Annotated in this window: 64 protein-coding genes and 5 tRNA genes (1 of these 69 only partly in view); 62 read left to right on the top strand and 7 right to left on the bottom strand. The window is 58.5% G+C overall.

The annotated features are described in order from the left end of the window. Positions 1-243 (bottom strand): RRXRR domain-containing protein (locus CKO36_RS20245; RefSeq protein WP_338053425.1); only part of this gene is annotated, 243 nt, incomplete at its 3' end. A 455-nt stretch (positions 244-698) separates the two neighbouring features. Here CKO36_RS20245 and CKO36_RS05515 point away from each other — a divergent pair. Beyond that, a complete protein-coding gene (locus CKO36_RS05515) occupies positions 699-1,133 on the top strand; it encodes a 3D domain-containing protein (protein ID WP_200281652.1) in 435 nt (144 codons plus the stop codon). Between the two features lie 48 nt (positions 1,134-1,181). Further along, the gene (locus CKO36_RS05520; protein ID WP_200281653.1) at positions 1,182-1,817 is read left to right on the top strand and encodes an arylesterase; all 636 of its coding nucleotides are present in this window, start codon (positions 1,182-1,184) and stop codon (positions 1,815-1,817) included. 18 nt (positions 1,818-1,835) lie between these two features. Here the strand turns inward: CKO36_RS05520 and CKO36_RS05525 are convergent, their stop codons facing one another. The 4 genes from CKO36_RS05525 to hemA are packed head-to-tail and all read right to left on the bottom strand — an operon-like array spanning position 1,836 to position 5,526. Beyond that, positions 1,836-2,144, bottom strand: a complete 309-nt coding sequence (locus CKO36_RS05525; protein WP_200281654.1) for a hypothetical protein — start codon at positions 2,142-2,144, stop codon at positions 1,836-1,838. A gap of 47 nt (positions 2,145-2,191) precedes the next feature. Next, positions 2,192-3,088: a peptide chain release factor N(5)-glutamine methyltransferase gene (gene prmC, locus CKO36_RS05530; RefSeq protein ID WP_200281655.1), complete on the bottom strand. Its 897-nt coding sequence runs from the start codon at positions 3,086-3,088 to the stop codon at positions 2,192-2,194. Then, the gene (gene prfA / locus CKO36_RS05535) at positions 3,081-4,160 is read right to left on the bottom strand and encodes a peptide chain release factor 1 (RefSeq protein ID WP_200281656.1); all 1,080 of its coding nucleotides are present in this window, start codon (positions 4,158-4,160) and stop codon (positions 3,081-3,083) included. The genes prmC and prfA overlap by 8 nt, the downstream gene beginning before the upstream one ends. A gap of 31 nt (positions 4,161-4,191) precedes the next feature. Further along, a complete protein-coding gene (gene hemA, locus CKO36_RS05540; protein WP_242469411.1) occupies positions 4,192-5,526 on the bottom strand; it encodes a glutamyl-tRNA reductase in 1,335 nt (444 codons plus the stop codon). Between the two features lie 354 nt (positions 5,527-5,880). Here hemA and CKO36_RS05545 point away from each other — a divergent pair, with 354 nt between their 5' ends. The 6 genes from CKO36_RS05545 to pth all read left to right on the top strand — a co-directional run bounded on the left by CKO36_RS05545 (position 5,881) and on the right by pth (position 11,212). Next, complete coding sequence (locus CKO36_RS05545) at positions 5,881-7,818, top strand: tetratricopeptide repeat protein (protein WP_200281657.1); 1,938 nt, start codon at positions 5,881-5,883, stop codon at positions 7,816-7,818. Next, the gene (gene ispE / locus CKO36_RS05550) at positions 7,815-8,675 is read left to right on the top strand and encodes a 4-(cytidine 5'-diphospho)-2-C-methyl-D-erythritol kinase (protein ID WP_200281658.1); all 861 of its coding nucleotides are present in this window, start codon (positions 7,815-7,817) and stop codon (positions 8,673-8,675) included. The genes CKO36_RS05545 and ispE overlap by 4 nt, the downstream gene beginning before the upstream one ends. Positions 8,676-8,684: 9 nt before the next feature. Next, positions 8,685-8,759 (top strand) — tRNA-Gln (locus CKO36_RS05555). A 99-nt stretch (positions 8,760-8,858) separates the two neighbouring features. Then, on the top strand, positions 8,859-9,812 hold the full coding sequence (locus CKO36_RS05560; protein ID WP_338053428.1) for a ribose-phosphate diphosphokinase: 954 nt from the start codon (positions 8,859-8,861) through the stop codon (positions 9,810-9,812). Positions 9,813-9,971: 159 nt separating this feature from the next. Further along, the gene (locus CKO36_RS05565; RefSeq protein ID WP_200281659.1) at positions 9,972-10,592 is read left to right on the top strand and encodes a 50S ribosomal protein L25/general stress protein Ctc; all 621 of its coding nucleotides are present in this window, start codon (positions 9,972-9,974) and stop codon (positions 10,590-10,592) included. Positions 10,593-10,621: 29 nt separating this feature from the next. Then, a complete protein-coding gene (pth, locus tag CKO36_RS05570; RefSeq protein ID WP_200281661.1) occupies positions 10,622-11,212 on the top strand; it encodes an aminoacyl-tRNA hydrolase in 591 nt (196 codons plus the stop codon). Here the strand turns inward: pth and CKO36_RS05575 are convergent. Then, complete coding sequence (locus tag CKO36_RS05575; RefSeq protein ID WP_200281663.1) at positions 11,178-12,536, bottom strand: UDP-glucose dehydrogenase family protein; 1,359 nt, start codon at positions 12,534-12,536, stop codon at positions 11,178-11,180. The genes pth and CKO36_RS05575 overlap by 35 nt on opposite strands. Positions 12,537-12,733: 197 nt before the next feature. Here CKO36_RS05575 and CKO36_RS19580 point away from each other — a divergent pair, with 197 nt between their 5' ends. The 7 genes from CKO36_RS19580 to CKO36_RS05605 all read left to right on the top strand — a co-directional run bounded on the left by CKO36_RS19580 (position 12,734) and on the right by CKO36_RS05605 (position 19,817). After that, complete coding sequence (locus CKO36_RS19580; protein WP_242469412.1) at positions 12,734-13,096, top strand: response regulator; 363 nt, start codon at positions 12,734-12,736, stop codon at positions 13,094-13,096. Continuing rightward, entirely contained in the window at positions 13,041-13,523 is a 483-nt protein-coding gene (locus CKO36_RS19585; RefSeq protein WP_242469413.1) for an HD-GYP domain-containing protein, read from the top strand. Before CKO36_RS19580 ends, CKO36_RS19585 begins: the two co-directional genes overlap by 56 nt. After that, on the top strand, positions 13,520-13,660 hold the full coding sequence (locus CKO36_RS05585; protein WP_200281666.1) for an ATP-binding protein: 141 nt from the start codon (positions 13,520-13,522) through the stop codon (positions 13,658-13,660). Before CKO36_RS19585 ends, CKO36_RS05585 begins: the two co-directional genes overlap by 4 nt. A gap of 251 nt (positions 13,661-13,911) precedes the next feature. Beyond that, complete coding sequence (gene iscB, locus CKO36_RS05590; protein ID WP_200281669.1) at positions 13,912-15,204, top strand: RNA-guided endonuclease IscB; 1,293 nt, start codon at positions 13,912-13,914, stop codon at positions 15,202-15,204. Continuing rightward, positions 15,204-15,716 carry an Hpt domain-containing protein gene (locus CKO36_RS05595; protein ID WP_242469415.1) on the top strand — a complete coding sequence of 171 codons (513 nt, stop codon included), beginning with the start codon at positions 15,204-15,206 and terminating at the stop codon, positions 15,714-15,716. Before iscB ends, CKO36_RS05595 begins: the two co-directional genes overlap by 1 nt. A gap of 960 nt (positions 15,717-16,676) precedes the next feature. Beyond that, positions 16,677-17,588, top strand: coding sequence for a hypothetical protein (locus tag CKO36_RS05600; protein WP_200281675.1), 912 nt, complete (start codon positions 16,677-16,679; stop codon positions 17,586-17,588). A 636-nt stretch (positions 17,589-18,224) separates the two neighbouring features. After that, on the top strand, positions 18,225-19,817 hold the full coding sequence (locus CKO36_RS05605; protein WP_242469414.1) for a methyl-accepting chemotaxis protein: 1,593 nt from the start codon (positions 18,225-18,227) through the stop codon (positions 19,815-19,817). Here the strand turns inward: CKO36_RS05605 and CKO36_RS05610 are convergent, their stop codons facing one another. Beyond that, positions 19,818-20,144 carry a DMT family transporter gene (locus CKO36_RS05610; protein ID WP_200281678.1) on the bottom strand — a complete coding sequence of 109 codons (327 nt, stop codon included), beginning with the start codon at positions 20,142-20,144 and terminating at the stop codon, positions 19,818-19,820. A 181-nt stretch (positions 20,145-20,325) separates the two neighbouring features. On the opposite strand from CKO36_RS05610, the gene CKO36_RS05615 reads away from it, so the two are divergent. The 47 genes from CKO36_RS05615 to icd all read left to right on the top strand — a co-directional run. Further along, positions 20,326-20,410: transfer RNA gene (locus CKO36_RS05615), tRNA-Tyr, on the top strand. A gap of 45 nt (positions 20,411-20,455) precedes the next feature. Next, a tRNA-Gly gene (locus CKO36_RS05620) sits at positions 20,456-20,530 on the top strand. A gap of 53 nt (positions 20,531-20,583) precedes the next feature. Then, positions 20,584-20,659 (top strand) — tRNA-Thr (locus CKO36_RS05625). A gap of 86 nt (positions 20,660-20,745) precedes the next feature. Further along, entirely contained in the window at positions 20,746-21,936 is a 1,191-nt protein-coding gene (gene tuf, locus CKO36_RS05630) for an elongation factor Tu (protein ID WP_200281681.1), read from the top strand. Positions 21,937-21,955: 19 nt separating this feature from the next. After that, positions 21,956-22,031, top strand: a tRNA-Trp gene (locus tag CKO36_RS05635). 31 nt (positions 22,032-22,062) lie between these two features. Next, a complete protein-coding gene (secE, locus tag CKO36_RS05640; protein WP_200281684.1) occupies positions 22,063-22,440 on the top strand; it encodes a preprotein translocase subunit SecE in 378 nt (125 codons plus the stop codon). Positions 22,441-22,444: 4 nt separating this feature from the next. After that, the gene (nusG, locus tag CKO36_RS05645) at positions 22,445-22,978 is read left to right on the top strand and encodes a transcription termination/antitermination protein NusG (RefSeq protein WP_200281687.1); all 534 of its coding nucleotides are present in this window, start codon (positions 22,445-22,447) and stop codon (positions 22,976-22,978) included. Between the two features lie 212 nt (positions 22,979-23,190). Continuing rightward, the gene (gene rplK, locus CKO36_RS05650; protein ID WP_200281690.1) at positions 23,191-23,625 is read left to right on the top strand and encodes a 50S ribosomal protein L11; all 435 of its coding nucleotides are present in this window, start codon (positions 23,191-23,193) and stop codon (positions 23,623-23,625) included. After that, positions 23,625-24,320 (top strand): 50S ribosomal protein L1, encoded by a 696-nt coding sequence (gene rplA / locus CKO36_RS05655; protein ID WP_200281692.1) that lies wholly within the window; start codon positions 23,625-23,627, stop codon positions 24,318-24,320. Before rplK ends, rplA begins: the two co-directional genes overlap by 1 nt. A gap of 244 nt (positions 24,321-24,564) precedes the next feature. Then, on the top strand, positions 24,565-25,092 hold the full coding sequence (gene rplJ, locus CKO36_RS05660) for a 50S ribosomal protein L10 (protein WP_200281695.1): 528 nt from the start codon (positions 24,565-24,567) through the stop codon (positions 25,090-25,092). A 75-nt stretch (positions 25,093-25,167) separates the two neighbouring features. Beyond that, a complete protein-coding gene (gene rplL, locus CKO36_RS05665; RefSeq protein ID WP_200281698.1) occupies positions 25,168-25,548 on the top strand; it encodes a 50S ribosomal protein L7/L12 in 381 nt (126 codons plus the stop codon). Positions 25,549-25,688: 140 nt separating this feature from the next. Continuing rightward, positions 25,689-29,840 carry a DNA-directed RNA polymerase subunit beta gene (rpoB, locus tag CKO36_RS05670; protein WP_200281701.1) on the top strand — a complete coding sequence of 1,384 codons (4,152 nt, stop codon included), beginning with the start codon at positions 25,689-25,691 and terminating at the stop codon, positions 29,838-29,840. Between the two features lie 108 nt (positions 29,841-29,948). Further along, entirely contained in the window at positions 29,949-34,160 is a 4,212-nt protein-coding gene (gene rpoC, locus CKO36_RS05675) for a DNA-directed RNA polymerase subunit beta' (RefSeq protein ID WP_200281704.1), read from the top strand. Between the two features lie 442 nt (positions 34,161-34,602). Continuing rightward, positions 34,603-34,977 (top strand): 30S ribosomal protein S12, encoded by a 375-nt coding sequence (gene rpsL, locus CKO36_RS05680; protein ID WP_200281707.1) that lies wholly within the window; start codon positions 34,603-34,605, stop codon positions 34,975-34,977. A 56-nt stretch (positions 34,978-35,033) separates the two neighbouring features. Beyond that, a complete protein-coding gene (gene rpsG / locus CKO36_RS05685) occupies positions 35,034-35,504 on the top strand; it encodes a 30S ribosomal protein S7 (protein WP_200281718.1) in 471 nt (156 codons plus the stop codon). A gap of 76 nt (positions 35,505-35,580) precedes the next feature. Beyond that, complete coding sequence (fusA, locus tag CKO36_RS05690; RefSeq protein ID WP_200281720.1) at positions 35,581-37,671, top strand: elongation factor G; 2,091 nt, start codon at positions 35,581-35,583, stop codon at positions 37,669-37,671. Between the two features lie 62 nt (positions 37,672-37,733). Further along, positions 37,734-38,924 carry an elongation factor Tu gene (gene tuf, locus CKO36_RS05695; RefSeq protein ID WP_200281681.1) on the top strand — a complete coding sequence of 397 codons (1,191 nt, stop codon included), beginning with the start codon at positions 37,734-37,736 and terminating at the stop codon, positions 38,922-38,924. Between the two features lie 7 nt (positions 38,925-38,931). After that, positions 38,932-39,243, top strand: coding sequence for a 30S ribosomal protein S10 (gene rpsJ / locus CKO36_RS05700; RefSeq protein WP_200281722.1), 312 nt, complete (start codon positions 38,932-38,934; stop codon positions 39,241-39,243). Between the two features lie 32 nt (positions 39,244-39,275). Further along, positions 39,276-39,926, top strand: coding sequence for a 50S ribosomal protein L3 (gene rplC, locus CKO36_RS05705; protein ID WP_200281724.1), 651 nt, complete (start codon positions 39,276-39,278; stop codon positions 39,924-39,926). Positions 39,927-39,932: 6 nt separating this feature from the next. After that, the gene (gene rplD, locus CKO36_RS05710) at positions 39,933-40,547 is read left to right on the top strand and encodes a 50S ribosomal protein L4 (RefSeq protein WP_200281727.1); all 615 of its coding nucleotides are present in this window, start codon (positions 39,933-39,935) and stop codon (positions 40,545-40,547) included. Then, complete coding sequence (gene rplW, locus CKO36_RS05715; RefSeq protein WP_200281730.1) at positions 40,544-40,840, top strand: 50S ribosomal protein L23; 297 nt, start codon at positions 40,544-40,546, stop codon at positions 40,838-40,840. Before rplD ends, rplW begins: the two co-directional genes overlap by 4 nt. Positions 40,841-40,883: 43 nt before the next feature. Continuing rightward, a complete protein-coding gene (rplB, locus tag CKO36_RS05720) occupies positions 40,884-41,711 on the top strand; it encodes a 50S ribosomal protein L2 (RefSeq protein ID WP_200281732.1) in 828 nt (275 codons plus the stop codon). 26 nt (positions 41,712-41,737) lie between these two features. After that, complete coding sequence (gene rpsS / locus CKO36_RS19590) at positions 41,738-42,016, top strand: 30S ribosomal protein S19 (RefSeq protein WP_009148316.1); 279 nt, start codon at positions 41,738-41,740, stop codon at positions 42,014-42,016. A 59-nt stretch (positions 42,017-42,075) separates the two neighbouring features. Beyond that, positions 42,076-42,414 carry a 50S ribosomal protein L22 gene (rplV, locus tag CKO36_RS05730; protein ID WP_200281742.1) on the top strand — a complete coding sequence of 113 codons (339 nt, stop codon included), beginning with the start codon at positions 42,076-42,078 and terminating at the stop codon, positions 42,412-42,414. A gap of 66 nt (positions 42,415-42,480) precedes the next feature. After that, positions 42,481-43,161, top strand: a complete 681-nt coding sequence (gene rpsC / locus CKO36_RS05735) for a 30S ribosomal protein S3 (protein WP_200281744.1) — start codon at positions 42,481-42,483, stop codon at positions 43,159-43,161. A 3-nt stretch (positions 43,162-43,164) separates the two neighbouring features. Next, the gene (rplP, locus tag CKO36_RS05740; protein WP_200281747.1) at positions 43,165-43,578 is read left to right on the top strand and encodes a 50S ribosomal protein L16; all 414 of its coding nucleotides are present in this window, start codon (positions 43,165-43,167) and stop codon (positions 43,576-43,578) included. Positions 43,579-43,580: 2 nt separating this feature from the next. Beyond that, positions 43,581-43,814, top strand: a complete 234-nt coding sequence (rpmC, locus tag CKO36_RS05745; RefSeq protein WP_200281750.1) for a 50S ribosomal protein L29 — start codon at positions 43,581-43,583, stop codon at positions 43,812-43,814. After that, the gene (gene rpsQ / locus CKO36_RS05750) at positions 43,811-44,095 is read left to right on the top strand and encodes a 30S ribosomal protein S17 (protein ID WP_200281752.1); all 285 of its coding nucleotides are present in this window, start codon (positions 43,811-43,813) and stop codon (positions 44,093-44,095) included. Before rpmC ends, rpsQ begins: the two co-directional genes overlap by 4 nt. Positions 44,096-44,175: 80 nt before the next feature. Then, the gene (gene rplN / locus CKO36_RS05755) at positions 44,176-44,544 is read left to right on the top strand and encodes a 50S ribosomal protein L14 (protein WP_200281754.1); all 369 of its coding nucleotides are present in this window, start codon (positions 44,176-44,178) and stop codon (positions 44,542-44,544) included. An 80-nt stretch (positions 44,545-44,624) separates the two neighbouring features. Beyond that, positions 44,625-44,942 carry a 50S ribosomal protein L24 gene (gene rplX, locus CKO36_RS05760; protein WP_200281756.1) on the top strand — a complete coding sequence of 106 codons (318 nt, stop codon included), beginning with the start codon at positions 44,625-44,627 and terminating at the stop codon, positions 44,940-44,942. 26 nt (positions 44,943-44,968) lie between these two features. Next, positions 44,969-45,508, top strand: a complete 540-nt coding sequence (rplE, locus tag CKO36_RS05765) for a 50S ribosomal protein L5 (RefSeq protein ID WP_200281758.1) — start codon at positions 44,969-44,971, stop codon at positions 45,506-45,508. Between the two features lie 9 nt (positions 45,509-45,517). Beyond that, complete coding sequence (gene rpsN, locus CKO36_RS05770) at positions 45,518-45,823, top strand: 30S ribosomal protein S14 (RefSeq protein ID WP_200281766.1); 306 nt, start codon at positions 45,518-45,520, stop codon at positions 45,821-45,823. A gap of 93 nt (positions 45,824-45,916) precedes the next feature. Next, positions 45,917-46,312: a 30S ribosomal protein S8 gene (rpsH, locus tag CKO36_RS05775; protein WP_200281768.1), complete on the top strand. Its 396-nt coding sequence runs from the start codon at positions 45,917-45,919 to the stop codon at positions 46,310-46,312. A 45-nt stretch (positions 46,313-46,357) separates the two neighbouring features. Continuing rightward, complete coding sequence (gene rplF, locus CKO36_RS05780) at positions 46,358-46,891, top strand: 50S ribosomal protein L6 (protein WP_200281770.1); 534 nt, start codon at positions 46,358-46,360, stop codon at positions 46,889-46,891. Positions 46,892-46,903: 12 nt separating this feature from the next. Beyond that, a complete protein-coding gene (gene rplR / locus CKO36_RS05785; RefSeq protein ID WP_200281772.1) occupies positions 46,904-47,260 on the top strand; it encodes a 50S ribosomal protein L18 in 357 nt (118 codons plus the stop codon). A gap of 39 nt (positions 47,261-47,299) precedes the next feature. Further along, positions 47,300-47,806 (top strand): 30S ribosomal protein S5, encoded by a 507-nt coding sequence (rpsE, locus tag CKO36_RS05790; protein ID WP_200281774.1) that lies wholly within the window; start codon positions 47,300-47,302, stop codon positions 47,804-47,806. Between the two features lie 3 nt (positions 47,807-47,809). After that, positions 47,810-47,995 carry a 50S ribosomal protein L30 gene (gene rpmD, locus CKO36_RS05795; protein WP_200281776.1) on the top strand — a complete coding sequence of 62 codons (186 nt, stop codon included), beginning with the start codon at positions 47,810-47,812 and terminating at the stop codon, positions 47,993-47,995. A gap of 4 nt (positions 47,996-47,999) precedes the next feature. Beyond that, positions 48,000-48,428 carry a 50S ribosomal protein L15 gene (gene rplO, locus CKO36_RS05800; protein ID WP_200281779.1) on the top strand — a complete coding sequence of 143 codons (429 nt, stop codon included), beginning with the start codon at positions 48,000-48,002 and terminating at the stop codon, positions 48,426-48,428. 79 nt (positions 48,429-48,507) lie between these two features. Continuing rightward, entirely contained in the window at positions 48,508-49,857 is a 1,350-nt protein-coding gene (gene secY, locus CKO36_RS05805; protein WP_200281781.1) for a preprotein translocase subunit SecY, read from the top strand. A gap of 42 nt (positions 49,858-49,899) precedes the next feature. Further along, positions 49,900-50,013: a 50S ribosomal protein L36 gene (gene rpmJ, locus CKO36_RS05810; protein ID WP_200281783.1), complete on the top strand. Its 114-nt coding sequence runs from the start codon at positions 49,900-49,902 to the stop codon at positions 50,011-50,013. Positions 50,014-50,226: 213 nt separating this feature from the next. Next, positions 50,227-50,583 carry a 30S ribosomal protein S13 gene (gene rpsM / locus CKO36_RS05815; RefSeq protein ID WP_200281785.1) on the top strand — a complete coding sequence of 119 codons (357 nt, stop codon included), beginning with the start codon at positions 50,227-50,229 and terminating at the stop codon, positions 50,581-50,583. 195 nt (positions 50,584-50,778) lie between these two features. Next, entirely contained in the window at positions 50,779-51,165 is a 387-nt protein-coding gene (rpsK, locus tag CKO36_RS05820) for a 30S ribosomal protein S11 (protein WP_200281793.1), read from the top strand. Between the two features lie 17 nt (positions 51,166-51,182). Further along, positions 51,183-51,803: a 30S ribosomal protein S4 gene (gene rpsD / locus CKO36_RS05825; RefSeq protein ID WP_200281806.1), complete on the top strand. Its 621-nt coding sequence runs from the start codon at positions 51,183-51,185 to the stop codon at positions 51,801-51,803. 23 nt (positions 51,804-51,826) lie between these two features. Further along, positions 51,827-52,840, top strand: a complete 1,014-nt coding sequence (locus CKO36_RS05830; protein ID WP_200281810.1) for a DNA-directed RNA polymerase subunit alpha — start codon at positions 51,827-51,829, stop codon at positions 52,838-52,840. A 23-nt stretch (positions 52,841-52,863) separates the two neighbouring features. After that, positions 52,864-53,247, top strand: coding sequence for a 50S ribosomal protein L17 (rplQ, locus tag CKO36_RS05835; RefSeq protein WP_200281813.1), 384 nt, complete (start codon positions 52,864-52,866; stop codon positions 53,245-53,247). 133 nt (positions 53,248-53,380) lie between these two features. Beyond that, the gene (locus CKO36_RS05840) at positions 53,381-54,199 is read left to right on the top strand and encodes an SAM hydrolase/SAM-dependent halogenase family protein (RefSeq protein WP_200281815.1); all 819 of its coding nucleotides are present in this window, start codon (positions 53,381-53,383) and stop codon (positions 54,197-54,199) included. Positions 54,200-54,239: 40 nt separating this feature from the next. Then, a protein-coding gene (icd, locus tag CKO36_RS05845) for an NADP-dependent isocitrate dehydrogenase (protein ID WP_200281817.1) crosses the window boundary here: on the top strand, positions 54,240-55,098 show its 5' portion. Its footprint extends 407 nt past the window's final position; 859 of the gene's 1,266 nt are visible here — the first part of the coding sequence; its start codon is at positions 54,240-54,242; the stop codon falls past the right edge of the window.

Below are 55,098 nucleotides of genomic sequence, written 5' to 3' on the forward strand. Positions count from 1 at the left end.
GGTGAAGGGGTGTAGCCGCACCACCACCGCTCGCCCACGCTGGAGTAACAGCCGAGCGCGCTTCTCCGTGCACGGCATCAGCGGGTTTTTCTGTTTGTCGAGAACAAAGACAGCCATTTCAATTCCTACCCTTACGGGCCTGGTGACGGAGCCTCGCGGCTCGCTCCCCTCGGGACAGTCTGCAACCGGCTCCCGCCTCACGGCAGCGATCAGAACCTTCGGCGCTTTGCCTTTCACCCGCATGATCTTGATCTTCCAGTGTCCGGAACTGAGGAAGCATTCCGGAGTGGGTCTTGGCGACCTGTTGCAAACGCAGCGGGTTTTCACCGCTTTCCCTGGTCAACCCAGCTTGTCTTCACAAGCTCCGCCCTTCAGAGCGGGGTAGTTGACTGAGTCTATAGATAGGGCGATAAACATGAAGGACAAATGTCTGCGACTTTGCACGCGGCGAACTTGTGTCAGGGAAATCTGATCGTTGTGGGTCTCAATATCAGTGGTAGTTAATGCGCTTTAGGTGTTATAACTTCGCGTATTGACTTTAAAAGATTGGGAGAGGGTTCAAGTCCCTGCGTGCTGAAACAGACCCGGGCGTCTGGTGTGATGGCTCGAAGCCGATGGTAACGCATGATACTGGAGCCCTGCGTATTTTTATGGCAAGAGGGAAAGTCATGCATTTAACTGGCAGGAACAGGCGGGTTTTGCGGTGGGTTTCTGTGGGGCTGGCTGGTGGTATTGCGCTTGCGTTGGCGCTCACTGTGGTGCTGGTGTTGCTCAACCGCACTGATCAGCCGCAGGAGCGTCTGTCGGCGGTGGTCACCGCAACGGCCTACAATTCGGTGCCGCAGCAAACCGATGGAGATCCAAATGTAGCCGCCTGGGGCGACAGGCTCAAGCCAGGGATGAAGGTGATTGCCGTCTCGCGTGATTTGCTGAATAAGGGGTTGACTCGGGGGGTGAATGTTAAGATCGAAGGTCTGAGTGGCACCTATAAAGTTTTGGATAAGATGCACAGTCGCTGGACCGACAAGATCGATATCTACATGGGCAAGGATATCGAGGCGGCCAAGGAATGGGGTAGGCAGCAGGTGACGATTTACTGGGATAAGCCCAAGCCCAAGACCAAGACTCAATAGTCTTCTGTTCGCGCGTGATGGGATGTTGAGGTGAAGCAGGGGGTCATCATGTACAAAACTCTGGGATTGCGCAGGCTTGTGAGCGTCTGCGTATTGTTGTTGCTGTTGTTGTTGGTGGCTTGCAGCGAGCAGGCCGCGCTCAGTCCGCTGCCGTCCGATGGGATTATTCTCGCCTTTGGCGACAGCCTGACCGAAGGTGTGGGCGCCGCCGATGGGCAAGGGTATCCCGAGGTGCTGGCGCGCATGTCCGGTCATCGGGTGATTAACGCGGGCCTTTCCGGTGAGGAAAGCGATGCCGGTCTGGCGCGCTTGCCGGATGTGCTTGCCAGTGCGCAGCCGGATCTGGTGATTCTGGGCCACGGTGGCAATGATTTTCTGCACCAACGCGATGCATCCCAGACCAAAGCCAACCTGGCGCGCATGATTACCTTGGTCCGCGAGCAGGGGCGTGCGGTGGTGATGCTGGGCATTCCGCGACCGGGGCTCTTTGTGCGGATGCATCCGCTGTATGAAGAACTGGCCGGTGAGATGCAGGTCCCGCTGCTGGCGAATGCCATCCCCGAAATTCTTGCGGATAAAACGCTCAAGTCTGATCCGATTCACCCCAATGCCCAAGGGTATCAACGCCTGGCGCAGGCCATTCAGCAGCTGTTGCAGAAGACCGGGGCGCTGCCGGCTGACTGAGCACTTTGGCGGCACGGATTATTCATCGTCGGTGTAAATTTCAGCTTTCCAGCCAAGCTGGCGAGCTTGGGCGACGGCGGCGGCGAAGATGCGCTGATGGCGCTCGCGTAACTCATCAGGCAGGCGCGAGGCCAGGTGTCCGTAGGGCCGCCAGGCGTCGCTGACTTGGTCGTAGAGCAACTGGATGCGATCCAGCGACCAGCCAGCGCAGCTTTCATCTTCCGCAATCAAGCCAAACACCTGCGCATCGCGCACAATGGTGCCGGTGGGCGTCATGCCGCCGTAGGTATCCTGTTCGAGTCCAATATAGGTTTTGTGACGTGACATGCGTGCGGCCTCGGTGCCTTGGGTATGGGCGATTTGGGGGCGAAATATTACGCTGGATGCCGGGCGCTGGTGAAGCGCTCATGGCCGGACAGATCGCGGTGGGTGGCGATGGCCGTGAGGCCAGCGGTGGCCAGCAGGGTGCGGACGGCGGCGCCTTGATCCCATCCGTGTTCGATGGCAGTCTGTCCACCGGGGGCCAGGTGACGCGGCAGCGCAGCGGCGATGTGGCGGATGGCGCTGAGGCCGTCGGCACCGGCGGCCAGTGCAGCGGCTGGCTCGAAGCGCAGATCTCCCTGGCGCAGGTGCGGATCACCCGCAGCGACATAGGGCGGATTGGCCAGGATCAGATCCAGGCTCTGCGCGGCGATAGGGTCCAACCAGTCACTTTGCATCAGAACGACTGACTCGGCGCCGAGTTGCTGGCGATTGGCGGCGGCGATGGCCAGGGCAGCAGCGGAACGATCCAGTGCCAGCAGCGGCCAGTGGGGGCGCTCCAAGGCGATGGCAATGGCGATGGCGCCGCTGCCGGTGCCGAGATCGGCACAACGGATGACGGCGTCAGGCGGATGTTGCGCCAGGGCCCAGTCGATGAGGAGTTCGGTTTCTGGGCGCGGAATCAGGGTGGCAGGACTGACGCGCAGGGGCAAACCACGAAATTCGCGCTCACCAAGGATATAGGCAATGGGTTCGCCGGCGCAGCGGCGTTGGATCATTTGCTCAAAGCGGCTTTGTTTGGCCAAGTTGAGCCGGCGCTCAGGCCAGGCGATGATCTCAGTGCGACTCAGCTGGGCGGCCGTACCAAGCAATAGTTCGGCTTCCAGGCGTGATTCGGCGTGGGACTGCTGCGGGTGGGTCCGGGTCTGAAGCTGCTGTTTGGCCCAGTGCAGCAAAGCATCGATACGCTGCGGGGTGTCAATGTGCTGCGGAGCGCGCGGGTCAGTCATCCATCATGGCCGCAAGACGGTCGGCCTGATCCTCCTGGCGCAGCGGCGCGATGACCTGATCCAGGGACCCCAGCATGATTTCATCAAGCTTATACAGGGTGAGGTTGACGCGATGATCGGTCAGGCGGTTCTGCGGGAAGTTGTAGGTGCGGATGCGCTCGGAGCGGTCGCCACTGCCAACCTGCACGCGCCGCGATTCGCTGCGCTCGGCGGCCAGGGTGGTTTGCGCCTGATCAAGCAGCCGCGCCTGGAGCAATGACAGGGCGCGGGCACGGTTTTTGTGCTGCGAGCGCTCATCCTGACATTCCACCACAATGCCGCTGGGCAGATGGGTGATGCGCACGGCAGAGTCGGTTTTATTGACATGCTGACCACCGGCCCCGGAGGCGCGATAGGTATCGACGCGCAGGTCGCCGCTGGCGATGGTGGTTTCCTCGACGGCTTCGGGTTCCGGGAGGATGGCGACGGTGCAGGCGGAGGTATGCACGCGGCCCTGGGACTCGGTCTCGGGGACGCGTTGCACGCGATGAGTGCCAGCCTCGAATTTCAGCTGGGCGTAGACCTCTTTGCCACTGATGCGCAGGACGATTTCCTTATAGCCGCCCAACTCGCCCTCGCTGGCGCTGATGGTCTCGCTGCGCCAGCCCTGTTGTTCGGCAAAGCGCAGGTACATCCGGGTGAGATCGGCGGCGAAGAGCGCAGCCTCAGCGCCACCGGTGCCGGCGCGCACTTCCAGATAAACATTGCGCTGATCGTTGGGGTCCGGTGGCAGCAGCAGGCGCTGGAGTTCCGGTTCCAGGGCTTCGCGCTCGGCCCGCGCTGTGGCGATGTCCTCACGGGCCAGATCAGCCATTTCCGCATCAGCCAGCATGTCCTCAGCACTGGCAATGCGGGTTTCATTGGCGCAATAACGGTTGTAACAGTCGATCAGGGGTTCAAGCTGCGCATATTCACGCCCGAGATCGCGGAATTGCTTCTGATCGTCCTGGGTTGCAGGATCGGCCAGCAGGGCGGTGATTTCGCCAAAGCGCTCGGCAAGACGTTCGAGCTTGGCGCGCAGGGAGTCATTCATGGTGCGCAGTCAACACCCGTTGGGCGACCGATTAGCGTGCGCCGCCAGCGGCTGCGCGGGTGGCGACTTCGTCCGGACAGCAGGTGGTGTCTGGCGTGGTGTCGCCGATGTTCTGACCAAGGGCAAAGAGGCGGTTGGCGGCTTCGAGCAGTTCTGACTGGCCCTCGCGGCCGGCGTGGCGCAGGCGTACGCTGGGGGTGTGGAGGATTTTGTTGGTCAGGGTATGGGCGAGCTGGCAGACGACATCTTCGGCCGGTTTGCCGGCGGCGAGCTGCTTGAGCGCGCGGGCGACGGTTTCGTCCCGCACACTTTCGGCGCGGCGGCGGTAGTCCTGGATGAGGGTGACGGCATCAAGGGAGCGCAACCAAGCCATGAATTCATCGGTGTGCAGGTCAATGATTTCCAGCGCTTGTGCGGCGGCCTGGTGGCGCGAGCGCATGCCTTCATCAACCACGCCTTGCAAGTCATCGACAGTGTAGAGGTAAACGTCGTTGAGATCTCCGACCTCGGGTTCGATGTCGCGCGGGACGGCAATATCGACCATGAACATTGGACGGTGCTTGCGGATTTTCAGCGCGCGCTCTACGGCGCCCTTGCCCAGCACTGGCAGAGGGCTGGCGGTGGAGGAGACCACAATGTCTGCTTCGGGCAGGTGGTTGACCAGTTCGGTCAGCGCAATGGCGTAGCCATCGAACTGTGAGGCGACCAGATGGGCGCGCTCGACAGTACGGTTGGCGACCACGATGCGTCCAATGCCATGCTGATGCAGGTGACGGGCGGCCAGTTCGATGGTTTCACCGGCGCCGATCAACAGGGCGGTCTGGGAGGACAGATCGCTGAAGATTTGTCGGGCTAGACTGACGGCGGCGAAGGCAACCGAGACCGGACTGCTGCCGATGGCGGTGTCGGTGCGCACCTGCTTGGCGACCGAGAAGCAGTGCTGAAACAGGCGCCCGAGCAGGCGTCCGGGGGCGCCGCTGTCGCAGGCGGTCTGGAAGGCTTGCTTCACCTGACCGAGAATCTGCGGTTCGCCCAGCACCATGGAATCCAGACCGCTGGCAACTTTCAGCAGGTGCTGAATGGCTTCGCGATCCTGATATAGGTACAGGTGCGGTGCGATCAACTGTGGATCGACGCCATGGAAACGTCCGAGCCAATCGCGGATTTGCGCGGTGCTCGCTTGCGGTTCCAGCGCGCAGTAAACCTCGGTGCGGTTGCAGGTGGAGAGGATGACGCCCTCGGTAGCGGCGGTGTGGTCGGTCAGGCTGCGCAGCGCACCGACGATGACATCGGGTCCGAAGGTCAGACGTTCGCGGATGTCGACCGGGGCGGTTTTGTGATTCAGGCCAAGGGTGAGCAGGCTCATGCGCTTTAATCAAGGCGGAAAGGTTTAAATTGGCTGGTTAAGGTAACAGATTTTACCGTCAATGTGACAGAGGGATGTGGATCAAATGACCAGAATTCGGGTCAAAGGCGCCCATGGAGCTGTGGGCTCAACGCCACAGCTCAGTCGATGTGGGGTCGGTTTTCCGGTGGCTCGCATCTGGCAGCGGCTCGCGTATACTGCCAAGCTAACACGAGCGAAGCCGGTTCAGCCGCCGAACAGGCAAGAGGAACCACCCCGGCTCTGGGGCTTGGGCTGGGCGTCGCACGCGCTCCCAACCAAGCACAAATCAATGCAAGGCATCCGATGTGATGCGGTTTTTTGGAACAGAACACTATGTCGAATGCTACGACGCCCAAGAGGCAAGGCTTGACCGAGTCCGGGTCTATCCGCAACCTGGGGTGGCTGTTGCTGCTGTTGTTGCTAGTGCTGATGCTGGGACGGCAAACACCACCGGCGGTTCACTCGGGTCCGAGGGGGGCGGGGGCTGAACCTGCGCCTGAGGCGTCTCCTGCCGTGCCGGAGGCTGCGGAAGTGGCCACGCCACAGCCGGCGCCTTCGGCACCGAAGGTGCTGGCGGCGGAACCCGTCGCTGGTCTGGACGATGCCGCTACCGGGAACCCGGAGGCCTTGGCGCCCAAGACCGAGGTCGCTCTCGATGCCGATCTGCTCTATGACATCCTGGCCGCCGAGATTTCTTTGCAGCGGGATCAGCCTCAGGAGGCCTATCCATACTATATGGCCGCCGCGCGGCGTGCTTCTGATCCGGCGCTGGCGGAGCGTGCCACCCGGGCCGCTATTGCCGCGCATGCGCAAACCCAGGCCGAGGAGGCTGCCGCTTTCTGGGTGGAGCTGGCCCCCGATTCCCTGCAAGCGCGTCAGGTTGCCGCCTATGTGGCGCTTGAGAAGAGTCAGACGCAAGGGCAGGTGGCGCTGGCGTTGCCTTATCTGCGTGCGGTGATGGAACACTCGCCGCAGCGGCGTCAGGGCTATCTGCATTGTGCTCGTCTGGTGGCGCGTCTGGATGATCCGCTGGCGCGGCTGGAGCTGATGGGGGCCTTAATTGATGAGTATGGCGAGGATCCGGATGCCTTGCTGGCAATGGCTGGTTTGGCGGCTGGCGCGGAGCGTATCGAGCTGGCGCATGACTATGCCGTCCGTGCCGCTGCCCAGCGCCCGGCCTGGAATCGTCCGCCGCTGTTTCTGGTGCAGCTGCTGGTCAATGCCGGGCGTGCCGAGGACGCCATTGTTGAGCTGGAGCGCTATTTTTCCAAGGGCTTCGATGATCTTGAGTTGCGCACGCTCTATGCCCAGCTGCTGATTGAAACGGAGGATTATCAGGGCGCGCGCGAGGCCTTTGCCACCCTGCTGGAATCCCATCCACAGATGCCGGGGGTGTTGTTTGCCGCTGGTGTGCTGTCGCTGCAACTGAAAGACTATGCCGCCGCGCGTGATTATCTGCTGCGTCTGCGCGAGACCGGCGAGCGCAAGCAGGATGCTGCTTTTATGCTCGGTGAGGTCGAGGAAACCGCCGGGCAGCTGGAGGCGGCACGTGACTGGTATGCGCAGGTGCGTGGTGACAAGGAACTGGATGCACAGATTCGCCTCGCCAGTGTGGAGGCGCGTCTGGGACAGGTCAGTCGCACCCGCGAGCGGTTGCAGCAGTTGCGTGATCGCTTCCCGGAGCAGCAGGCGACGCTCTATCTGATCGAAGGTGAAATCCTGCGCGAGGCCGATCAGGCCCCGGCGGCGATGGCGCTCTATGATCAGGCGCTGGAGCACTTCGGCAAGAATACCGATCTACTCTATGCACGGGCGCTGCTGGCGGCTAAGTTGAACCAGATTGACGTGCTGGAGCGCGATCTGCGTCAGGTGCTGAGCATCAATCCTGATCACGCCGATGCGCTCAATGCGCTGGGCTACACCCTGGCCGATCAGACTGATCGTCTGGAAGAGGCGCAACAGTTCATCGCCCGTGCGCTGGAGCTGGAGCCTGAGCAACCGGCGATTCTCGACAGCATGGGCTGGCTGCTGTATCGCATGGGTAAGCCCCAAGAGGCCGAGAGCTATTTGCGCAAGGCACTTGATGAGCTCTCAGATGGCGAAATTGCCGCGCATCTGGGCGAGGTGCTTTGGGCACTGGGCCGGCGCGAGGAAGCCCAGGAAGTGTGGCAGCAGGCGCTGGATGAGTATCCGGATCATGACTATCTGCGCCGCGTCATCGAGCGCCATCCGATCTCTTTGGCGCCAACTACCATGGGAGCCGGCTCATGACCTTTGGACTGCATCCAGCGCCAGCCGCCGATGGCGCCTGGCTGGCGCCAGCGAAGCTGAATCTGACCTTGCGCGTGCTGGGGCGCCGTGCGGATGGCTATCATCAGTTGCAAAGTGTTTTTCAGTTTTTGGACTATTGTGATCGTCTGTTCATCGAACCGCAGGATGACGGGCGCATTCGGCGTCTGAGCGGGGCACCAGAAGTGCCGGAGGAGCAGGACTTGGTGGTGCGGGCGGCGCGCCTGCTGCAGCGGCATACCGGGTGTCCGCGTGGTGCGGAGATTCGTGTCGAGAAGCATCTGCCACTCGGCGGTGGTCTAGGGGGCGGCAGCTCGGATGCGGCCACTACGCTGCATGCGCTGAATCAGCTATGGGCGCTGGGGCTTGATGTTGATCAACTAGCCGCGCTGGGGCTGGAATTGGGGGCCGATGTGCCGGTGTTCGTCCGCGCTCAGGCGGCTTGGGCCGAGGGGGTTGGGGAGCAACTGGAGCCGGTCGAGCTGCCGGAACCCTGGTATCTGGTGCTGGTGCCCCCCTGCCAGGTCTCCACGGCGGCGGTTTTTGCTGATCCGGATTTGACAAGGGACTCTCCACCAATCAAAATAGCGGGCTTCGTTGAGGGCGATGATCGCAACGACTGCCTAGCGGTGGTGTTGGGTCGCTATCAACCAGTGGCTGAGGCGTTCGAGTGGCTTGCCGCTCGTGCCAAGGCGCGGCTGACCGGAACCGGTGCTTGCTTGTTTGCGGCCTGTGCGGATCGCTCGCAGGCCGAGCAGCTCAGAGCCGCAGCGCCGAGCCTCTGGTCGCCTTTTATCGCACAGGGCTGTAATTGCTCACCCCTGATGCGAAATGTTTGATCAATCCTTTGGGGTGTCGCCAAGTGGTAAGGCACTGGGTTTTGATCCCAGCATTCCCAGGTTCGAATCCTGGCACCCCAGCCAATTTTCATTAGCCAGGTTATCCCGCTAGGGCAAGGCACCATCCGGTGTTATTAACCCGGTGTTATTAACGAGGTGTCATTGCAAACGCGAGGCGAGTCCGTGCCGGCCAGCCAGATGATGGTGTTTTCCGGCAATGCCAATTTGTCGTTGTCGGTTGAAATCGCCGCCCACCTGAATATTCCACTCGGCAAAGCCGTGGTGGGGCAGTTCAGCGATGGTGAGGTGATGACCGAGATCCAGGAAAATGTTCGCGGTCGCGACGTCTTTGTCGTGCAGCCCACCTGTGCGCCGACCAACGACAACCTGCTGGAACTGTTGGTGATGATCGATGCGTTGCGCTGGGCTTCGGCCAAGCGCATTACGGCGGTAATCCCTTACTACGGCTATGCCCGTCAGGATCGGCGTCCGCGTTCAGCGCGGGTGCCCATCACGGCACGGCTGGTGGCAAAAATGATCGGCTCGGCAGGGGCGGATCGCGTGCTGACGGTCGATCTACACGCCGATCAGATCCAGGGGTTTTTCGATATTCCGGTCGATAACGTCTATGCCTCACCACTTCTGTTGGGGGACATCTGGCGGCGCAAATATCCCAACCTGATCGTTGTCTCACCCGATGTGGGCGGGGTGGTACGCGCGCGCGCGATGGCCAAGCGGCTTGATGATGCCGATCTGGCCATCATCGACAAACGCCGCCCGCGTGCCAATGAGGCACGGGTGATGAACATCATCGGCGATGTGCACGGGCGCTCCTGTGTGCTGGTCGATGATCTGGTCGATACCGCCGGCACCCTGTGCCAGGCCGCAGCGGCGCTGAAAGAGCAGGGCGCGGCCATGGTTGCGGCTTATTGCACGCATCCGGTGCTGTCCGGAGCGGCGGTTAATAATATCAAGGCCTCGCAACTCGATGAACTGGTGGTGACCAATACACTGCCGCTGACGCCAGAGGCGCAGGCATGTGACAAAATTCGCCAGCTCAGTATTGGGGAATTGATGGCCGAGACCATGCGCCGGGTCTCAAACGAAGAATCTGTCAGTTCACTCTTTGTCGATTGATGGCGTTTGGTTGACGCGCCTGAACTGAGCGTTGCGGCGCTTTATGTTGCGGCGTTCCAGGCACAAATTTTGGCCGTGCTCGCTTGGCGGGCGCGGTTTTTTTGGTTCCGTCAGTCGCCTGGTCGCGGGCCGCTGACGGCTGAGTAACGGAGTGAATCCATGAGCGAAACATTGCATATCAGTGCACAGGCGCGTACTGACGCGGGGAAGGGTGCGAGCCGCCGTCTGCGTCGCCAGGGCCAGGTACCGGGCATTCTCTACGGGGGCGACAAGGCACCGCAGATGTTCATGATGCCGCATAGCGAGTTGGTCAAACATGTGGCGCAGGAGTCGTTTTACTCCACCCTGCTTGATCTGAATCTGGAGGGTGAGTCGATCCAGGTGGTGCTGAAAGACTTGCAGCGCCATCCGGCCAAGCCGTTTCTCCTGCATGTGGATTTTCAGCGTGTCAGCCGGGGTGAGAAGCTGCGCATGACGGTGCCGATCCACTTTGAAAACGAGGCGGCCTGCAAGGGTATCAAGCTCGGCGGTCAGGCTTCGCACAATCTGACCGAACTCGATATTCACTGCCTGCCGCAGGATCTGCCCGAGTACATCGTCATCGACATGGCGGACATGGAGTTGGGGCAGACCTTGCATGTCGCGGATATCCAGCTGCCGGAAGGTGTCGAGCTCGATACCAGCGTCGATCTCGATGCTCCCGTGGTGGTGGTGCATACGACCCACTCCACAGCCGATGATGATGACAGCGCGGCTGAGGAAGGCGCCGAGGACGCGTGATCGAGCGAGTGCATTGAGCTATCAAGCCAATGAGTACCGAAGGCATCAGCCTGATCGTCGGGCTGGGGAATCCGGGGCGCGACTATGAAGAAACCCGGCATAATGCCGGGTTTTGGTGTGTCGAGCGCATCGCCGAGATGCACGGCGGGCGCTTTCATCCGGAGTCGAAGTTTTTCGGTGAACTCTGTCGCGTCTCCATCCATGGACAGGATCTGCGGCTGCTGAAGCCGACCACCTTTATGAATCACAGCGGGCGCAGCCTGGCTGCTGTGGCACGTTATTTTAATATCCCACCTGCGCAAATTTTGCTCGCCTATGATGAGCTGGATCTGCCACCAGGGCAGATGCGGCTGAAATTCGGCGGCGGACATGCCGGGCACAATGGTATGCGCGATAGCATCCAGGCGCTTGGCAGCCGCGATTTCTGGCGGTTGCGTATTGGTATCGGGCATCCCGGGCACAAGGAGCAGGTGGTTGGCTATGTGCTGAGCCGCCCGTCACGGGCGGATCGTGAGGCCATTGAGCACAGCTATGACCAGAGTCTAGCGGTGCTCAATGAGATTGTCACCGGGCGTATGCAGCGGGCTATGAACCATTTACATCGCAAGCCCGAGCCGTGATGGGCTGGCGGCCAATGGAGACATAGTCGAGGCCGGCCTGGCTGATGTGCACCGGATCGAAAATGTTGCGGCCGTCAAAAATCACCGCTGACCCCAAGGCGGCGCGGATAGCAGCAAAATCCGGGCTGCGGAACTGGTTCCATTCTGTCAGGATAACCAGCGCGTCGGCACCTTCCAATGCGTTCATGGGCTCATCACTGAGCACCAGATCGGCGCGCTCCCCATAAATGCGCCGGGTTTCCTCCATGGCCACTGGATCAAAGGCCTGCACTTGGGCGCCAGCGTTCCACAGATGTTCCATCAGGCGGCGGCTGGAGGCCTCGCGCATATCATCGGTGTTGGGTTTGAAGGCCAGCCCCCAGAGGGCGAACACCCGGCCGCTGAGATCACCATCGAAGTAGGTGCTGATTTTTTCAAAGAGCACATCTTTTTGTCGGTGGTTCACCGCCTCGACCGATTGCAGCAAGGGTGCCGGAACGCCGATATCGGCGGCGGTGCGCTCCAGGGCGCGCACATCCTTGGGAAAACAGGAGCCGCCATAGCCGCAACCGGGGTAAATGAACTGATAGCCGATGCGCGGATCCGAGCCGATGCCGACCCGCACCCGTTCGATGTCAGCACCAACGGCTTCAGCGATGTTGGACAGCTCATTCATAAAGCTGATTTTGGTCGCGAGCATGGCGTTGGCGGCGTACTTGGTTAGTTCGGCCGAGCGTACATCCATTACCAGCAGGCGGTCGCGGTTGCGATTAAAAGGGGCGTAGAGTGCGCGCAGCAGCTCGCCTGTGCGCGGGTTGTCGGTGCCGACGATGATGCGATCCGGGCGCATAAAGTCTTCAATGGCGGCGCCTTCCTTAAGAAATTCCGGATTGGAAACCACATCAAACTCAAGATTCGCCCCGCGCGCCTGTAAGCGCTCGCGGATGCGAGCGGCGACACGATCAGCGGTTTTGACCGGGACGGTGGACTTGTTGACGACGATGCGATACTCGGTCAGATGCTGGCCGATGATGTCAGCGACTGAGAGCACATGCGAGAGATCCGCCGAGCCGTCTTCATCGGGGGGCGTGCCAACGGCGATGAACTGAAATAAGCCATGTGCGATGCCGGCGGCCGCATCGGTGGTGAAGGACAACCGCCCGGTTTGGCGGTTTTGTTCAATCAGCCGGTCCAGGCCCGGCTCGTAGATGGGCACGCCCCCGCTGTTGAGTAGGTCAATTTTGCGTTGATCGATATCGACACAGAGTACGTCGTTGCCGACTTCTGCCAGGCAGGCGCCAGTGACTAGGCCGACGTAGCCGCTTCCGAAAATGGTAATATCCATGGAGGTTATGATCCTCGTTGACGAAGGGCCGGTATCTGTTGGACTCTGTACCAATGCATCCGGTCGCCGGCCGCCGCCCGTGGGTGTCAGGGTGTAGCTGAGATTGAGCTCTCAGTTTGGCTGTAAGATGGCACGCCTGATTTTATACTGTCGCACGAGGCTTGTGCATCCCGCGTTCGACACCAGGGCAAGACCCTATGACTCAGCCGCTTATTCTCATCGTTGATGACCAGCCGGCGAATCTGATTGCCATGCGTCAGGTGCTCGGAGACACCTATCGGCTGTTGTTTGCCAGCCATGGCACCGAGGCGCTTATCGCGGCGGTCAAGTGTCGCCCAGCGTTAATTCTGCTCGATATCCAGATGCCGGACATGGACGGTTATGCGGTCTGCTCCCATCTCAAGGCTGATCCATCAACTGCCTCGATCCCGGTGATCTTTGTCACCGGACTTGCCGATACTGGCAACGAGGCGGCCGGATTCGCCGCCGGTGCAAATCTCCCGGTTGCAACAAAGCAACCTCGATGCGATCTCGATGCTGGGCGAGGCGGGGTACTATAACGACACCGACACCGGTGTGCATATCTGGCGCATGGCCAGCTATGCCAAGGAGTTGGCGATCGCTTGTGGCTGGGATGCGGCCGCCTGCGAGGCGCTCGAACAGGCCGCGCCCATGCACGATATGGGCAAGGTTGGCATCCCCACCGAGATCCTGCGCAAGCCGGGGAAGTTGAACGCCCAAGAATGGGAAATCATGAAGACCCATACGCGCATTGGTTACGACATTCTGCGCAAGAGCGATGCTTCGGTGTTTCAATTGGCCGCTGAGATCGCGCTGCGTCATCACGAGCGCTGGGATGGCAGCGGCTATCCCGACGGGTTGCTTGGTGAACCGCCCGGGATAAGGCGCTCGAACTGGTCATTGTGCCGCCCTTGTGCAGCGATTGGTTGCTGCGTGGCGATGCGCTGCACCTCGGCCAGATTTTGATTAACCCCACTGGCAACGCGATTAAATTTACCGATGCCGGCTGGGTCGAAGTACGCATTGATGCGCATCTCGATGCGCAGACCTCGCACCCCGACGCGGTTCAACTGCGCTTTGCCGTGTGTGACACCCCTCGCTAAAACCTACTCTTTATCTAAGCTGAGCTGATGTTTTCTAAAGAGTCAGTGAGGGTGCAGACCGAGCAATCCACACGGGTGGTGAGCGACGTTGGGAAGGTCACGAAATGCAACTGTGAACGCCAGCGGTTGCCGCTTTCGACAAGGCGTAAGGAAGGAGTAAGTGGGTTGAGTAGCTCCAGTCTCCTTGTCATGACAAGCCTTCTCAACTTGGTCGAGGCAAACGTAACCCCTTCACGGGAGATGATTCAGAAATGAACACGAATTTCGTTTTCGTGCTGGATGCAGACCAACGGCCTTTGTCGCCCTGTCATCCAGCACGAGCAAGAGCACTGTTACGCAAAGGCAAAGCCGCTGTGTTTCGCCGCTATCCTTTCACCATCATCCTCCAACGCGCGATTCCTGATGCAACCCCCACCACTTGCCGGGTAAAACTCGATCCAGGTGCAAAGACCACGGGCCTTGCCCTGGTGCAAGGCGAGAAGGTGATTTGGGGCGGAGAACTTCACCATCGCGGGCATCAGATCAAGGAGCGCCTTGCATCGCGGGCTGCGCTGCGCCGAGGGCGCAGGAACCGGCTGCGCTATCGCAAACCCAGTTATCGCACCAGAGCACAGATCAACAACGCCAAGGCAACCTACGCCCGCAAGCGTGCGGCGGGCTGGTTACCGCCGAGTCTTCAGCACCGCATCGACACCACCATGACCTGGGTGAACCGGCTGATGCGTTACGCCCCTGTCGGTGAACTCACTCAGGAACTGGTGCGCTTCGACCTGCAGAAGATGGACAACCCCGAGATCAGCGGCGTGGAATACCAGCAAGGCGAGTTAGCCGGGTACGAACTCAAGGAATACCTGCTGCAAAAATGGGGCAGGACATGCGCCTACTGCGGCAAAGCAAACATCCCGCTGGAAGTGGAGCACATCCATCCCAGATCAAAGGGCGGTACGGATCGGGCGGCCAACTTGGCGCTGGCCTGCGTGCCGTGCAACCAAAAGAAAGGCAACCGCCCGATTGAGGAGTTTCTGAAAAAGAAGCCAGAGGTTCTCAAGCGCGTCCTCGCCCAGGCGAAACGCCCGTTGAAGGACGCGGCCGCAGTGAACGCCACGCGGTGGGCGCTGTTTCATCGGCTGAACGCCACCGGCCTACCGGTCACGGTCGGTACCGGCGGGCAAACCAAGTTCAACCGTACGCGGTTCGGTATCGACAAAGCCCACTGGAAGGACGCCGCTTGCATTGGTGACATGACCGCCATCGCGTTCGCCACGGACACTGCGCTGGCCATCACCTGCAAAGGCCAAGGCGGGCGCCAGAAGGCGGTTGTGGATCGGTACGGCTACCCGAAGCAGCACCGGCCATTGAAGCCAATCCACGGGTGGCGGTCGGGCGATATTGCCCGGTGCAACGGTCAGGTCGGGCGCATTAGCCCTAGGCAGACAGGCTCTTTTGAGCTGCGCCCTTTCTCTGGCGGCAAGCCCTTCTCCAGGCCAGTGCGTCACTTTGAACGGTTGCATCGCAATGACGGTTACCAGTACAAGATTGGATGATGTTTATACAGAAAAGAAGAGATATTTCGCAACAGTTACGAACCGCTACAGGTCGCCGCCTTGCTCATGCCATCCAGGGGGTGGCTGGTAATCTGGGACTCGATGCTGTGGCCGCGTGCGCGGCAGAATTGGAACGGCGGTGTGTCGCGGGAGCCGATACCAACGCCCGCCTGGAAGCCGCAGCGTCGCTGCAAGCCGCGCTTGAAACCGCCCTGGATTCCATCACTCGTTATGCCGGGCAAACGCCGCCGACCCCAAAGTCAATGCTCCCGACCGCTCCACCCAGCCAAGGCGATCTTGCGCAGATTGCCACGCTGCTTCGTTCCGCGTACACCGCCTTTGCAGACTTTGAACCCATCCGGGCGGAATCGCCGATGCGTGAACTTGCGGGCAGGCTGTCTGATGAGTCGCTGGCTCCGTTGCACCAAGCGCTCGAGAACCTCGATTCGAGCGGTGGCGCCCGGGCCGCCTGCGTGCTGGCCGAGCAGCTAGGCATTTCGCTTGAGGACTAGGCTGCGCCTGGAATCCTAATGCGTGTCCCAGCCTGACCAACTGGCAATGGCACGCCCGAGCCCATGTCCGCGCGCACTATCCCCAAGGTGAGCACATTTCCCAGCGCTGTCGCCTGCTGGGCATTGACCCCAGCGCCGAGCAAATTCGCGCGCGCTGCGAGCAAGCCGCCGTCAGCACGGTGCCGGTGAACCTCAAACAATCGTAGTGAAGGGTTGATAGTTTCTGGCTACGCGCAACGCACCCGAGCGCGGGTGCGAGAGATCCGCCCGATGTCCGCCCATCTCCAGTCAGTCAAAGGCAAGAGAGATTGCTGAGACTGCATCCACAAAAATTGCTGGCAGTGATTAACGGGTTGAGCTATGCTTAAGTGGCATTTAACACCGAAGCGATAGCTGCTACGATGCTAGATTTCAATAGCAGAGTCCCGACTGTTTCCCTGCGCCATGCGGCCAATTATGAGTGTGCAAGGGCCGTTGTCGGTCTAGTTCCGTTGGATTGCTGAGGGAGGGTGCGCTCGGAAGGCGGGTTGATGTACTCCGGTGCGCGAAAACCATTTGACCGATGCCGAGGGTTCGGTGTGCGAGACGGATTCTATGTTCTTGGTGTTAGACAGATTCTGCCTAACACAAATAACATGAGAGGGCACCATTCTAGGAGGCTGTCCGACTTACCAAATTGATGCTTGTAACTGACTGTTTCCATTGATGGGTTGTTTTTGCAACGAAGCTAACATAATTCATTGAACTCAAAGAGAAACAATAGGTTACATGATCAAGAAATCGCAAGTCAAACAGGCTCCTAGTTGCCGCAGGTACTGCTGCACTTGCATCAGTGTTGGTTTTTTGTAAATAGCTAATTCGACAACATAACTTCCCGGGTTTTATTTTCCAAGCAACACGCATGGAAAATGGTAATGACCACAGCAGAAGCGTCGTATGTAAAGACGGAGGCTAGAGAAAATGAAATTGATCACTCTTATTGTTGGCTTTGCTCTTAATCTAGTTTGCATGGATCTCTTCGCGAGTGACCCGTCTAACGTATATAGATTTTGGAGCGATACACTTGCTACCCATTTTTATACTATCAATGAGGAAGAGCGAGATTCTATTCAGAGCCAAATGGGTGAGACTTGGACGTATGAAGGTCCAGCATGGGCAGCGTTGGCTAACGACAATTATGACGGAGCGCTTCCGGTGTATCGTTTTTGGAGAGAGGGTGCGGGTCCGCACTTCTACACTATAAGCGAGGATGAAAAAAACTTCATTATCGATAACTTCCCGGAGTGGAAATATGAAAGGGTTGCGTACTATGCCTACGCAACCGAACTCCAGGACACTATTCCAGTTTATAGATTTTGGAACGAATACAAACAAACCCATTTCTATACAGCAGACGAGCATGAAAAGAATATATTGACCGAAAATACCCAGGGTTGGCAGTACGAAACAATTGCGTGGTATGCGTATCCCAGAGATTTTACTGAGCCGGAGCATGTTCGCTTGTTTGCCGCCGCCGGCGACGATTGGCAGGAAGTTCGCATCCCAAATATCTGCCAGAAGCCGAATTGTTCTAAGACACAGGTCAAGGGCAATTTGCTTGAGGAATCAATTAAATTATCGACTTACAAACTGATCGCGGGCATCGAGCCTGTGGAGATCACTGAGTCGAGTGTCACTGCTAGCCAGCCTGGATTTTCGGGTTTTATTACCGGTATCGACCGAGGTACCGTATTGGCTCCAGGTGAGGAAAGAGTATTCTCTCTACATGCGTACAATACTAACGGCGCTGAAATTACGCTTACGTTCCAGGTGAGTGCCCGGAATCTGGGTAATTTACTGATTGATAACTACACAGTTGTGACTCAGCGGTGAATCCAACGGACAGCAATCGCGTCAACCTCTCTTGATTACGAAATCGGATATACTAAGTCCGTCCGATGATTTCGCCCCCTTCACCGCTGGCCAGTCGCCAGCGGTGTCGATGCGGCTGGGAACGGAAGGGAGTCCGGTCTCGCGACTAGGATGTGTTCTGAATCCCGAGTTTATGCGTGAAGTCCTTTTTTCAGCCGAGTCAGGGCAAGAGGTCTCAAGACGGCGAAGATCTCCCGTGCAACCGGTTCGCGCAGGCGCGAACTCTTTATCTTCGCGAAAGCCGATGTCCAGACTCCAGTGAACCTCGTTCTCGATCCCCCAATGGCCGCGCGGCTTTGGCACAAGTTTCAGCGTTGATGCCAAAGCTACCGATGTAGTAGCGTGTCTCTTGTGTAATCTTGTCGTTGCAGGTGCGCTCACTTTGCACCATTCCGATCATGTTCATCCCCTTCCAGCCTTCGCTGTGTGGCACCGCGCCCACCATTACAATGCTTCGCTGCTAGTGAATCAATAATGCTTAAATCCACTGAAATTCTATAGACTGGGGCGCTACCACAAGGGCTATTTGAATTGCATCAAGTTACATCGAAACTCCGTCTTGGGCTTCCCGCCAAACTGTTGATCGCCATGCTGGCGATGAATCTCGTTACAACCCTGGGCTTCACCAGCTATGCCTACCTGCGTCAAAAGCAGGCAATCATGCAGGGCATTGATCAGCGCTTGCTGGCCAGTGCTCAGGCGGTGCGTCTGCTGGCAGATGCGGTGCATGATCGCTTAACGCACGAGTCGGCCATTCCGCCTGCAACCTATCAGGCGTGGCTCGATGCGCTGTCGCGTTTCACTGAGCAGGCGAATCTGGAGTATCTTTACACGTTGGATCGGCACAATGGCGGGATCGGCTTCACGCTATCGAGTTACACAGCGGAAGAAGCGGCCGCTGGTGATTTCAATACGCTCTATGACCCCTATGCAGATCCCAGTGCGGGGCTGCTGGCGACCTTTGCCGATGGTCAGATGCACTTTGACGAATACACTGATGAATGGGGTCATTTTCGTTCGGTTTTTATCCCGGTTCGTACTTCCTCGGGGGCGAGCTATGTGATTGGCGCCGACATCGCCTTGGGTGACATTGCGGCACAGCTGCGCCGCACCTTGTTGGATTGTCTGTTCATGGCACTGGTGATCTTCAGTCTCGGGTTGGGGTTGTCTTGGTTGCTGATCCGCGCGCTCAAGCGTGAGGTGGCGGTCTTGGCGCATGCGGTGGATCGCATTGCTGACGGTGAGCTGGGGGTGTCGATTCCGTCCGGTGCTGATGATGAACTCGGACGCCTGGGCGCGGGTGTGCATCGGATGGCGCAGCAGCTCAACCGACTGATCGGCGAAGTGCAGCGCTCAACCCAGTGCTTCACCGGGGCGTCCGAGACGCTCACCACCCGTTCAACAGCCATGAGCGAACGTGCCGTGCGCGGAGCGCAGCACGTTGAACAAATACAGGATGCCAGTGCGGCGCTTCAGCAGGCCGCCACGGCCATCGCGCGTAACTGCGCCGAGGCCGTCGAGGGCACCACGCATGCCAGCCACACCGCTAACACCGGTGCGCAGGTGGTCCGCAAGGCGATGAGCGAGTTGCGCCAGATCGGCGTGCGGGTTAAGGGCTTGACGGAGGATACTAATGCGCTGGGGCAGGGCTCCCAGGAGATCGGCCAGATCGTGGAGACCATCGAGACCATCGCCCGTCAGACCAACTTACTGGCGCTCAATGCCGCCATCGAAGCGGCTCGCGCAGGTGAAGCGGGCCGAGGGTTCGCCGTGGTGGCCGGTGAAGTGCGAGCGCTGGCTGCACGTACGACCCAGGCCACGCATGACATCGGCGAGCGCATTGTCGGGGTGCAGCAGGAGGTTGAGCGCTTGGTCAGCAAAATGCACGTCAGCGCGGAGGAGGTCGATACAGGAACTGCCGAGGCTGAGTCGTCGTTGGCGGTGCTGACCCATATTCTGGAACAGATCGATGCCTTGAATGCCCAGGTCGAACAGATCGCCACAGCGGCCGAGCAGCAGACGGCCACCACTACGGAGGTCAATCACGCCTTGGAGCAGATCGCCGGGGCCGTGCAGTCCACCGTCCAGGGCGCACACAAGACGACCCTTGTTGCCGAAGATATCGCCGGGCACGCGGTTCATCTGCAAAGCGATTTGGCGCATTTTAAGCTGGTGCCGCCGGGCGATTGATCACTTGGGTGAAACCAGTTTCAACCCGATAATCCCCGCCACAATCAGCCCCACGAAGAAGAACCGCGCCATTGTGGCTGGCTCACGAAACAGCAGCAGCCCCAGCGCAAAGGCGCCCACCGCGCCAATGCCCGTCCAAACTGCATAGGCCGTGCCCATCGGGATGGTTTTCTGCGCTATCAGCAGCAGCGCGCCACTGGCGGTCATGCAGCCGATGGAAAACCCAATCCAGCCCCAGCGTACCCCGGTCTCGGTCAACCCGAGCTTAAGACCCACCGGCCAACCCCACTCAAAAAATCCCGCGAGCACCAAAGAAATCCAAGCCATGTGATGCGTGCCTGAGCAAATTAGGGAGTGCCCCGCTCTGCAGGGCAACGATTACTGATAAAATTGATTCTACTGCGTTTATTCTGATTTTGCCCTACTGATTCGGAGCGCTATTTTCGAATCAATGCTTTTTCGGGGTTGACTTCACTTTTGGAGGGCACTATACTGGCCAGCTTGATTTGGAGGGGTTCCCGAGCGGTCAAAGGGACCAGACTGTAAATCTGGCGGCTCAGCCTTCGGAGGTTCGAATCCTCCCCCCTCCACCATTCAGCGCTTAAACTCAACGGGTCGCGTGCCATCAGCAGCTTCGCGCGGGTGTAGTTCAACGGCTAGAACCTCAGCCTTCCAAGCTGATGATGTGGGTTCGATTCCCATCACCCGCTCCAAATCTAGAATGTTGACTGGGTTGAGATTTTAAGTTTGTTGTGTAAAGTTGTAGGCCCATGTAGCTCAGTTGGTAGAGCACACCCTTGGTAAGGGTGAGGTCACCGGTTCAACTCCGGTCATGGGCTCCATACCATGTATAGATCGGATTATTCAGGCTGATGCTTAAGGCAGGTGTCAGCGCCGTTTTTCATCTTGTGCTTGCGGGGGTTCAGCCATGTCCAAAGAAAAATTCGAACGCAAGAAGCCGCACGTCAATGTCGGCACCATTGGTCACGTAGACCATGGCAAGACCACCCTGACAGCGGCCATCACCGTCACCCAAGCCAAGAAATTCGGCGGTGAAGCCCGCGCCTACGACCAGATCGACAACGCGCCCGAAGAGCGCGAGCGCGGCATCACCATTGCCACCGCCCACGTCGAATACGAATCCGACAACCGCCACTACGCACACGTTGACTGCCCCGGCCATGCCGACTATGTCAAGAACATGATCACCGGTGCCGCGCAGATGGACGGCGCCATCCTGGTGGTCAGCGCTGCCGACGGCCCCATGCCCCAAACGCGCGAGCACATCCTCCTGTCGCGTCAGGTTGGCGTCCCCTACATCGTCGTCTACCTCAACAAAGCCGACATGGTTGACGACGCCGAACTGCTCGAACTGGTCGAAATGGAAGTGCGCGAACTGCTCGACAGCTACGACTTCCCCGGTGACGACACCCCCATTATCACCGGCTCCGCGCTCAAAGCCCTCGAAGGTGACGAGAGCGAAATCGGCACCCAAAGCATCGCCAAGCTGGTCGATGCGCTGGACAGCTACATTCCTGAGCCCGAGCGCGCAGTTGACGGCGCCTTCCTGATGCCCATCGAAGACGTCTTCTCCATCTCCGGTCGTGGCACCGTCGTCACCGGACGTGTCGAGCGCGGCATCGTCAAAGTTGGTGAAGAAGTCGCCATCGTCGGCATCAAAGAGACCGTCAAGACCACCTGCACCGGCGTGGAAATGTTCCGCAAGCTGCTCGACCAAGGGCAAGCCGGCGACAACATCGGCGCCCTGCTGCGTGGCACCAAACGCGACGACGTCGAGCGTGGTCAAGTGTTGGCCAAGCCTGGCAGCATCACCCCGCACACCCACTTCGAAGCTGAAGTCTATGTGCTGAGCAAGGAAGAGGGCGGGCGTCACACCCCCTTCTTCAACGGCTACCGCCCGCAGTTCTACTTCCGCACTACTGATGTCACCGGTGCCTGCGAACTGCCCGAAGGTATCGAAATGGTCATGCCCGGCGACAACGTCAAAATGGTTATCAAACTGATTGCACCCATCGCCATGGAAGACGGCCTGCGTTTTGCGGTGCGAGAAGGTGGTCGCACCGTTGGTGCCGGCGTAGTCTCGAAGATCATCGAGTAATACACGCCATATAAAATTTAGGCCAGTAGCTCAATTGGCAGAGCAGCGGTCTCCAAAACCGCAGGTTGGGGGTTCGAGTCCCTCCTGGCCTGCCATACAAGTGCGCCCCTGAGCGCTTCGATTGACATGAATGCACGAGCCGAGACAGGCGCGTCCAAAACGGATACGCTGAAGCTCGCAGCGGCGGTTGCCATTCTGGTAGCCGGCCTGTGGGGCTTCTATTTTTTCGCGAATTTCTCCCTTTTGCTGCGCGTGATTGTGCTGCTGGCCATTGCGGCCGGAGCAGTGGCTGTTGCGCTCACCACTGGGCCAGGTCGCACGCTGTGGCGTTTCGCATCAGACTCGCGCATGGAAGTGCGGCGTGTGGTGTGGCCAACTCGGCAGGAAACCATACAAACGACGCTGGTCGTGATGGTGATGGTGCTGATTCTTGGCATCCTTCTGTGGCTGTTTGATACCCTGCTGATGACAATTTTGCGTCTGCTTACCGGACACGGAGGCTGATGCAATGGCCATGCGCTGGTATGTAATTCATGCCTTCTCCGGGTTTGAGGCACAGGTGCGCCGCTCGCTCTTTGATCGAATCAAGCGGGATGGCAAGGAAGAATTTTTCGGCGAAATTTTGGTGCCGACAGAAGAAGTCATCGAGATTCGCGGGGGGCAGCAGCGCAAGAGTGAGCGCAAATTCTTCCCAGGCTATGTGCTCATCCAGATGGAAATGACCGATGAGACTTGGCATCTGGTTAAGGATGTGCCCAAGGTGATGGGGTTCATCGGTGGCCAGGGGGATCGCCCGGCGCCCATTCCGGACTCCCAGGCCGAAGCCATCCTGCAGCGCGTACAGGAAGGGGTCGAAAAACCCCGGCCCAAGGTGCTCTATGAGCCCGGCGAAGTCGTCCGGGTGATTGATGGACCCTTTACAGACTTCAACGGTGTAGTCGAGGAAGTTGACTACGAAAAAAGTCGCGTCAAGGTGTCGGTGCTGATCTTCGGTCGCTCAACACCTGTCGATCTGGAATTCGCTCAGATCGAAAAAGGCTAAGTTTCCTCATCGTGGGTTTGTTGTTGGCCGGGGCGACCTGGCTTGTTCTGTCTTTGTCATCCCAAGTCGAAACCACCAAACGAGTTCAGGATTGATGGGCCGGAGTCTTTCGGTCTGTCAATGAAACCGGCGCCGCTCGGTCATAGCTGCGGCGCAGCAGCGGGGAGCCGATCTGTTGGTCGGCGTTTGCACCCATCAGGAGTGAAGTCAGTATGGCAAAAAAGATTTCTGCCTACATTAAGCTACAGGTGAAGGCGGGCGAGGCGAATCCCAGCCCCCCGGTTGGCCCAGCACTGGGTCAGCATGGTGTCAACATCATGGAGTTCTGCAAGGCGTTTAATGCCAAGACGCAGGAGCTCGAAAAGGGTCTGCCAACTCCGGTTGTGATTACCGTTTACAGTGATCGCAGCTTTACCTTTATCACCAAAACGCCACCGGCATCGATTCTGCTCAAAAAAGCCGCTGGGATTGCCAAAGGCAGCCCGGTGCCAAATCTGAATAAGGTCGGTACCGTTACTCGGGCGCAGCTTGAGGAAATTGCCAACACCAAGATGCCTGATCTGAATGCCGCTGATCTTGATGCAGCGGTGCGCACCATTGCTGGTAGCGCCAGAGCCATGGGTCTGAATGTGGAGGGACTTGAGTAATGGCCAAGTTATCCAAGCGCGCACGGGCGATTAACGAGAAGGTTGATGCAGGGCGTGTCTATATGGCAGAAGAAGCCTTCACGCTGCTGAAGGAAGTTTCCACCGTCAAGTTCCTCGAAAACATTGATGTGTCGGTCAATCTTGGCATTGATCCACGCAAATCCGATCAGGTGGTACGTGGCTCGGCGCTGCTGCCGCATGGCATCGGCAAGGTGGTGCGGGTGGCCGTCTTTGCTCAGGGCGCGAACGCGGAGGCCGCGACTGCTGCTGGTGCGGATCGGGTTGGCATGGACGACTTGGCCGAGGACATGAAAGCGGGCAATCTTGACTATGATGTCGTGATCGCTTCGCCCGATGCCATGCGAGTCGTGGGTCAGCTCGGTAAGCTGCTCGGACCACGCGGGCTGATGCCGAATCCCAAGGTGGGCACCGTAACGCCGAATGTGACCGAGGCGGTCGAGAACGCCAAGGCCGGTCAGGTGCGCTTCCGGGCTGACAAGGGCGGCATTATTCATTGCTCGCTCGGCAAGATGGATTTTGAGCCGGTCAAGCTCAGGGAAAACCTGGAGGCTTTGCTGACTAATCTGATGAAAATCAAGCCAAGTGCTGCCAAGGGCATTTATATGAAAAAGGTCACCGTCTCCTCCACCATGGGGCCGGGTTTGACCATTGATCACAGTGCTTTGAGTTTCTGATACAAGACTTTGGGGCACCGGCTCGCTTGGCGGGCCGGCGGCTGTCAAAGACCGCAGGTGTTCGTGATTGCTGCGAACTTAAACCTTATGCCTGCGCAGACGGTGTGCTGGACTCCGCGAGGATGCCGGTGACGGTGCACCAACAACCTGGAAACCGAGCGCCTGCATGGACGTGTGCAATCGGTTCAAAGCTCGGGTGAACATCAATCAACGAATGTTCATTCGATCCTTAAGGAGGTAACGAGTGGCGCTCACTTACGCCCAGAAAGAAAAGGTCGTTGCCGAAGTCGCGGAAGTCGCGAAAACTGCCTATTCGGCGATAGGCGCCGAGTATCGGGGCTTGACGGTCGAGCAAATGACCGCTCTGCGTGTTGAAGCGCGCAAGGCGGGCGTTTATGTGCGGGTCGTCAAGAATACGCTCGCCAAACGAGCGCTGGCCGATACCGAGTTTGCCTGTATGAATGACGCTCTGAGCGGTCCCCTGGTGCTGGCGTTTGGCCAGGAAGATCCAGGCTCCGTGGCGCGTATTGCCGAGGCCTTCGCGAAACAGCATGACAAGTTTCAGGTGAAGCTGATTGCCATCTCCGGCAAGCTGCTTGATCCTGCGCAGCTGTCAGCACTGGCCAAGATGCCGACCTACGACGAGGCGATCAGCCAGTTGATGGCCGTCATGAAGGCGCCGGTGCAGAAACTCGCGGCAACGATGAACGAGGTGCCCGGCAAGCTGGTACGCACCTTGGCGGCGGTGCGCGACGCCAAAGAATCCGCCTGAGGATTGATATTCCCAGGCGTTGGCACTTAGTGCGACGCGGACTGATCGATTTCCCCTATTTGCAGGAGAGCCCAGATGGCTTTATCGAACGAAGAAATCCTTGAAGCCATTGCCGAAAAGTCGGTGATGGAAGTGGTTGATCTGATTGAGAAGATGGAAGAAAAATTCGGCGTCACCGCCGCAGCTGCAGTCGCAGCGGCGCCGGCGGCCGGTGGTGGAGCCGATGCGGCACAGGCTGAGGAAAAGACCGAATTTGACGTAGTCATGACCTCCTTTGGCTCCAACAAGGTTGGCGTCATCAAGGTGGTGCGTGGCATCACTGGCCTGGGTCTGAAGGAAGCCAAGGATGCGGTCGAAGGCGCGCCAACGACCTTGAAAGAAGGCGTGTCCAAGGACGAGGCCGAAGAGGCCAAGAAGCAGCTTGAAGAGGCTGGCGCTACTGTCGAGATTAAATAAGCGCGCGGCTTTAGCTCGCGCACCAGCGCAGCCTGAGGCTGGTGGCATTTCGCCACCGGCCTTTTGCCGTTTGCCCATTTAAGCATCGGCAGACAGATCACTATACCCAATCGGCTGAGTGAAACCAGAGGGAAGGCAGCATGGCCTACATGTTCACTGAAAAGAAGCGCATTCGCAAAGATTTCGGCAAACGGCCGATCATCCTGGATGTGCCCTTTTTGCTCGCGACTCAGATCGAATCCTATCGAGATTTCCTACAAATCGACAAGGGGCCGGATGAGCGCGCGGATGTCGGCTTGCATGCCGCGTTTCGCTCGGTGCTGCCGATCGAGAGCTACTCGGGCAATGCAGTCCTGGAATATGTGCGCTATCGCCTTGGTGAGCCGGCCTTTGATGTGCGCGAGTGCCATCTGCGCGGTGCCACCTTTGCCGCGCCGCTGCGCGTGCTGCTGCGCCTGGTGATCTACGATAAGGACGCCCCGGCAGGGACCAAGGTGGTTAAGGACATCAAGGAGCAGGAAGTCTATATGGGCGACCTGCCGCTGATGACCGAAACCGGCACCTTTATCATCAATGGCACCGAGCGAGTCATTGTTTCCCAGCTGCATCGCTCGCCTGGGGTGTTTTTCGATCACGACAAGGGCAAGACCCATTCCTCCGGCAAGCTGCTGTTCTCGGCGCGGGTGATTCCCTATCGCGGCTCCTGGCTGGATTTTGAGTTCGATCCCAAGGATAACGTCTTTGTGCGCATCGACCGGCGGCGCAAGTTGCCGGCGACCGTGCTGTTGCGCGCGCTCGGGTATAACACCGACGATATTCTGGGGCTGTTTTTCCAGACCGATCGCTTTCACCTGGGCGACGAGGTCGAGTTCGATCTGGTGCCGGAGCGGCTGCGGGGTGAGACGGTCAATTTTGAGGTCAAGATCGGCGATCAGGTGCTGGTCGAGCCGGGACGCCGGGTGACCGCGAAACATATTCGCGAGTTGCAAAAGGCCGGCGTCGAGCGCCTGACGGTGCCGGAGGAATTTCTTATTGGTCGCACCCTGGCGCATACCCAGGTCGATGCCGATACCGGCGAAATCGTCGCCGAAGCCAATGCGGAAATCACCCCCGAGTTGCTGGAGCAGTTGCGCGAGCAGGGGATTACCGAGCTTGAAACCCTGTTTGTGAATGACCTGGATCAGGGCGCCTACATTTCCGAGACGCTGCGCATTGATACTACGCGCACCGATCTGGAGGCCCAGGTCGAAATCTATCGCATGATGCGTCCCGGCGAGCCACCGACCAAGGAAGCGGCGCAGAATCTGTTCCATAATCTGTTTTTTACCCCCGACCGCTATGATCTTTCGGCGGTCGGGCGCATGAAGTTCAACCGCCGTCTCGGGCGCGAGGAAACCGAAGGGGCTGGGGTGCTCTACGATGGTCGCTACTTCGCTGACCGTGAAGATGCCTTTGCCAAGCAACTGCGTGAGGAGCATGGCGACAGCTCCGACATCGTCGATGCCCTGCGCGTGCTGGTGGAATTGCGCAATGGCCGGGGCACGGTCGATGACATCGACCATTTGGGCAATCGCCGCATTCGCTGCGTCGGCGAGATGGCTGAGAACCAGTTCCGGGTAGGTCTGGTGCGCGTGGAGCGCGCGGTCAAGGAGCGCCTGTCGCTGGCCGAATCCGAGGGGCTGATGCCGCAGGAGCTGATCAATGCCAAGCCGGTGTCGGCGGCGATTAAGGAATTCTTTGGCTCCAGTCAGCTGTCGCAGTTCATGGACCAGAACAACCCGCTTTCGGAAGTGACGCATAAGCGGCGCGTCTCGGCCTTGGGACCAGGCGGTCTGGCGCGGGAGCGCGCGGGCTTTGAGGTGCGCGATGTGCATCCCACCCACTATGGCCGCGTTTGTCCGATTGAAACCCCGGAAGGGCCGAACATCGGCCTGATCAATTCGCTGGCCGTCTATGCCCGCACCAATTCCTATGGCTTTTTGGAGACGCCCTACCGCAAGGTCGAAGGCGGGCTGGTGACCGATCAAATCGATCATCTCTCGGCCATCGAAGAGGGCCATTATGTCATTGCGCAGGCCAACGCAACCTTAAACGAAGACGGTCATCTGACCGATGCGTTGGTGTCCTGCCGCCACATGAACGAGTTCACCATGAAGGCGCCCGAGGAAGTCCAATACATGGACGTGTCCCCGCGCCAGATTGTGTCGGTGGCGGCCTCGCTGATTCCCTTCCTGGAGCACGACGATGCCAACCGCGCCCTGATGGGCTCGAACATGCAGCGCCAGGCAGTGCCCACGCTGCGCGCCGAGAAACCGCTGGTCGGTACTGGCATGGAGCGTGTGGTGGCCAAGGACTCCGGCGTGGTGGTCTGGGCGCGGCGCGGTGGTGTGGTGGATTCCGTCGATGCGGCGCGCATTGTGGTGCGGGTCAATGACGATGAGACCGAGGCCGGCGAGCCGGGTGTCGATATTTACAACCTCACCAAGTACACCCGCTCCAATCAAAATACCTGCATCAATCAGCGCCCGCTGGTGCGTCCCGGCAACTTGGTGGTGCGTGGCGATGTGCTCGCCGATGGCCCCTCAACCGATCTGGGCGAACTGGCGCTGGGACAGAACCTGCGTGTGGCCTTCATGCCCTGGAATGGCTACAACTTCGAGGATTCCATTCTGATCTCCGAGCGGGTGGTGCAGGAAGAACGTTTTACCAGCATTCACATCGAGGAACTGACCTGTCTGGCGCGTGACACCAAGCTCGGTCCTGAGGAAATCAGCAGCGACATCCCCAATGTGGGCGAGGCCGCGCTGGCCAAGCTTGATGAATCCGGCATTGTCTATATCGGTGCCGAGGTGCGCGATGGTGACATTCTGGTCGGCAAGGTGACGCCGAAAGGCGAAACCCAGTTGACCCCGGAGGAAAAACTGCTGCGCGCCATCTTTGGTGAGAAAGCTTCTGATGTGAAAGACACCTCGCAGCGCCTGCCCTCGGGCATGGCCGGTACTGTGGTTGATGTGCAGGTGTTCACCCGCGATGGCGTCGAGAAGGATCAGCGGGCGCTGGAAATCGAGGAAATGGAACTCGAACGGGTGCGCAAGGATCTGGATGATCAGTTGCGCATCATGGAGAAAGACACCTTCAACCGTATTGAGAAAATACTCATCGGTAAGGTCGCTGACGGCGGCCCGGGCGGACTCAAGGCGGGCACCAAAATTACCAAAAGCTATCTGGCCGAGATCACCACGGGTGACAAGCGCGACAAGTGGCTGGAGATTCGGCTGCGCAACGAAGAGGGCGCCAGTCAGCTTGAAGCCGTCGCCAAGCAAATCAAAGAGCAGCGTGAGGCCTTCCGCGAGCGCTTTGAGGTCAAAAAGCAGAAGATCACCCAGGGCGATGATTTGGCCCCCGGCGTGCTGAAGATGGTCAAGGTCTATGTGGCGGTGAAGCGCCGCATTCAGCCCGGCGACAAAATGGCCGGACGCCACGGCAACAAGGGCGTCATCTCGCGCGTGGTTCCGGTGGAGGATATGCCGTTCAGCGCTGATGGCGAGCCGGTGGATATTGTGCTCAATCCGCTCGGCGTGCCCTCGCGCATGAATGTCGGGCAGGTGCTGGAGACCCATCTGGGCTGGGCCGCCAAAGGTTTGGGGCATCGCATCAATGCCATGCTCCAGGCGCAGGTGGGCATTGCTGAGCTGCGCGAGTTTCTCGATCAGGTGTACAACACCAGTGGCCGCAAGGAACAGCTGGATTCACTCTCGGATGAGGAAATTCTTGAACTGGCCGGTCATCTGCGTGGTGGGGTGCCTCTGGCGACGCCGGTGTTCGATGGTGCCGAGGAAGAGGAAATCCGTGCCATGCTGCGTCTGGCCGGACTGTCCGAGACTGGGCAGACCCAGTTGTTTGATGGGCGCACCGGCGATGCCTTTGAACGCCCGGTCACCGTGGGCTATATGTACATGCTGAAATTGAACCATTTGGTCGATGATAAGATGCACGCCCGCTCAACCGGCCCCTACAGCCTGGTCACTCAGCAGCCACTCGGCGGCAAGGCGCAGTTTGGCGGCCAGCGCTTCGGTGAGATGGAGGTCTGGGCGCTGGAAGCCTACGGCGCCGCCTACACCCTGCAGGAGATGCTGACGGTGAAGTCGGATGATGTGAATGGCCGCACCAAGATGTATAAAAACGTCGTCGATGGCGATCATCGCATGGAAGCCGGCATGCCCGAGTCCTTCAACGTATTGGTGAAGGAAATCCGCTCGCTGGCTATCAATATCGAACTCGAGCAGGACTGATGCGCCTCCGGGGCGCCACTGAAGATGTCCAAGAACTCGCGCTCCGGGCCGGTGTCCCAGTGACCCGTCCCGGAGGCGGCCGGATTTACGCATTCAGGAGGTAAGATCTTGAAAGATCTACTGAGAGTCATCAAACAGCAAGGTCAGGCGCTGGAGTTCGACGCCATTAAGATCGGTTTGGCCTCGCCGGACATGATCCGCTCTTGGTCGTTCGGCGAGGTCAAAAAGCCGGAGACCATCAATTACCGCACCTTCAAGCCCGAGCGCGAAGGCTTGTTTTGCGCCAAGATTTTTGGCCCAATCAGCGATTACGAGTGCCTGTGCGGCAAGTACAAGCGTCTCAAGCATCGCGGTGTGGTGTGCGAGAAGTGTGGTGTGGAGGTCACGCTTGCCAAGGTGCGCCGCGAGCGCATGGGCCATATCGACCTAGCCAGCCCAGTCGCGCACATCTGGTTTCTCAAGTCGCTGCCCTCGCGGATTGGTTTGCTGCTTGATATGACCCTGCGCGACATCGAGCGGGTGCTCTATTTCGAATCCTTCGTGGTCATTGACCCCGGCATGACGGATTTATCCCGTCATCAACTGCTGACAGATGAAGAGTACCTGGAAGCGCTGGAAGCCAATGGCGATGAGTTCGACGCGCGCATGGGCGCCGAGGCGGTCTACGAGCTGCTGCGCACCATTGATCTGGACGCGGAAGTGCGGCTGATGCGCGAGGAGATGGATTCGACCAACTCCGAGACCAAAATCAAGAAGCTGACCAAGCGTCTGAAGCTGATCGAATCGCTGAAGACCTCGGGCAATCGCCCTGAGTGGATGATTCTGAAGGTGCTGCCGGTGCTGCCACCCGAGTTGCGCCCGCTGGTGCCGCTCGATGGTGGTCGCTTTGCGACCTCCGATCTCAACGATCTGTATCGACGCGTCATCAACCGCAATAATCGTCTCAAGCGACTGCTGGATCTGATCGCGCCTGACATCATCGTGCGCAACGAAAAGCGCATGCTCCAGGAGTCGGTCGATGCGCTGCTCGACAACGGTCGCCGCGGGCGGGCTATTACCGGCACCAACAAGCGCCCGTTGAAGTCGCTGGCTGACATGATCAAGGGTAAGCAGGGACGTTTCCGCCAGAACTTGCTCGGCAAGCGTGTCGATTATTCCGGGCGCTCGGTGATCGTGGTTGGCCCGACACTCAAGCTGCATCAATGCGGCCTGCCCAAGCTGATGGCGCTGGAGCTGTTCAAGCCGTTCATTTTCAGCAAGCTGCAACTGCGCGGGCTGGCGGCCACCATTAAGGCGGCTAAGAAAATGGTCGAGCGTGGCACTCCCGAGGTGTGGGATATCCTTGAGGAAGTCATCCGCCAGCACCCAGTGATGCTCAACCGCGCCCCGACCCTGCACCGCCTGGGCATTCAGGCTTTTGAGCCGGTGCTGATCGAGGGCAAGGCGATTCAGCTGCATCCGCTGGTCTGTACCGCTTTCAATGCCGACTTCGACGGCGACCAGATGGCGGTGCATGTGCCCCTGTCGCTGGAGGCCCAGCTCGAAGCGCGCGCGCTTATGATGGCCTCGAACAACATTCTCTCCCCGGCCAATGGCGAGCCCATCATTGTGCCCTCACAGGACGTGGTGCTGGGGCTCTACTACATGACCCGCGATCGGATCAACGCTAAGGGCGAAGGGCTTAAGCTGGTTGATTTGGCCGAAGCACGCCGCGCCTATGAAACCGGCCAGGCTGACCTGCATGCGCGGGTCAAGGTGCGGATTCGCGAGGTGATCCGCGAGGCCGATGGCCGTTCGCAGGAAATTACCCAGGTGCGGGACACTACGGTCGGTCGCGCACTGGTGTGGGAAATTGTGCCCGAGGGGCTGCCCTTTGCGTTGGTCAATCAGCCGCTAGGCAAAAAGCAGATTTCGCGCTTGATCAACCGCTGCTATCGGGTGCTGGGCCTGAAGGACACGGTCGTCTTTGCTGACCAGATTATGTATCTCGGTTTTCGCATGGCCACCCGTGCCGGGGTGTCGATCGGGCTGGAAGACATGGAAGTGCCGGAGGAGAAAGCCGAAATCCTCTCCTCAGCCGAGATCCAGGTGAAGGAGATCGAGGATCAATACGCCTCGGGTCTGGTCACCAATGGCGAGCGCTATAACAAGGTGGTTGATATCTGGTCGCACACCAACGAGCAGGTGGCCAAGTCGATGATGCGCAAGCTCGGCAAGGACAAGGTGGTCGATGCCGAGGGCAAGCCCGCTGAGCAGGATTCGTTCAATTCCATCTATATGATGGCCGACTCCGGCGCCCGTGGTTCGGCGGCGCAGATTCGTCAGCTCGCCGGTATGCGTGGTCTGATGGCCAAGCCGGATGGCTCCATTATCGAAACGCCCATCACCGCGAACTTCCGTGAGGGCCTGAACGTCATCCAGTACTTCATCTCCACCCATGGCGCACGTAAGGGATTGGCGGACACCGCGCTCAAAACCGCTAATTCCGGGTATCTGACCCGGCGGCTGGTTGACGTGGCTCAGGACATGGTGGTACTGGAGGAAGACTGCGGCACCGAGAAGGGGCTGCACATGACGCCGATCATTGAGGGCGGCGATGTGGTCGAGCCGCTGCGCGAGCGAATTCTTGGGCGTGTGGCGGCGGCCGATGTGCTTAAAACCGGCAGCGACGAGGTGTTGTGCCCAGCCGGTACCCTGCTGGATGAAGGCTGGGTAGATCGCCTTGATGCTGAAGGTATCGATCAGGTGCTGGTGCGTTCACCCATCACCTGCGAGGCGCGCATCGGGGTTTGTGCTCAGTGCTATGGTCGCGATCTGGCGCGTGGTCATCGCGTCAATCAGGGCGAGGCGGTTGGTGTCATCGCCGCCCAGTCGATCGGTGAGCCGGGCACCCAGTTGACCATGCGCACCTTCCATATCGGTGGTGCCGCCTCGCGTGCGGCGGCGGTCAGCGCGGTGCAGGTCAAATCGGCCGGTTCGATTCGTCTGCACAACATCAAGACGGTCGAGCATCACAGTGGCAACCTAGTGGCCGTGTCGCGCTCGGGTGAGTTGACGGTGCTTGATGCCAAGGGGTTGGAGAGGGAACGCTATAAGATTCCCTATGGCGCCACGGTGCGCGTCAATGATGGTGACGAAGTCGAAGGCGGCCAGACGGTGGCGACCTGGGATCCGCATACCCACCCGGTGGTGACCGAAGTGGCCGGGCGCTTGAGGTTCGAAGACTTCATTGATGGCGTCACTGTGCAGTCACAAGTCGATGAGCAGACTGGTCTGACCTCCATGGTGGTGCTGGATCCCAAGCAGCGCCCGGCGGCCGGCAAGGATCTGCGGCCTATGGTGATGCTGCTCAGTGAGTCGGGTGATGAACTCAAGATTGCCGGCACCGATCTGCCCGCGCGCTACTACCTGCCTGCGGGGGCCATTGTTAATGTGACTGATGGCGCCGATGTCGCGGTGGGCGATATTCTTGCGCGTATTCCGCAGGAGTCTTCCAAGACGCGTGATATTACTGGCGGTCTGCCGCGCGTGGCGGATCTGTTTGAGGCGCGCAAGCCCAAGGATCAGGCGCTGATGGCCGAAGCGACAGGTACTGTCAGCTTTGGCAAGGACACCAAGGGCAAGCAGCGTCTGGTGATTACCACCGATGATGGCGATACGGTCGAGGAACTCATTCCCAAGTGGCGGCATGTCAACGTCTTTGAAGGGGAGCGCGTCGAGAAGGGCGAAATCATCTCCGAGGGCGAACTGAATTCCCATGACATTCTGCGGCTCAAGGGCGTGACGGCTCTGGCTGAATATCTGGTGAAGGAAATTCAGGATGTGTATCGACTTCAGGGTGTGAAGATCAATGATAAGCACATTGAGGTGATCGTGCGGCAGATGCTGCGCAAGGTTAATATCCTTAATGCCGGCGATACCCGCTTGCTGCGCGGCGAGCAGGTCGATTATGCCACCCTGGCGGCGGAAAACGCGCGTGCCGAGGAGGATGGCAAGCATCCGGCGCTGTGGGAACCGCTGTTGCTCGGCATTACTAAGGCGTCACTGGCGACTGAGTCCTTTATTTCGGCGGCTTCCTTCCAGGAGACCACCCGGGTGTTGACGGAAGCGGCGGTGCGCGGTTCCAACGACAGCCTAACCGGGCTGAAGGAAAATGTCATCGTCGGACGTCTGGTGCCAGCGGGTACCGGTTTGGCGTATCATAAGGAGCGTCGGCTCAAGCGGGCCGCCGAGCTGACGGATGCCGAGCGCCAGGAAGGCGCTAACGAGAAACTTGAGCAGCGCCTGAAAGACGAGCTCAAGGCCTCAGCGGGTGACTGATCCGCGTCTCCGTCAGGTGTCGGACAGGTCTGGTCATCGGAGCTTAACTTAATAGTTGACAAGCTCCGAAATCGACCTTATACTTCCGCGTCTTAGTTGGCCGGCATTCATGCCGGCTTGCTTATTTCCCGAACCCGTCGGCGCATCGATTTGCAGCGTTCTCCCGCAACAACTGGCAACTGCCATTACGCTGTTGCAGCAAAGAACGCTAAAAAATTCTGTGTCAGAAATCAGTTGCAGCGGTATCCTTCGGCTTGGTCCGATCCGCTCCCGATTTCTGCTTGCGTCTGATACCGCGTCGGAGCTTCAAGCAGCCAACTGACTATTCTGCCGCCAGCCCTGGGGGCTGGCAGTACGGTCGGCTTTTGTCGCAGCGCACTGGATGTTTATCCGTTGCGCGCGTTGCATCAGGGCGTCAGAGCGCCATTTGGAGAAGATTTGCATGGCTACCGTCAATCAATTGGTGCGCAATCCGCGCAAGCGCAAGGTTGCAAAAAGCAGTGTGCCTGCGCTGGAGTCCTGTCCGCAAAAGCGCGGTGTTTGTACGCGCGTCTATACCACGACGCCGAAAAAGCCGAACTCAGCCTTGCGTAAAGTGGCTCGTGTGCGCCTGACCAACGGCTACGAGGTCGCTTCCTATATTGGTGGCGAGGGGCATAACCTGCAGGAGCACTCGGTGGTGCTGATTCGTGGCGGTCGTGTCAAGGACTTGCCTGGTGTCCGCTACCATACTGTGCGCGGCACCCTGGATACCTCGGGTGTTGAAAAACGCCGTCAGGGCCGTTCGAAGTACGGCGCCAAGCGGCCGAAAAGTTAATTGTCATCCCTGATTGATCGGCACCCCTGATTGATCGGAATCGGAGTGATTTCCTCATGCCAAGAAGACGCATTGTTGCTCGTCGCCAAATTTTGCCGGATCCCAAGCACGGCAGTGAGTTGCTGGCCAAGTTCATCAATATGGTGATGGAAGACGGCAAGAAGTCCGTTGCGGAGCGCATTCTGTACGGTGCTCTGGATCAGGTGGCTGCCAAGAAAGGCGGTGAGCCGCTGGAGCTCCTGGATCAGGCCATGGAAAATGTGCGCCCGGTGGTTGAGGTGAAATCGCGGCGTGTGGGTGGTGCCACCTATCAGGTGCCCATTGAAGTGCGCCCCTCACGCCGCAATACGCTGGCGATGCGCTGGCTGATTGATTCATCGCGCAAGCGCTCCGAGAAGTCGATGGCGTTGCGTCTGGCCGGTGAGCTGATGGATGCCGCTGAGGCGCGCGGTACCGCCGTTAAGAAAAAAGAAGATACGCACCGCATGGCAGAAGCCAACAAGGCGTTCTCCCATTACCGTTGGTAAGCCTGAGATAGCTGAATAGCTTGCGCTAACCCATTAGTCACCTCCCAAAGAGACTCTCAACAGGACGGAAACAGTCGTGGCACGTAGCACCCCAATTGATCGGTATCGGAATCTCGGCATCATGGCCCATATCGATGCCGGCAAGACCACTACCACCGAGCGCATCCTGTTTTATACCGGTCTCTCGCATAAGATCGGTGAGGTGCACGATGGTGCGGCCACCATGGACTGGATGGAGCAGGAACAGGAACGCGGAATTACCATTACTTCTGCGGCGACCACCTGCTTCTGGAAAGGCATGGATCAGCAATTTCCTGAGCACCGCATTAACATTATTGACACCCCCGGCCACGTCGATTTCACCATTGAGGTTGAGCGTTCGCTGCGAGTGCTGGATGGCGCCTGTGCCGTCTTCTGCGCCGTCGGTGGTGTTGAGCCGCAATCGGAAACTGTCTGGCGTCAAGCCGACAAGTACGGCGTTCCGCGGTTGGCGTTTGTCAATAAGATGGATCGCATGGGCGCCAACTTCCTGCGTGTGGTTGGTCAGATTAAAGATCGCTTGGGCGCTAATGCTGTGCCCGTGCAGCTGCCCATCGGTGCCGAAGAAAATTTCGCCGGTGTCGTCGATCTGCTGCGCATGAAGGCCATTTACTGGGACGACAGCAACCGGGGGATGACCTACACCCTGGAAGATATTCCCGCTGAATTGGCTGATGATTGTGTCAAGTGGCGCGAGAACATGATCGAGGCGGCAGCTGAAGCCAATGATGAGATGATGGAGAAGTATCTCGACAATGGTGAGCTGACCATTGACGAGATCAAGGCTGGTCTGCGTGCTCGCACCATTGCCAATGAGGTAGTGCCGGTGCTCTGCGGCTCGGCCTTCAAGAACAAAGGTGTTCAGGCCATGCTGGATGCCGTGGTTGAGTTTATGCCGGCGCCGCGCGATGTCGCAGCCATTCAAGGGGTGCTCGACAACGAAGAAACCGATACGCGCGAATCAACGGATGACGCGCCTTTTGCAGCACTGGCCTTTAAAATTGCCACCGATCCTTATGTCGGAACCCTGACGTTCTTCCGCGCTTATTCCGGGGTGTTGAATTCCGGTGATACGGTTTACAACCCGGTCAAGCGTAAAAAGGAACGAGTGGGTCGTATTTTGCAAATGCACTCCAATGACCGTAAGGAAATCAAGGAAGTGCGTGCAGGTGACATTGCAGCGGCTGTGGGTCTAAAGGATGTCACTACTGGCGATACCCTGTGCGCGATCGATCAGCCCATTACTCTAGAACGCATGGAGTTTCCCGATCCGGTTATCTCCGTGGCGGTGGAGCCGAAGAGCAAAGCCGATCAGGAAAAAATGGGCGTGGCGCTATCGAAGCTGGCGCAAGAGGATCCGTCCTTCCGAGTGCGCTCCGATGAGGAATCCGGGCAGACCATTATCTCCGGCATGGGTGAGCTGCATCTGGAGATCATCGTTGATCGCATGAAGCGCGAATTTGGTGTCGAGGCCAATGTTGGCGCCCCTCAGGTCAGTTACCGCGAGACGATTCGCAAGTCGGTCGAGCAGGAAACCAAGTTTGCCCGTCAGTCAGGTGGTCGTGGTCAGTATGGTCATGTTTACCTGCGCATTGAGCCTCAGGAGCCGGGGTCTGGCTATGAGTTCGTCAATGACATTGTTGGTGGCGTGGTGCCCAAGGAATACATTCCGGCGGTTGATAAAGGTATCCGGGAGGCGATGACTAACGGCGTGCTGGCCGGCTTCCCGATGGTCGATATTAAGGTCACGCTCTACGATGGCTCCTACCATGAGGTCGATTCCAGCGAAATGGCGTTCAAAATCGCCGGTTCGATGGGACTGAAGGAAGGTGCGGCCAAGGCCAAGCCGGTGTTGCTCGAGCCCATCATGAAGGTCGAGGTGGTCACGCCTGAGGAAAACATGGGTGATGTCATGGGTGACATGAACTCCAGACGCGGCATGATCCAGGGTATGGAAGATGCGCCCTCCGGCAAGATTATTCGCGCCGAAGTGCCATTGTCGTCGATGTTCGGCTATGCCACTGACCTGCGCTCAGCCACCCAGGGGCGCGCGACCTATAGCATGGAGTTCAGCAAGTACTCCGAAGTGCCGGCGAGCATTGCCGAAGCCGTGGCGAAAAAGCAGTAAGCTGCCCAGCTCAAGCCCGACAATCGCTTTTCAATATTCAGACATTCTCAAGGTAGATCGGCATGTCCAAAGAAAAATTCGAACGCAAGAAGCCGCACGTCAATGTCGGCACCATTGGTCACGTAGACCATGGCAAGACCACCCTGACAGCGGCCATCACCGTCACCCAAGCCAAGAAATTCGGCGGTGAAGCCCGCGCCTACGACCAGATCGACAACGCGCCCGAAGAGCGCGAGCGCGGCATCACCATTGCCACCGCCCATGTCGAATACGAATCCGACAACCGCCACTACGCGCACGTTGACTGCCCCGGCCATGCCGACTATGTCAAGAACATGATCACCGGCGCCGCGCAGATGGACGGCGCCATCCTGGTGGTCAGCGCTGCCGACGGCCCCATGCCCCAAACGCGCGAGCACATCCTCCTGTCGCGTCAGGTTGGCGTCCCCTACATCGTCGTCTACCTCAACAAAGCCGACATGGTTGACGACGCCGAACTGCTCGAACTGGTCGAAATGGAAGTGCGCGAACTGCTCGACAGCTACGACTTCCCCGGCGACGACACCCCCATTATTACCGGCTCCGCGCTCAAAGCCCTCGAAGGTGACGAGAGCGAAATCGGCACCCAAAGCATCGCCAAGCTGGTCGATGCGCTGGACAGCTACATTCCTGAGCCCGAGCGCGCAGTTGACGGCGCCTTCCTGATGCCCATCGAAGACGTCTTCTCCATCTCCGGTCGTGGCACCGTCGTCACCGGACGTGTCGAGCGCGGCATCGTCAAGGTCGGTGAAGAAGTCGCCATCGTCGGCATCAAAGAGACCGTCAAGACCACCTGCACCGGCGTGGAAATGTTCCGCAAGCTGCTCGATCAAGGGCAAGCCGGCGACAACATCGGCGCCCTGCTGCGTGGCACCAAACGCGACGACGTCGAGCGTGGTCAAGTGTTGGCCAAGCCCGGCAGCATCACCCCGCACACCCACTTCGAAGCCGAAGTCTATGTGCTGAGCAAGGAAGAGGGCGGGCGTCACACCCCCTTCTTCAACGGCTACCGCCCGCAGTTCTACTTCCGCACCACTGATGTCACCGGTGCCTGCGAGCTGCCCGAAGGTATCGAAATGGTCATGCCCGGCGACAACGTCAAAATGGTCATCAAACTGATTGCACCCATCGCCATGGAAGACGGCCTGCGTTTTGCGGTTCGAGAAGGTGGTCGCACCGTTGGTGCCGGCGTAGTCTCGAAGATCATCGAGTAATAGAGCTATGGCAAACCAACGCATTCGGATTCGCCTTAAGGCCTTCGATCACCGGCTGATCGATCAGTCAGCGCGGGAAATCGTCGAAACGGCGAAGCGCACAGGCGCGCAGGTGCGCGGTCCAGTGCCGCTGCCGTCCAAGCACGAGCGCTATACGGTGCTGATTTCGCCGCATGTCAACAAGGATGCCCGTGATCAGTACGAGCTGCGCACGCATAAACGCCTGATGGATATCGTCGATCCGACGGATAAAACGGTCGACGCCCTGATGAAGCTCGACCTGGCCGCTGGCGTGGATGTCCAGATCCGCCTTAGCTAGGGCGCTGGATTGGGAGTAAGAGGATTAAGTCGATGGCAATTGGATTGATTGGCCGCAAGGCGGGCATGACGCGCATTTTTACCGAGGATGGTCAGTCCGTGCCGGTAACCGTAATCGAAGTGGAGACCAATCAGGTCACCCAGGTCAAGCGGCAGGAAACAGACGGCTATAACGCGATCCAGGTCGGCGCAGGGGTGCGCAAGGCCTCACGGGTGACCAAGCCGATGGGTGGTCACTTTGCCAAGGCTGGCGTTGAGGCCACCATGGTGTTGCGTGAATTTCGCCTGGATGAGACGCCCGGTGATGAGCTGGCGCCTGGCAGCGAAATCAATATTGATCGCTTCGAGGCTGGGCAAAAAGTAGACGTTCGTGGTGTTTCCAAAGGACGTGGCTTTTCCGGCGTCGTGCGCCGTCATCACTTTCGCACTCAGGATGCGACCCATGGTAACTCGCTGTCGCATCGCGCACCAGGTTCCATCGGTCAGTGCCAAACCCCGGGGCGAGTGTTCAAGGGCAAGAAAATGGCCGGTCAGATGGGGAACGTGAATCGCTGCCAGCAGAATCTCGAAGTGGTTCGTGTTGATCTTGATCGACGCCTGCTGCTGATTAAAGGCAGTGTTCCAGGACCGGCGGGTGGTCGATTGGTCGTCTTGCCCTCGATCAAACAAAAGAATAAAGGCTGATTGGTTATGCAACTTGTCACTCGTACAGGCCACGACAGCACCGGTGTGCTTGAAGTGTCGGACCAAGTGTTTGGTGCCGACTACAAGCCTAATCTGGTGCACCAGGTCGTGACCGCCTACATGGCCGGTAGCCGTCAGGGCACCAAAGCGCAGAAAAATCGCGCACAGGTGCAAGGTGGTGGCGCCAAGCCCTATCGGCAGAAGGGAACCGGTCGCGCGCGCGCCGGCACCACTCGCAGCCCGCTGTGGCGCGGGGGTGGTATGACCTTCCCGGCCCGTCCGCGCAGTTACGCGCAAAAGGTCAACCGCAAGATGTATCGCGGGGCCGTACGGTCCATGCTGTCTGAGTTGGCCCGGCAAGAGCGCTTGACTGTGGTGCCGGAGTTTAAGCTGGCCGAGCCTAAAACCAAGGCCATGGTCGCGCAACTCAAGGCGTTCGACATTGATGATGTGCTGCTGATCGTTGAAGGATTTGATGAGGGGCTGCTGCTTGCCTCACGCAATCTGCATAAGGTGGATGTGATTACGGCCAATGAGCTGGATCCGGTGAGTCTGCTTGCTTTTGCGCATGTCATGATTACCGAGGCCGCCGTGCGTCAGTTAGAGGGGCGTCTGCAATGAATTTAGAGCGTCTGCACACCATATTGCTCGCGCCGATTGATACCGAGAAAACCGCGCAGGCAAGAGCTGAGGCCAACCAGTATGTCTTTAAGGTTCTGCCGGATGCGACCAAGCGCGAAATCAGCCGCGCAGTTGAACTGATGTTCGACGTGAAGGTTGCCGACGTTCAGGTTCTGAATGTCAAGGGCAAACACAAGCGCTTCGGACGTCGCGAAGGGCGTCGCTCGGACTGGCGCAAGGCCTATGTGCGCCTTCAGTCCGGGGAGCATATCAATCTTGGCGGTGAGGCCTGATCGGCTGGTCCTGATCAGCTGAAAAAGATCACGGAGACCGACAATGGCTATTGTAAAAACCAAACCAACATCGCCAGGACGACGTTTTGTCGTTAAGGTTGTGCCGCCGGACCTGCACAAAGGCCAGCCGTTCGAGCCTTTGCTGGAAAAAAAGTCCAAATCTGGCGGACGCAACAATAAAGGCCGTATCACCGTGCGCCATCGCGGCGGTGGTCACAAGCAGCGCTATCGGGTAATCGACTTCAAGCGTCGCAAACTGGATGTGCCGGCGACAGTTGAGCGTATTGAATACGACCCCAATCGCAGTGCGCACATTGCCTTGCTGAAGTACGCCGATGGAGACTGGGCCTATGTAATTGCCCCCAAAGGCCTGAAATCCGGCGACAGCGTGATTGCGGCTGAGACCGCGCCTATCAGCGCCGGTAACTGTATGCCGCTGCGCAATATCCCGGTAGGTACTGAGGTGCATTGCATCGAAATGCGCCCAGGCAAGGGCGCTCAAATGGCGCGTGCCGCCGGGGCCTCTGTGCAGCTGGTGGCGCGTGAGGGCAGCTATGCCACTCTGCGCCTGCGCTCGGGTGAAATGCGACGCGTGCATTCGGACTGTCGTGCGGTCATTGGCAGTGTTGGCAATGGCGAGCACAGTCTGCGCAAGCTCGGCAAGGCGGGTGCAACCCGCTGGAGAGGCGTGCGACCGACCGTGCGCGGCGTGGTGATGAATCCAGTTGATCACCCGCACGGTGGTGGCGAAGGCCGCACCTCGGGTGGTCGGCACCCGGTATCGCCCTGGGGTACGCCAACCAAAGGACACAAAACCCGGCGCAACAAGCGCACCGACGGGATGATCCTGCGGCGGCGACGTCAGAAATAGCATTAGACCAAAGAGGATTCAGAGAAGTGCCACGTTCAGTACGAAAAGGCCCTTTTGTTGACCACCACCTGGCCAAAAAGGTTGAAACAGCCGTGGCGCAAAACAGCAAGCGCCCGATTAAGACCTGGTCACGGCGGTCAATGGTGCTGCCGGAAATGGTCGGTCTGACCATCGCGGTTTACAACGGCAAGCAACATGTTCCGGTGTTGATCAACGAGAACATGATCGGCCACAAGCTCGGTGAGTTTGCCTTGACCCGGACCTTTCGCGGCCATGCGGCGGATCGCAAGGCCAAAAAGCGCTAAATCCAAAGACGCAAATACAACACCATTATCAGCCGTATCGGAATCGAGTCGGAGCCATCATGCAAGCGGTAGCAACTTTGAAATTCGCGCGGATATCGGCGCAAAAAGCCCGTCTGGTCGCTGATCAGATTCGCGGCCAGCACGTCGGGGCAGCCTTAAATGATCTGACCTTCAGTACCAAAAAGGGTGCCGTTATGATCAAGAAACTGCTTGAGTCAGCCATCGCGAATGCGGAGCACAACGCCGGTGCGGATGTTGATGAGTTGCGCGTTGCGGCGATTCAGGTCAATGAAGGCCCGACCATGAAACGGATTCGTGCGCGGGCCAAAGGGCGTGCCTCGCGAATCCTGAAACGGACCAGCCACATCACTTTGACTGTGGCCGAGGGTTCAGCCTAAACATCGTCTGCCGTTGCACGCCGCCGACCTCACAAACAAGAAGCGTCGGTCTAACAGAGGCCAAACATGGGACAGAAAGTACATCCGATCGGAATCCGCCTCGGCATTGTCAAGGATTGGACTTCCAAATGGTATGCCAGCTCCAAGGATTATCCTGAGCTGCTTAACAAAGATTTAGAGGTGCGGGCCTTCCTAAAGAAGCGCCTGGCCAACGCCTCCGTCAGTCGTATTCAGATTGACCGTCCGGCGAAAAATGCGCATATCACTGTGCATACCGCACGCCCTGGTGTCGTCATCGGCAAGAAGGGTGAGGATATTGACAAGTTGCGCGGTGTCGTCTCGGCCATGATGGGCATTCCGGTGCACATCAGCATTGAAGAAATCCGCAAGCCGGAACTGGATGCGCAGCTGGTGGCTGAAGGCATTGCCCAGCAGCTTGAGCGTCGCATCATGTTTCGTCGGGCGATGAAGCGCGCGGTGCAGAACTCCATGCGCGTTGGGGCTGAGGGTATCCGGGTCAACATTGCCGGGCGCCTGAACGGTGCGGAAATCGCGCGCTCTGAATGGTATCGCGAAGGCCGTGTGCCCTTGCATACCTTGAGAGCCGATATTGATTATGGCTTTGCGGAAGCTAAGACCACCTACGGTATTTTGGGCGTGAAGACCTGGATCTTCCGGGGTGAAGTCTTTGGTGATCGCATTGAGGAGCCAAAACCGGAAAAGCGCTCACGGGCGAGAAAGGGCTGAGCCATGCTGCAACCGAAACGGACCAAATTCAGAAAGCAACACAAGGGCCGCAATCGCGGTCTGGCCCAGAGCGGCAATCAGGTCAGCTTCGGCGACTTCGGCTTGAAAGCCGTTGGGCGCGGGCGTCTGACTGCACGGCAGATCGAAGCAGCACGCCGGGCCATTACGCGTCGCGTCAAACGTGGCGGTAAACTGTGGATTCGTGTCTTTCCCGACAAGCCAATTTCCAAAAAACCACTGGAAGTTCGCATGGGTAAAGGCAAGGGTAACGTTGAGTACTGGGTCGCCTTGATACAGCCGGGTCGCATGCTCTACGAGATTGAGGGCGTCCCCGAAGAACTCGCGCGCGAAGCCTTTCACCTCGCCGCTGCGAAGTTGCCGATCCAGACCAGATTCGAAAAACGCACGGTACTCTAGAGATGAAGGCGAACGAACTCCGACAGCAGTCGGCTGATGATCTGCAACGGCACTTGATTGAATTGCGCAGAGAGCAGTTTAACCTGCGCATGCAGCAGGGAACGGGGCAGTTGGCGCGGCCGTCGCGGATGCGGGAAGTGCGGCGCGATATCGCCCGTGTGAAGACCATCATGACAGAAATGACGGCTAAACCCGCGACGGGCAGCAGCTTATCGGCAGTAGGATCTACCAAATGAGCGACGAGACAACGACTCAACCCGGAGAAAATCCGGCGTCAAACCGCACCGTGACTGGGCGTGTGCTGAGTTCGGCGATGCAAAAGACCATCACGGTGATGATCGAGCGTCGGGTAAAACATCCAATTTACGGTAAATTTTTGCGCCGCTCGACAAAAATTCATGCGCACGACGAAGACAATCAGTGCAATCCCGGTGATTGGGTGCGGGTTGAGTTGTGTCGTCCGCTGTCCAAGACCAAAAGCTGGCGCCTGGTTGAAATTCTGGAGCGGGCGCGCTGAGTTTTCGCATTGGCGCGTACTAACGGGAGACTCCCGAAGGTCGCGAGATCGAGCACACACATTCGGTAGGGAATAACAACATGATTCAGATGCAAACTCGATTGGGCGTCGCCGATAACAGCGGTGCGCGTGAGGTGCAATGCATCAAAGTGCTCGGCGGTTCGCATCGTCGTTATGCCGGGATTGGGGATGTCATCAAGGTGACAGTCAAGGATGCGATTCCGCGTGGTAAGGTGAAGAAGGGTGATGTCTTTAGTGCTGTCGTAGTTCGCACTCGCAAGGGCGTGCGGCGCGCGGATGGCTCCCTGATTCGCTTCGACGGCAATGCCGCCGTTCTGCTGAATAACCAGCTTCAGCCGATCGGCACCCGTATCTTCGGACCCGTCACGCGCGAGTTGCGCGGCGACCGCTTTATGAAAATTATTTCGCTTGCGCCTGAGGTGCTTTGACCTGAACTCCGTGTCGGCGATGCGCCTGAACGGTAGTGACAGCTACGGTGGCGACAGCTTTAGCGATTTGGAAACGAATTATGCGCAAAATCAAAACAGGAGATGACGTCATCGTCCTCGCTGGTAAGGATCGGGGTAAACGCGGGACTGTGTTAAGCGTACCTGATAATGACCATGTGGTGGTGGAAAACATCAACATGGCCAAAAAACACCAGAGAGAAAACCCGCAACGTGGAATCGAAGGTGGCATCGTTCCAAAGGAAATGCCAATGGCCATCTCTAATGTCGGGCTCTTTAATCCGGCCAAGGGACGCGCGGACCGCGTGGGCTTCAAGGTGCTCGAAGACGGCCGCAAGGTGCGGGTATTCAAGTCCGACGGCGAAGTCGTCGATGTCTGAGCGGGGTCAGCAGCAGGTTTGGCACAATGGCTAGATTACAACAGCTCTATAAAGAACAACTCGTCGGTGAGTTGCAGCAGCGCTTCAAGTTTCCGAGCGTGATGCAGGTGCCGAAAATTGAAAAGATCACCCTGAACATGGGGGTCGGTGAAGCGGTCGCGGATAAAAAAGTCATGGACTTTGCCGTGGCAGATATGACGCGCATTGCGGCGCAAAAGCCGGTGGTGACCAAGGCACGCAAGTCGGTGGCCGGCTTTAAGATTCGCGATGGCTGGCCGGTTGGCTGCAAGGTGACCCTGCGTCGGGAGCGCATGTACGAATTTCTGGATCGGCTGATCAATATCGCCATCCCGCGTATTCGCGATTTTCGCGGCATGAGTCCCAAAGCCTTTGATGGCCGCGGCAACTATTCGCTGGGTGTGCGCGAGCAGATTATTTTCCCTGAGATCGATTATGATCGCATTGATGCCCTGCGCGGCCTCGATATCGTGATTACCACCTCGGCGAAAAACGACGAGGAAGGGCGAGCCTTGCTTGAAGCTTTCAAATTTCCGTTCCGAACCTAGAGTGACATCATGGCGAAAAAGAGCATGATTGAGCGTGATCGCAAACGCGATTCCATCGCCCAGCGGTATGCCGCCAAGCGAGCCGCGCTCAAAGCGACCATCAACAATCGCAGCGCTGAGCCGGAAGACGTGGATGCCGCGCTGCTTGCGTTGCAGAAACTGCCGCGTGACGCGAGTCCGACACGTCAGCAACGCCGGTGCCGACTCACGGGTCGCCCGCACTCGGTCTATCGTAAATTCGGTCTCGGGCGCAATAAGCTGCGCGAGGCTGTGATGCGTGGAGATGTTCCCGGCGTCGTGAAAGCGAGCTGGTAACCGCACATTATGAGCCCGCACCAGCGGGCCTGACAGGGTATCGCGCTGGACTCATGAATCACATGACTGGCGGCCTGACCTGAGGAGCTTTTTATGAGTATGTCTGATCCAATTGCGGATATGCTAACGCGTATCCGCAATGGCCAAATGCGCGGTAAGGTGACCATCACCATGCCCGCGTCCAAGCAGCGTATCGCCATTGCGGCTTTGCTGCAGGATGAAGGCTATATTAGCCAGCATTCAGTCACGGGCGAGGGCGCCCATCGCGAACTTGAGTTAAAGCTCAAATATTTTCGCGGCAAGCCCGTCATTGAGCTGATACAGCGCGTGTCGCGACCCGGCTTGCGTATTTACCGTGGCAAGGACGATCTGCCTCGGGTGCGTGGTGGTCTGGGCATTTCCATCGTTTCCACCTCCAAGGGCCTGATGACTGATCGGGCTGCGCGGAAGGCTGGGCATGGCGGTGAAATTCTGGCCATGGTGGCCTAATCGCCTCGCTTCCATACCGGCTCAATAGTAGAAAGGATCAGTCACATGTCACGAATTGCAAAGTGGCCCGTCGCCTTGCCATCCGGCGTTAATGTCGATATCAAAGGTCAGGCGGTCACTGTTAAGGGTAGTAAAGGGACGCTCAGCTGGGACGTTCACCCGCTGGTTCAGGTCGAGCTGACCGATAATGAGGTTCGCACCATCCCGACGTCCGAAGACAAGAAAGCTTGGGCGCTGGCAGGAACCACCCGGGCTTTGATCAATAATATGGTGGTGGGAGTCAGCAACGGCTTCGAGCGTCGTCTGGCGCTGGTTGGCGTGGGCTACCGCGCGCAGGCCAAGGGTAAGACACTCAATCTTCAGCTCGGCTTCTCGCATCCGATCGATTTCCCGGTACCGGCGGGTATCGATATCGAAACTCCGTCCCCGACAGAAATTGTCGTGCGCGGCGCCGATAAGCAGCAGGTGGGTCAGGTTGCGGCCAAGATTCGTCGCTATCGGCCGCCGGAGCCCTACAAGGGTAAGGGTGTGCGCTATTCCGATGAGAATGTGCTGCGCAAAGAAGCGAAGAAGAAATAGGGGCCAGGGAAGATGGATAAGAAACAGTCACGTCTGCGTCGAGCCATGCGCTCCCGCGCCAAGATCAGCGAGTTGCGGGTCTATCGGTTGTGCATTCATCGTTCGCCGCGGCACATGTACGCTCAGGTTATCGCTCCCAATGGTGGTCAGGTGGTTGCCTGCGCCTCAACGGTTGAAAAAACACTGCGCGAGAGTGCCGAGGGCTACTCAGGCAACACCAAGGCCGCCGCGCGTGTCGGGCAACTGATCGCTGAACGCGCCAAGGCCGCTGGTGTTGAGAAAGTGGCCTTTGATCGCTCCGGATTCAAGTACCACGGCCGTGTCAAGGCGCTGGCGGATGCCGCGCGCGAGAACGGGCTGCGGTTCTAAGCAATCGCGGATGAGCCTAATACATTCCAGGAAATACTGATGGCGAGCTACAACCAAAAGCCGGAAGGCGACGAGTTTCTTGAGAAACTGATTTCCGTCAACCGGGTCGCAAAGGTCGTGAAAGGAGGCCGGGTCTTTGGCTTCGGCGCGCTGACTGTGGTCGGTGATGGCAAGGGTCGCGTGGGCTATGGCACGGGCAAGGCGCGCGAGGTGCCGGTGGCTATCCAGAAAGCCATGGAGTCTGCGCGCAAGAACATGGTCGAGATCAAGCTGAAGGGCACCACGCTCCAGTACCCGATGCTCGGTCATCATGGCGCGGCTCATGTGTTTATGCAGCCGGCTTCGGAAGGTACCGGCATCATTGCCGGTGGCGCGATGCGTGCGGTGTTCGAGGTGCTGGGGGTTCAGAACGTACTGGCTAAGTGCATTGGCAGTAACAATCCAGTCAATGTCGTGCAGGCGACCATTAAGGGCCTCAAGGACATGACCGACGCGGAAACAGTTGCAGCCAAGCGCGGCAAGACGGTCGAAGAGATTCTGGGGTAAGTCATGTCCAAGAAGACAATGAAAGTCAAGCTAGTGCGCAGCATGCACGGGCGTTTGAAGCGCCACCAGGCCTGCGTGCGTGGCATGGGCATCCGTCGTATGCACCAGGTAGTTGAACTGGAGGATACGCCGGCGACCCGGGGTATGCTGAACCAAGTGGCCTATATGGTCCAGCTGGTTGAGGAATAATCAAATGCGTCTCAATGATTTACAGCCAAGCCGCACCGCCCGGGCCAAGCGGGTCGGGCGCGGGATCGGCAGTGGCTTGGGCAAGACCTGCGGTCGTGGCCACAAGGGCCAGAAGTCGCGCACGGGTGGCTTTCATAAGGTCGGCTTTGAAGGCGGTCAGATGCCGTTGCAGCGTCGCTTGCCCAAGGTGGGTTTTCGCTCGCGCAAAGCTCGGGTGTCGGATGAAATTCGCACCAGTGAGTTAAACCGTGTCGAGAGCGACACCATTGATCTCGCTGCACTGCGCGCCGCAGGCCTGATTAACCGCTCGGTGCGGCAGGTCAAGGTCGTGCTATCAGGGTCGGTCAACAAGTCCGTGCGGCTGAAAGGCTTGCCGGTAACCAAGGGTGCGCGGGCAGCGATTGAAGCGGCCGGCGGTTCCATTGAGGACTAGCGGCTGATTTCCTTGATTTAACGGATTCCACTGGGGTGCAGCTCAGTTGGGCACATTCTACTCAGAACGGGCATAGGTAATGGCGCGTAATAGCGGATCGGTCATGCAGACATTCGGCGGCATGGGGCGGCTCACCGAGTTGCGTCAGCGCCTGCTGTTTGTGCTTGGCGCTTTGCTGGTCTACCGCATCGGGACCTTCATTCCCGTCCCGGGGGTGAATCCCGAGGCGCTGGCGATTCTGTTTGATCAGAACCAAGGCTCGATTCTGGACATGTTCAACATGTTCTCGGGAGGCGCCCTGCAGCGGGCCAGTATTCTGGCACTGGGCATCATGCCGTACATCTCGGCCAGCATCATCATGCAGCTGATGTCGGCGGTCATTCCGCAGCTGGAGCAGCTGAAGAAGGAAGGTGAATCCGGGCGACGCAAAATCACCCAGTACACCCGCTATGGCACTGTGGTGTTGGCGAGCTTTCAGGCCATTGGTATTTCCATTGCGCTTCAGGGGCAAACCGCCGGCGGTTCGGCCATTGTGGTGACTCAAGGCTATGGTTTTGTCTTTACTTCGGCGGTGTCGCTGGTGACAGGGACCATGTTCCTGATGTGGCTCGGCGAGCAAATCACCGAACGCGGCATTGGCAATGGCATTTCGCTGATCATTTTCGCCGGTATCGTCGCCGGCTTGCCGGCTGCCGTGGGTGGCACGCTGGAGCTGGTGCGCACCGGTGAGATGAATGCCCTGGCCGTGCTGGCACTCTTTGGCTTGGCGTTGCTGGTAACGGCCTTTGTGGTCTTTGTGGAACGTGGTCAGCGACGAATTACCGTGAACTACGCCCGACGTCAGCAGGGGCGCAAGATGACTGCGGCGCAGAGCACCCATTTGCCACTGAAACTCAACATGGCCGGCGTGATTCCACCGATTTTTGCTTCCAGCATCATCCTGTTTCCAGGGACGCTGGGGCAGTGGTTTGGCCAGTCAGAAAATTTTCGCTGGGTTGCAGATATCACCAGCAAGCTGTCCCCTGGTGAGCCGATCTATGTATTGGCGTACTCAGCCGCGATCATTTTCTTCTGTTTCTTTTACACCGCGCTGGTATTCAATGCCAAGGATACGGCTGACAACCTGAAGCGCTCCGGAGCCTTTATCCCCGGGATTCGCCCGGGTGAACAGACCGCACGCTACATTGACAGTGTCATGACGCGTCTGACAGCTGCCGGTGCGCTTTACATTACAGCGGTCTGTCTGCTGCCGGAGTTCCTGATTGTCGGTTGGAATGTACCTTTCTACTTTGGTGGAACCTCGTTGCTGATCGTTGTGGTGGTGGTGATGGATTTCATGGCGCAGGTGCAGGCACATCTGATGTCGCACCAGTACGAAGGCTTAATGAAGAAAGCCAACCTGAAAGCGCCTGGGGGCATGATGCGCTGAGGTGCGGATGTCTTTCTACGATGTATTGAAGTGGAGATAACGATGAAAGTGCGTGCTTCGGTGAAGAAAATTTGCCGTCATTGCAAGATGATCAAGCGCAACGGAACGGTGCGCGTGATCTGTAAGGACCCGCGCCACAAACAGCGGCAAGGGTAGAGCGCCCGGCTGGGGCAGGATGACATTGACGGATCAGGAATACCTTGGTATTCTGGTTCGTTTGCTGTCCGGTGAGTGGATCACAAAGCCGGCGGACGTTCGGATTGAGCCACCGACCGAATAATTACTTTGAATCGCTTACGCGTCAGGCTGTGTAGCAGTCGTGTTGTGTAGCATAAGCGTAGCACAAGATTTTTAAGGAGCTGAACGCCCATGGCCCGTATTGCCGGTGTCAACATCCCTGATCGGAAGCACGCGGTAATCGCGTTGAGATCGATTTACGGCATTGGACCGACCCTGTCGTCAAAGATCTGCGCGGCCGCGAAGGTTCCCGAGCAAGCCAAAATTCAGAGTTTGACCGAAGAAGAAGTCGAGCGTCTGCGTGGTGAAGTCGCCAAATACTCGGTCGAAGGTGATCTTCGCCGGGAAATCTCAATGAACATCAAACGCCTGATGGATCTCGGGTGTAACCGGGGGATTCGCCATCGGCGCGGTTTGCCGTTGCGCGGACAGCGCACGCGCACCAATGCCCGCACGCGCAAGGGGCCACGTCGGCCGATTAAGCGCTGATTTCGTGCCAACCACGAGATCGGCTTGCACGGGATTAGCTTGCAACATCAAGTCACCGTGCGGCGGGAATGAATCAATTCATTGCGCTCTGGCCGTTTCGCCGGAGTCCCTAATGCGTTAGGGGCTCTCAAGCTGTTTGGGTTCGGTTGACAGAGTCACTTTTTATGTTCGGATTATCGCGAGTATTGCACGCCAATGGCTAAGCAGGTACGCACCAAAAAGAAAGTTAAGAAGCAGGTGGCGGATGGCATCGCGCATGTCCATGCCTCCTTCAACAACACGATCATTACCATTACTGATCGCCAGGGCAATGCTCTGACCTGGGCCACCTCCGGGGGGTCAGGTTTTCGCGGATCACGCAAGAGCACGCCCTTCGCGGCCCAGGTTGCGGCCAGTCGTGCCGGGCAGGCGGCCAAGGAGTTTGGCATCAAGAACCTTGATGTCAATGTTAAGGGTCCCGGGCCAGGGCGTGAATCCGCCGTGCGGGCGCTGAACAGCGCGGGCTTTAAGGTGACTAGCATCACCGATGTGACGCCCATTCCGCACAACGGTTGTCGTCCGCCCAAGAAACGGCGTGTCTGAAGAGGAAGGTTAGCACCATGGCTAGGTATACCGGACCAACTTGTAAACTGGCGCGTCGCGAAGGCACCGATCTCGGCCTCAAGAGCCGGACGCGTCCGCTGGATCAGAAATGCAATCTGGAGAAGATGCCAGGGCAGGCGGCAGATCGCCGGCGGCGCCTGTCGGACTACGGTTTGCAGTTGCGTGAGAAGCAGAAAGTGCGCCGCATTTATGGCGTGATGGAACGCCAGTTCCGCAATTACTATAAGACAGCGGCACGCATTAAAGGCGCGACCGGCGAAAATCTGTTGCAGTTGCTGGAGCAGCGTCTTGACAATGTCGTCTATCGCATGGGGTTTGGCGCCACCCGCGCCGAAGCACGGCAGCTGGTGAGTCATAAGTCAGTGCTGGTGAATGGCCGCACAGTCAATATTCCGTCCTACCGCGTGAGCACTGAGGACGAGATTGAAATCCGCGAGAAGGCTAAGCAGCAGGTGCGCGTTCAAAGCGCCCTGGCATTGGCCGAGGGCGCCGGTCTCCCGGATTGGGTCGAAGTCGATACCAAGGGATTCAAAGGCGTTTTTAAGCGGATTCCGGAACGTGCGGACTTGCCGGCGGATATCAACGAATCTTTGATCGTTGAGCTGTACTCAAAGTAACGCACTGACGAAGAGGCTATTTCATGTCCGATGTTGCCAGTGGATTCCTGAAACCGCGCATCGTCACCGTCGACGCGGTTGAAGGCGGCCGGCGTCGCGCAAAAGTTTCTCTTGAGCCGCTTGAGCGAGGCTTCGGCCATACGCTCGGTAATGCGCTGCGGCGCATCCTGCTGTCGTCTATGGACGGCTATGCGGTTACGGAGGTCGAGATTCAAGGCATTTTGCATGAGTATTCGACCATCGAAGGCGTGCAAGAGGATGTGCTGGAGATTCTGCTCAACCTAAAACAATTGGCTGTGTCGCTGCAAGGGCGCGATGAGGCGACCTTTACGCTGCGCAAGACCGGGCCTGGCTCGGTGACCGCCGCTGATATCGAACTGGATCACAGCGCCGAGCTGGCCAATCCGGAGCTCGAGATTGCGCATCTGACCGATGATACCGAGCTGAGCATGACGCTGACAGTGCGGCGCGGACGCGGTTACGAGCCCGCCAGCGTGCGCGAGGTCGAAGGTGGAGAAAGCCGCCCGCTGGGCAGTTTGCCGCTGGATGCCTCCTTCAGCCCGGTGGTACGTGTCGCCATTGAAGTGCAGGCCGCACGTGTCGAGCAGCGCACCGATTTGGATCGGCTGGTGATCGACATTGAGACCAATGGCACCATTGAGCCGAAGGCGGCGATTGAGCGTGCGGCACAGATTCTGCATGATCAGTTGTCCTTCTTTGTCGAGCTTGAGGACTCCGGCGTCAGCGATGACAGCGAGCAGGAGATGGCCGAAGAGGTCGGCATTGATCCCATGCTGGTGCGCCCGGTCGATGAGCTGGAACTGACGGTTCGCTCAGCGAATTGCCTGAAGGCGGAGAATATCTACCTGATCGGTGATCTGATCCAGCGTACCGAGGTTGAGCTGTTGAAAACGCCCAATTTGGGCAAGAAGTCCCTGACCGAGATCAAGGACGTGCTGGCTACCCGTGGCTTATCCCTTGGCATGCGCCTGGAGCGCTGGCCGCCGGATAATGTTGAAGAATTGATGGTTAAGTAAGGCGAGTTGTCGAGGTTTGGACCATGCGTCATCGCAAAGCAGGAAGGAAACTCAATCGGAGCAGTGCTCATCGCCATGCGATGTTCCGCAATATGGCAAGCTCGCTGTTCCAGCATGAACTGATTAAAACAACCTTGCCCAAGGCAAAAGAGCTGCGGCGTGTGGCCGAGCCGCTGATTACCTTGGCCAAGCAGGACAGTGTGCATGCCCGGCGTCTGGCGTTCGCGCGGTTGCGCGACAAGGCCATGGTTGCCAAGCTTTTCACCGAGCTGGGACCGCGCTACGAGAGCCGGCCCGGTGGCTATCTGCGCATCATTAAATGTGGCTATCGTACCGGCGACGCAGCCCCCATGGCCTATGTCGAACTGGTGGATCGCCCGGTGCCGGATGAGGCTGAGGCGGCGTGAGCCCGACGGCTGATTGATTTCAAAGCCGCACGAGCATGAGCGCATGGGCTGGGTTACAGTCACTCAGACGTGTTCGACCAGGATCGTGACAGCCGGGCCCTAAGCCCGGCTTTTTTGTGTCATGCCATTGGCCATGCCAACCGCTCCTCTGGATGCACTGAAGCATCCTTGTCCTGAGCGTATTGCACTCATCACAGATTTTGGGCCTGGCCCCTATGTCGGACAGCTCCAATTATTGGCGTCCGCTCAGGCGCCTGCGCTGCCCCTGATCAATCTGGTGGCGGATTTGCCAGCCTTTCGCCCGGATTTGGCGGCCTATTGGCTCCCGGCACTGATACGCCGCATGCCAGATGGCACGCTCTATTTATGCGTCGTGGATCCTGGTGTTGGTGGCGCACGCGCTGCCCTGGCCCTGCGCATTGGCTCGAACTGGTTTGTCGGCCCTGACAATGGCCTCTTTGTGCCACTGCTGCGTCGCTGTGAAGCAGTGGTTGGCAATAATGCGGCCGATTATGCGCTATGGCGCATCGACTGGCGCCCAGAGCAGCTTTCCGAGAGCTTTCACGGGCGTGATGTGTTTCTTCCCATTGCGCTGACCTTGACCCAGGGGCGGCTGCCGTTACCATGCCAGCGCTGCATGCCGGATCAGATGCAGGGGGCGGATTGGCCTCTGACCTCAGCGTGCATTCTGTATGTCGATCACTATGGCAACCTGATTACTGGCCTGGAGGCGGATGAGGCCGATCCGGATCACAGTCTCTGCATTGAAACCCCGGTGGGGAGTCAGTCAATCCAAGCGGCGCGAACCTTTTGCGAGGTGCCTGAGGGTACTGCGTTCTGGTATCGCAACGCCTTTGATCTGGTGGAAATTGCAGCGAATCAGCGGCGTGCTGACCAGTTGTTCGGGGTGTCTGCCGGAGATGGTGTTGCTTGGGCGGCGCGAGCATATTGATTGATTACTCACACAATCACCATACGATCACGAGAAGACTATGACTTACGCAAAGATACAGGTGCCCACAGAAGGCGAGAAAATCACGGTCGCAGCTAATGGCGCCCTCCAGGTTCCCGATCAGCCGATTATCCCCTTCATCGAAGGTGATGGCATCGGGATCGACATTACCCCGGTGATGCGCAAGGTACTCGATGCGGCGGTGGCCAAAGCCTATGGCGGTCAACGCAAACTGGTGTGGATGGAAATTTACGCCGGTGAAAAGGCCACCCGTGAATACGGTGCTGATCACTGGCTGCCGGAGGAAACCTTCACGGCGGTGCGCGATTTTGTAGTTTCGATCAAAGGTCCTCTGACCACCCCAGTGGGAGGCGGGATTCGCTCGCTGAATGTCAGTTTGCGCCAAGAGTTGGATCTCTACGTCTGCCTGCGCCCGGTGCGTTACTTCGATGGCACGCCCAGTCCGCTGCGCGAACCCGAGCACACGGATATGGTGATCTTCCGCGAGAACTCCGAGGACATCTATGCGGGCATCGAGTGGGCGGCCGGATCGCCCGAGGCTGAGCGGCTGATCGGCTTTTTGCAGGATGAACTGGGAGTGAAGAAAATCCGCTTCCCAGGCACCTCCGGCATTGGCATCAAGCCGGTGTCATCGGAAGGAACCGAGCGTCTGGTGCGCAAGGCGATTCAGTACGCCATTGATAATCATCGTCGCTCGGTGACCTTGGTGCACAAGGGCAACATCATGAAGTTCACCGAGGGAGCCTTCAAGACCTGGGGCTATGAGCTGGCTAAGCGCGAGTTTGGTGCCACTGAAATTGACGGTGGACCCTGGTGCAGCTTCAAACATCCGCAGACTGGTGAGGAGATTATCATCAAGGATGTGATTGCCGATGCCT

Origin of the sequence: Rhabdochromatium marinum (assembly GCF_016583795.1) — a bacterium.
Lineage (GTDB): Bacteria > Pseudomonadota > Gammaproteobacteria > Chromatiales > Chromatiaceae > Rhabdochromatium > Rhabdochromatium marinum.

Bases quoted from the DNA above. Each gene is read 5' to 3' on its own strand.
- iscB (WP_200281669.1), top strand. From the start codon at position 13,912: ATGAACACGAATTTCGTTTTCGTGCTGGATGCAGACCAACGGCCTTTG.
- rpmD (WP_200281776.1), top strand. From the start codon at position 47,810: ATGTCCAAGAAGACAATGAAAGTCAAGCTAGTGCGCAGCATGCACGGG.
- rplK (WP_200281690.1), top strand. From the start codon at position 23,191: ATGGCAAAAAAGATTTCTGCCTACATTAAGCTACAGGTGAAGGCGGGC.
- CKO36_RS05565 (WP_200281659.1), top strand. From the start codon at position 9,972: ATGAGCGAAACATTGCATATCAGTGCACAGGCGCGTACTGACGCGGGG.
- rplA (WP_200281692.1), top strand. From the start codon at position 23,625: ATGGCCAAGTTATCCAAGCGCGCACGGGCGATTAACGAGAAGGTTGAT.
- CKO36_RS05605 (WP_242469414.1), top strand. From the start codon at position 18,225: ATGAATCTCGTTACAACCCTGGGCTTCACCAGCTATGCCTACCTGCGT.
- rplE (WP_200281758.1), top strand. From the start codon at position 44,969: ATGGCTAGATTACAACAGCTCTATAAAGAACAACTCGTCGGTGAGTTG.
- rplX (WP_200281756.1), top strand. From the start codon at position 44,625: ATGCGCAAAATCAAAACAGGAGATGACGTCATCGTCCTCGCTGGTAAG.
- tuf (WP_200281681.1), top strand. From the start codon at position 20,746: ATGTCCAAAGAAAAATTCGAACGCAAGAAGCCGCACGTCAATGTCGGC.
- secY (WP_200281781.1), top strand. From the start codon at position 48,508: ATGGCGCGTAATAGCGGATCGGTCATGCAGACATTCGGCGGCATGGGG.
- secE (WP_200281684.1), top strand. From the start codon at position 22,063: ATGAATGCACGAGCCGAGACAGGCGCGTCCAAAACGGATACGCTGAAG.
- rpmC (WP_200281750.1), top strand. From the start codon at position 43,581: ATGAAGGCGAACGAACTCCGACAGCAGTCGGCTGATGATCTGCAACGG.
- CKO36_RS05595 (WP_242469415.1), top strand. From the start codon at position 15,204: ATGTTTATACAGAAAAGAAGAGATATTTCGCAACAGTTACGAACCGCT.
- rpsQ (WP_200281752.1), top strand. From the start codon at position 43,811: ATGAGCGACGAGACAACGACTCAACCCGGAGAAAATCCGGCGTCAAAC.
- hemA (WP_242469411.1), bottom strand. From the start codon at position 5,526: ATGAGCCTGCTCACCCTTGGCCTGAATCACAAAACCGCCCCGGTCGAC.
- rplV (WP_200281742.1), top strand. From the start codon at position 42,076: ATGCAAGCGGTAGCAACTTTGAAATTCGCGCGGATATCGGCGCAAAAA.
- rplQ (WP_200281813.1), top strand. From the start codon at position 52,864: ATGCGTCATCGCAAAGCAGGAAGGAAACTCAATCGGAGCAGTGCTCAT.
- CKO36_RS05830 (WP_200281810.1), top strand. From the start codon at position 51,827: ATGTCCGATGTTGCCAGTGGATTCCTGAAACCGCGCATCGTCACCGTC.
- CKO36_RS05610 (WP_200281678.1), bottom strand. From the start codon at position 20,144: ATGGCTTGGATTTCTTTGGTGCTCGCGGGATTTTTTGAGTGGGGTTGG.
- ispE (WP_200281658.1), top strand. From the start codon at position 7,815: ATGACCTTTGGACTGCATCCAGCGCCAGCCGCCGATGGCGCCTGGCTG.
- rplW (WP_200281730.1), top strand. From the start codon at position 40,544: ATGAATTTAGAGCGTCTGCACACCATATTGCTCGCGCCGATTGATACC.
- CKO36_RS05840 (WP_200281815.1), top strand. From the start codon at position 53,381: ATGCCAACCGCTCCTCTGGATGCACTGAAGCATCCTTGTCCTGAGCGT.
- rplO (WP_200281779.1), top strand. From the start codon at position 48,000: ATGCGTCTCAATGATTTACAGCCAAGCCGCACCGCCCGGGCCAAGCGG.
- rpsM (WP_200281785.1), top strand. From the start codon at position 50,227: ATGGCCCGTATTGCCGGTGTCAACATCCCTGATCGGAAGCACGCGGTA.
- rpoB (WP_200281701.1), top strand. From the start codon at position 25,689: ATGGCCTACATGTTCACTGAAAAGAAGCGCATTCGCAAAGATTTCGGC.
- CKO36_RS05545 (WP_200281657.1), top strand. From the start codon at position 5,881: ATGTCGAATGCTACGACGCCCAAGAGGCAAGGCTTGACCGAGTCCGGG.
- CKO36_RS05520 (WP_200281653.1), top strand. From the start codon at position 1,182: ATGTACAAAACTCTGGGATTGCGCAGGCTTGTGAGCGTCTGCGTATTG.
- rpsD (WP_200281806.1), top strand. From the start codon at position 51,183: ATGGCTAGGTATACCGGACCAACTTGTAAACTGGCGCGTCGCGAAGGC.
- rplN (WP_200281754.1), top strand. From the start codon at position 44,176: ATGATTCAGATGCAAACTCGATTGGGCGTCGCCGATAACAGCGGTGCG.
- rpsL (WP_200281707.1), top strand. From the start codon at position 34,603: ATGGCTACCGTCAATCAATTGGTGCGCAATCCGCGCAAGCGCAAGGTT.
- rpmJ (WP_200281783.1), top strand. From the start codon at position 49,900: ATGAAAGTGCGTGCTTCGGTGAAGAAAATTTGCCGTCATTGCAAGATG.
- rplP (WP_200281747.1), top strand. From the start codon at position 43,165: ATGCTGCAACCGAAACGGACCAAATTCAGAAAGCAACACAAGGGCCGC.
- rpsE (WP_200281774.1), top strand. From the start codon at position 47,300: ATGGCGAGCTACAACCAAAAGCCGGAAGGCGACGAGTTTCTTGAGAAA.
- rplD (WP_200281727.1), top strand. From the start codon at position 39,933: ATGCAACTTGTCACTCGTACAGGCCACGACAGCACCGGTGTGCTTGAA.
- rpsN (WP_200281766.1), top strand. From the start codon at position 45,518: ATGGCGAAAAAGAGCATGATTGAGCGTGATCGCAAACGCGATTCCATC.
- rplC (WP_200281724.1), top strand. From the start codon at position 39,276: ATGGCAATTGGATTGATTGGCCGCAAGGCGGGCATGACGCGCATTTTT.
- tuf (WP_200281681.1), top strand. From the start codon at position 37,734: ATGTCCAAAGAAAAATTCGAACGCAAGAAGCCGCACGTCAATGTCGGC.
- CKO36_RS05600 (WP_200281675.1), top strand. From the start codon at position 16,677: ATGAAATTGATCACTCTTATTGTTGGCTTTGCTCTTAATCTAGTTTGC.
- rpsG (WP_200281718.1), top strand. From the start codon at position 35,034: ATGCCAAGAAGACGCATTGTTGCTCGTCGCCAAATTTTGCCGGATCCC.
- rplL (WP_200281698.1), top strand. From the start codon at position 25,168: ATGGCTTTATCGAACGAAGAAATCCTTGAAGCCATTGCCGAAAAGTCG.
- rplR (WP_200281772.1), top strand. From the start codon at position 46,904: ATGGATAAGAAACAGTCACGTCTGCGTCGAGCCATGCGCTCCCGCGCC.
- pth (WP_200281661.1), top strand. From the start codon at position 10,622: ATGAGTACCGAAGGCATCAGCCTGATCGTCGGGCTGGGGAATCCGGGG.
- nusG (WP_200281687.1), top strand. From the start codon at position 22,445: ATGGCCATGCGCTGGTATGTAATTCATGCCTTCTCCGGGTTTGAGGCA.
- CKO36_RS05525 (WP_200281654.1), bottom strand. From the start codon at position 2,144: ATGTCACGTCACAAAACCTATATTGGACTCGAACAGGATACCTACGGC.
- prmC (WP_200281655.1), bottom strand. From the start codon at position 3,088: ATGACTGACCCGCGCGCTCCGCAGCACATTGACACCCCGCAGCGTATC.
- CKO36_RS19580 (WP_242469412.1), top strand. From the start codon at position 12,734: ATGACTCAGCCGCTTATTCTCATCGTTGATGACCAGCCGGCGAATCTG.
- rplF (WP_200281770.1), top strand. From the start codon at position 46,358: ATGTCACGAATTGCAAAGTGGCCCGTCGCCTTGCCATCCGGCGTTAAT.
- rpsJ (WP_200281722.1), top strand. From the start codon at position 38,932: ATGGCAAACCAACGCATTCGGATTCGCCTTAAGGCCTTCGATCACCGG.
- prfA (WP_200281656.1), bottom strand. From the start codon at position 4,160: ATGAATGACTCCCTGCGCGCCAAGCTCGAACGTCTTGCCGAGCGCTTT.
- rpsH (WP_200281768.1), top strand. From the start codon at position 45,917: ATGAGTATGTCTGATCCAATTGCGGATATGCTAACGCGTATCCGCAAT.
- CKO36_RS05575 (WP_200281663.1), bottom strand. From the start codon at position 12,536: ATGGATATTACCATTTTCGGAAGCGGCTACGTCGGCCTAGTCACTGGC.
- rpsK (WP_200281793.1), top strand. From the start codon at position 50,779: ATGGCTAAGCAGGTACGCACCAAAAAGAAAGTTAAGAAGCAGGTGGCG.
- rpsC (WP_200281744.1), top strand. From the start codon at position 42,481: ATGGGACAGAAAGTACATCCGATCGGAATCCGCCTCGGCATTGTCAAG.
- rplB (WP_200281732.1), top strand. From the start codon at position 40,884: ATGGCTATTGTAAAAACCAAACCAACATCGCCAGGACGACGTTTTGTC.